The organism is Reinekea marinisedimentorum (genome assembly GCF_004341165.1).
GTDB lineage: Bacteria > Pseudomonadota > Gammaproteobacteria > Pseudomonadales > Natronospirillaceae > Reinekea > Reinekea marinisedimentorum.
In genome coordinates, this window is the sequence record NZ_SLZR01000014.1 from 1 (window position 1) to 57,250 (window position 57,250).

The window sequence follows — 57,250 nt, forward strand, 5'->3', positions numbered from 1 at the left end:
CACGGCCGTGGCAGCAACCACTGTATTGTTACGCTACTGGAGCGTAAAACCGGACTGGTCATGATAGGAAAGCTAGCTGACAAATCAACGAGATCACTTAACAAAAAAGTTATCCGGTTAATTGCCAGAGACCCACTTAACTTTAAGACGATAACCGCGGACAATGGTACAGAATTCCATCAATACAAAATGATCGAAGCCCGATGCCAAACCAAGTTCTATTTTGCCAACCCCTATCACTCATGGGAAAGAGGTAGTAACGAAAATGTGAATGGGCTGATCCGTCAATACCTTCCGAAAATCCAGAGCATGGAAAGCCTAACTCAACAACAATGCGACGTAATAGCAAATAAATTAAATAGCCGCCCCAGGAAAAGATACGACTACAAAACACCGGAGGAAATGTACTATGGAAAATAACTATCGGTGTCGCACTTCAAACTTGATACTAAGCTTCCTCCCAACCTTATCATTCAATTCAGCTGTATGGGTCATGAAGGCACTCCGGACTGCATATGCAATGTGTATACATAAGATAGCCAAGATTTACCGGGTAACAACCTTAATACCCTCGGCAACCGACCTATCCAGAACAAAGGCTATGCTGGCAAACGCCGGGGCGAAGCGCAGATTGATGCTAATTTCCTATATCTTCAGGCTTATCGACTGTATTTACTTATTTGAGTCAAATTGACTTGCACTGATCAATAATAGAGCTAAGGTAATACGTGCTCATTTTCAACAGCTACAATAATAAATCACTAAATGTGGGGTAAACGTGAGGGTTAAGAGGCTCAATCTGGGGCGCCTGCCGCTGATTTTTCTTATATCAGCCTTTGTCGTGCTCGACTTAACACTGCTGTTTTTGAATGTCCGCATGACCAAAAAGCTGGAGCACGACGCCCTGATTATTAATGTCACCGGTCGTCAGCGAATGCTCTCGCAGAACATCGCCAAAGATATTCTCATTATCTACAGCAACGACCTGCCGAAACTGGGTGAAAGCTATACCAGCCTGCAAAACAACACCCACACCTTTCACCAGACTCTGATAGCGCTGAAACAGGGCGGTAAGCTGTACACCCCGGAAGGCCAAACCATTGAGTTTCAGCCACTGCATGATCAGGAATCCCTGAGCATCATCGATGAAGTCTTCGCCTACTGGCAGGCCACCTATGATGCGGTCTTTCAGCTGAATGAAAACTCCCTGAATGATTCCAAACCGGTGCTGGAGCAATACATTGAAACCCACAACGAATTGATTCTTAAACTGATGAACGACCTGACCGTTCGTTCTGAACACCTTTCAAACCAAACAGCCTTCACCTTACGGCTGGCCCAGATATTTGTGTTCATCCTGGTATTTATCGACTTTCTGCTTATTGTTCATCAGCTGCAACGGGTTCGCGCAAACAACCGCCAGTTCACCCAGCAGCTGGAAATACTGCTGCAGGATATGCCGCATGCCAGCCTGCTGGTCAACGCACGGCAGGAGATCGTCTATGCCAACAAAAAATCCGAGTCCATTTTCGAGACCACTATCGAAGACTTACAGCACAAAAAACTGTCCGATTACTTCAGCGTTTCAAAGCCGTGCAGCACGATGATTTTCAACGGCCGACATTTGCAGGTGGCAGTGTCCAATGCCCTGACTATCCCAAAAGAACTGAAGCTAGTGAATCTGGTGGATGTATCCGAGGCAATGGAGTTGAAGGAAAAAATTCAGAAAGATGAACTGACCCAAACCTTCAACCGAACCGGCCTGGCTGCAGCCTATAAGCAGCTGTCTGAAAAGCACACCTCAATATGCTGCCTGTTTATCGACCTGGATCGCTTTAAAGAGGTGAACGATCGCTTTGGCCATAAAGCCGGCGACCGGGTTCTGAAGATTTTCACTAAAAGACTGACCTCCTGCCTGAAAGAGCAGGATGTTGTAGCAAGGTTGGGCGGCGACGAGTTTGTCATTCTAATGGCAACCCCACCGTCAACACAGGCCATTGAAAACCTGTGCCAGCGCTTAAAACACACCATCGCCGAAGATATCTGGATTGATGATTGCCGCTACAACCTCTCCTTCTCTATCGGCGTTCGCATTGCCGATACGCACACCGAAACGCTCGATACCATTGTGCATGACGCCGATAAAAGCATGTATCAACAGAAGTTTCAGTTCCGCCAGGCGTATTAACCCACGCCGCCCTTTCTGGTTTCAATTTTGCAACTAACCGCTGTTACAGAGTTTGGGGCTTACAATTGTCTGCTAGCTGACAACTGAGGCAATCCGAACTTAGCGGAGGGAAAAGTCATGCAGCCAAATCTGAACAGATCCAGAGGGTGTCTGGTCGGCCTTGCCATTGGTGATGCCGTGGGAACCACGCTGGAATTCCGTAAACGAGGCACCTTTGAACCCATCACCGATATGACCGGGGGCGGCCACTTCTGCCTGAAAAAAGGTTATTGGACAGACGATACCTCTATGGCGTTGTGCCTGGGCTACAGCCTGCTGGAATGCAACGGCTTTGAGCCACACGACCAAATGGAGCGCTACTGCAACTGGCTGGATAACGGCTACCTGAGCAGTATTGGCACCTGCTTTGATGTGGGTGTCACAGTGTCATCGGCACTGCGCCGCTTCCAAAAAACCGGCGAACCCTTTTCCGGCCCCAAATCGAGCTGGACCTCCGGCAATGGCTCTATTATGCGGCTGGCCCCCATTCCGGTTTATTACCAGTTCCAACCTCATGCGGCGCTGCACTATGGCGGCGAAAGCTCCCGCACCACCCATGGCTCGCCGCTGTGCATCGATGCCTGTAAATACCTTTCGGGCATTCTGCTCGAGCTGCTGAACGGAGCCTCCAAGCAGGCATTCGCTGAGGTTGACTACCAGCCCGCCACCGATGAGTTTCTGCAAATTAAGCTGGGGCACTTCCTCGAGAAGCCCTACGACAGCATTAACGGCACGGGTTACGTGGTGGAAAGCCTGGAAGCCGCGCTGTGGTGTTTCCTACAAACGGAAAGTTTTGACGAGTGTATTCTGGCCGCCGCCAACCTGGGTGACGATGCCGATACCACCGCAGCCATTGCCGGGCAGCTGGCTGGCGCTTACTATGGCTATCAGGCCATCCGCAAAGACTGGCTTGAAGCCCTGCACATGGAAGCAGACATTACAGCGTTGGCAGAAGCCCTGCTTAAGCAAGCGCCCTCGAATAAGAAAAAGGTGGCAAGTGCCTGACCATTTATGAGCATGAATAAAAAACGAATTATCGAAGTAGCTCACAACACCGAAGCCGAACTTTTAAATGAAATCGCACTCCCCATCAACCGCTGCAATGTGCCGGCACGGGTTCTGGCCAGCCTGGCTTTTCAGCGCCACCCCGTACCACTGGAAATAGACGCCATTCACAACCGCCACCCGGATTTGTTTGATGCGCTGAGTAAGGCCGACGACCACGAAAACCGCGCCGATTACTTTCGGGAATTTATGGCCTTCCGTTTTCGTCTGCCGGAAGGAAAGTACAAAGAACGCTTTAAAGACGACCCGCCCCCGCGCCCTAAAATCAATTACCGGCGTCTGTTACTTGGCTGGTTGTTCGACTCCGATAACAGCCAGGGAGCGGCATGGCGCGCCTGGGTAGAATCGAGGTTTGGATTACTCACCCGCTATCATGGCGGGCCGATTCACGGGCCGGAAACCATCGAATACATGCGCTTCCGTCAGGAGTGCGCAAAGGCCATGTACAACACCAACGAACTGGAAACACAGCTCGACTTACTTTACAGCTACTGCCAGATAGAGCTTCGCCATCATCATCCGGGAGAGACCCACCTAACGCTCTACCGTGGCTGTGACCAGCTACCGGAACACACCATCGATGGCAGAACCGTCAAGCTGTTCAATAACTTAAATTCATTTACATCCAACCCGGATGCTGCATTGAGTTTCGGTACAAAGATTGTGTCCGTACAGGTTCCATTGCAGAAGATCGCCTGTTTCGATTCGTTACTGCCGCGTGCCCTAACCGGCGAGCAGGAATATATGGTGCTGGGCGGTTTGTATGAGGTGGAAGATGAGAGAATTTAACTGCATGGTTAAGTGGTTTTGGCCGATACGCTTAACTCGCAATACCGGCCAGTGACTGTTTAGCTGTTCTCCAGCACCGTCAGAATATCCCGCATCGACTGGTCATACTCCTGCTGGCTGGAATTCTTAAACACCAGCAAATCATCCACCACATCCGGGTCATCAATGCTGGCCGGTATTTCAAAGTTCACACCGGCAATGTATTCATCCCAGTTCGCCAGCTTCCAGGTATCCCGCGGGGAGTTACGCGCAATCATCCTTTCTTTGACCACCGCAACATCGGTTTCAACCCACACCACCGTTAAACGGGCGTTCTTTTCTTGCAGCTGCGCCTTCAGATTATTAATAAACGCTTCATCACGAATTTCCCGGGTAAAGGGCGCATTAATGAGCACGATATCGTCGTATTCCAGCGCTTCCATGGCCAGCGCTAGCGTGGCATCGTACTCATAATTGCGGATGTGCTCTTCGAAAAAGTCTGAGCTGCGGTTTACCTCAACGCCGGCCACCTTGAATATCTGATGCGAAAGAACGATCAGCGTATCCTTATCCAGATAGACCACATGCTTCAGTTCTTTGGCCAGCTGTTTGGAAATGTAGGTTTTGCCACTGGCCGGCGGCGAAGTTACAAGAATCAATCGTTTCATCAGACCTTCCCTATGAATTAAATTGAGCCGCAGTTTAAAGCCTAAAGCTCTTGTTCGCACCTGCCTCAACTACACTTAATGAAACAGCGGTAGCAGCAGGGGGCAGAAAGTGAGCACGACTGCCATTGTCATTCAGGTTATGGGCGGGCTGGGTCTGTTTTTGATCGGCATGATCATTATGACCGATGGCCTGCATTCGCTGGCCGGCAATACCATTCGCCAATGGCTCATGCGGTTCACCCATTCACCGGCGTCCGGTGCCGCAACCGGCGCTATCAGTACCGCCATTCTGCAGTCTTCAAGCGCAACCACCGTTGCCGCAGTCGGCTTTGTCGGTACCGGAATTCTGAGCTTTCCTGCCGCCCTGGGCATTATCTTCGGAGCCAATATTGGCACCACCATCACCGGCTGGTTGGTTGCTCTCGTGGGCTTTAAATTACAGATTGCCACCCTGCTGCTGCCGGTTATTTTCATTGGCGCGGTACTGAAACTGTTCACCCGCGGAACGGCTGCCGCTATTGGCTATGCACTTGCAGGCCTGGGCGTAATATTCATCGGCATCAACACCCTGCAAGCCGGTATGAGCAGTCTGGAAACATTGTTCAGCTTTAACAATCTACCGGCCGATTCGTGGTTGACCCGTATTCAGTTAGTCTTCCTGGGCATTATATTTACCCTGGTTACGCAATCATCCAGCGCGGGTGTGGCATCGGCCCTAACGGCCCTATTCACTGGCCTGATCAATTTTGAGCAGGCCGCCGCGCTGGTCATCGGCATGGATATCGGCACCACCGTAACAGCCTACTTTGCCACCATCGGCGGCAGCATCGGCGCCAAACGCACCGGTTACTCCCATGTTATCTATAACCTGTTTACCGGCTTTGGCGCACTGCTCCTTATCACCCCTTACAGCAAGCTCTGGGAAGCGGTGGCTCCCGGGCAGCTGATAGAAAACGCCGAAATAGCCCTGGTTGGTTTTCACACCAGCTTTAACTTTCTGGGCGTCGTGATAGCGGTGCCGCTCACGCACCATTTCGAGCGGTTGATTGTGCGCCTGGTACCGGAAAAACAAGGCAGCTACGGGCAAATGTTAGACCCCTCTCTGCTCAGCCAGCCAGAGCTGGCATTGAATGCCTCGTTACTGGCCACGCAAGCGGACTTCTCCGCGCTGCTTCAACATACCGAACACCTGCTGTCCAACGGCCTTACCGGCGTGCGAATGGATGTTAAGCAAATGCAGAAGACCCTCGATAAAACTCAGGACTACATCGATAACATCCATTTAACACCACAGGATGAAGCACAGTGGCCCAGACTGATCGCTATCATCCACGTGCTGGATCACCTGCAACGCCTGCATGAGCGTTGCGAAGAAGATGAAGACCGCGCTGTTACCGCGCGGGATATCGAAACTCTTTTACCTTATTCGCGTCTAACGGTGGAATCCCTTCAGGCGGTTGATCAATATTTAAAGAACCATGAATGGCTACTGGTTGCGGCACAGGCCAACAAATTGCACCACGATATCCATTCGGTTCATGAAGGTTTTCGGGAAGATGTGATGAAGTCGCTGGCCCAGGGTGATATCGATATGACCCAGGCGACAGATCACTTAGAGGCCATCCGCTGGTTACGGCGGGTCAGCCGGCATTTAGACCGCATCAGCTACCATCTTGTTGAGGCCTATACGGTGACAGGAAACTTATAATGCGCAGACTAAACCCACTTACCACGACACTGTTCATATCATTGTTCAGCTTTGCCGGTGCAGGCGCTGAAACGGAGCGCTCAACGGCAATCGGTGATGTTACTGAAGCAACCGTTAATTATCGCTTGGAAGAAATAACCGATGGCCTGAACCACCCGTCATCCATCGCATTCTTAGCGGGTGGCAACTTCCTGCTGGCCGAGCGCGACCAGGGCTTAACGGTTCTGCTCAACGGGCAAAAGATCAGTGTTTCCGGATTGCCGGAGATCTATACCAGCCGCCAGGCCGGCTTGCACGATGTTGCATTACACCCCAATTTTAGCCGTAACCGTTTGATCTACTTTTCTTATTCCAGCGGCTCCCGCAGTGGCAACACCACTGCACTGGCACGAGCAAAGCTGGTTATAGACACCACACAGAAAACCGCACGTCTGGAACAGCTGGAACAGCTTTTTTACGGGCGGCCACTCAGTAAAAGCTCTGCTCATTATGGCGGGCGCATCCTGTTTTTACCCGATGGCACCCTGCTGCTAACGCTGGGCGAGGGTTACAGCTATAAAGAGCAGGCGCAGAAGCTGGATAACACCTTGGGGAAGGTGGTACGCCTGCATGATGACGGCAGCATTCCGGACGACAATCCGTTCGTGAACACCCGTGGGGCACTGCCGGAAATTTACAGCTATGGCCATCGCAACCCGCAGGGTCTAATCCTTACCGAACGCGGAGATGTGCTGCTGCATGAACACGGCCCCAGAGGCGGCGATGAAATCAACCGGCTGCAAAAGGGCAAAAACTATGGCTGGCCAGAGATTACCTACGGCATCGACTATTCCGGCGCGCCCATTTCACTGTTCACCGAAAAGCCTGGCATGCAGCAATCGATTGTGCACTATGTACCTTCCATTGCGCCCTCCGGGTTTACCCAGTACAACGGCAGCCTGTTCCCGAATTGGCAGGGCGATTTATTTCTTGGCGGGCTGGTCAGCCGGCAGGTTCGGCATATTGATATAAACGAGGATGGCAGCTTTGGCACTCAGCAAAAGCTGTTCACCGAATTAAAGCAGCGCATCCGTGATGTTGAAACGGGCCCGGATGGTGCGCTCTATTTTGTTACCGATGATAACAACGGCCGCCTTTACAGGGTGATACCGAAATAGCGAAAATTGTTCGAATAGCGGTAGCCAAACTGTCACCGATACCGCTAAGGTGGCATCCATTCAATATAAGGACTAAGCACATGATTCTGTTAATTGCAGGGCTGGTACTGTTTCTCGGTATTCATTCTGTATCTATCTTCGCTGAAGACTTCCGCAACCGCATGGCGGCTAAAAGCGAGCTGGGCTGGAAGGCGGTTTACGCGCTTATCTCGCTCGCCGGTATAGCCCTGATAGCCATCGGTTACGGCCAGGTGCGCCTGACCCCCACCTTTATCTATCAGCTGCCCTATGGCTTTCGTCATGTAACCTACCTGCTGATGCTGCCGGCCTTTATCCTGTTTGTTGCGCCCTACTTTCCCGGCAAAATCAAACAGATCACCAAACACCCGCAATTGCTCGGCGTAAAGCTGTGGGCACTGGCGCACCTTCTGGTGAATGGCATGCTGGCTGATATCGTCCTGTTTGGTGCTATTTTATTGTGGGCCGGCATTGACCGTGCCTCGCTGAAACGGCGTACGCCACGCCCTGTACCGGGTGCGCCGGTCAGCAAACTGAATGACCTGATCGCGGTCATTCTGGGCTTTGCGCTCACCGCGGCCTTTATTTTCTACCTGCATGGCAAGCTGATTGGGATTCCGTTAATCAGCTGAGGCACCAAATCAGGACATTTATTGACCTCAGGCTTCTGCTTGGTGGTGGTCTTATTGTATTATTTAATGCTTTCAATCCACACACCCATCAATCGAGGCCATAAATGTCCAGTGACAAGTCTTTTGACGCCATAAAAAAGATAAAGCTCGAAAACGATAAGTCGGCAGGTAACCTTGTAGACTGCATGCCGGTTAAAGTGCAGCAGACCGAAGTCGACCTGACCTTCCTTGATAACCTGCCAACAGCGCACCCCCGCCTGTTGGTTCAGGCAAAAGATGTTGAAGCGTTCCGCGCCAACCTGAAAAACGATCCGACGTTCTGTAAGTTCGATGCCTTCATGAACAACTCCACCAACAAGTTCATGGATACCGAACCATACGATGAGCCGAAGGCTTACCCGGAAGAGACCGTTGGCAAAGCTTCTTTGTGGCGCCCATACTGGCGTGAAATGTACGTTCAGTGCCAAATGGCGTTCAACGCCACCCGTAACCTGTCTATTGCCGGTATTATGCTGAACGATGAAGACATCATCGCCAAAGCCAAAGCCTGGACACTCAAGCTCTCTACTTACGACCCGGAAGGCGTTACCTCGCGTGGCTATAACGATGAAGCCGCGTTCCGCGTCATCGCAGCGATGGCCTGGGGTTACGACTGGCTGTACAGCTACTTCAGCGAAGAAGAGCGCGCTCAAATTCGTAATGTGCTGATCGAACGCCTTGAAGAAATTATGCACCACCTGAAAGTCACCGTAGACCTGTTAGCCAACCCGCTGAACAGCCACGGTGTGCGCTCTATTTCTTCTGCAGTTGTGCCGACCTGTATCGCACTGTACAACGAATTCCCGAAAGCCCGTGAATACATGGAATACTCCATTGAATACTACGCGGTGCATTACCCGCCTTGGGGTGGTAACGACGGTGCCTGGGCAGAAGGCCCGGATTACTGGAACACCCAAATGGCGTTCCTGGGTGAAGCATTTGACCTGATCAAGAGCTACACCAGCATCAACATGTTCAACAAAGAATTCTACAAAAACACCGGTGACTTCCCGCTGTACTGCATGCCGGTTCACTCCAAGCGTGCGAGCTTCTGTGACCAGTCATCCATCGGCGACTTCCCGGGCTTAAAACTGGCTTACAACATCAAGCACTACGCGGGTGTGAACAACAAGCCGGAATACATCTGGTACTACAACCAGCTGAAAGGCCGCGATACCGAAGCACACACCAAGTTCTACAACTACGGCTGGTGGGATTTCGGTTACGACGATCTGCGCTTCGACTACCTGTGGAACGACATGCCGGAAGTGGCACCTTCTAATGATCCTCTGCTGAAGGTATTCCCGATCACCGGTTGGGCCGCTTTCCACAGCAACATGACCAAGCGTGACGAGCACGTGCACATGGTTTACAAGTGCAGCCCGTTCGGCTCTATCAGTCACTCTCATGGTGACCAGAACGCCTTCACCCTGCACGCCTATGGCGACACTCTGGCGGCAATCACGGGCTACTACGGCGGCTTTGGTGTGGATATGCACCTGAAATGGCGTCGTCAAACCTTCGCGAAAAACCTGCCATTGTTCGATGGTAAAGGTCAGTATGCGGAGAACACCTCGTCTAAGTTTGAAGGTCACCAGGATCGCTACTGCATTGAAGCCGGCGGCAACATCGTTGACTACAACACCGAAGCCGACGTTAAGTTTGTTGAAGGTGATGCGACTTCTTCTTACCAGTTCTTCAACCCAGAGCTTGAAAGCTACAAGCGTAAAATCTGGTTCGCCAAAGGTAAGGTATTTGTGATTCGCGATACCGCGACCATGAAGGTTGAACAAGACCTGACCTGGAACATGCATACCACGTTCGCAACTGAAACCGCTGAAAACAGCTTCAAGATCATTGGTGAAAACGCCACTCTGGATGTTCTGTTCATCAACGATTGCACCAGCAACCTGGCGTCTATCGAAAACGTAGAAGGCTTCGGTGAAGTTGATCCGGCTGAATACAAAGACATGGAAATCCACCGCCACGTTGAAGCCAAGTTTAAACCGGCTAAAGAACACAACATTTTGACCCTGCTGGTACCAAGCAAAGCAGGCGAAAAAGCAGATGTGACTTACAAACTGGACGGTAACAAGCTGGAACTGACAATCGACGGTGACGTTGTTGCTATTGACCTGTAGTTATTGATCTGTAGTTTTAGATCTGCAGTGATAAAACTTTAATTAACCTCAGCTGTTAATTTAAAAATAGAGGCCGCACATTTGCGGCCTTTTTTGCGTCCAGTTTATTCCCCGGCTCTGAGTACATGCCTTTTATATCGTGCCCCTTTTACAGGAAACGGAAAGCGGCAGAAGCGTAATGCACCGCGGGCAAGAACAAGTTAAATGCCATCACCACGCCAAAATATTGACCAAACGACAGTTCTGACAGACCACCGGTCAACAAGTCTTAACTTAAGCGATGAGGTTTCTGCTCGCCATAGCTCACTTTGTTTCTATACTGAAACCAATACCGGTTGAGACTGTGGTTCAAACACATCGACAAATAAATTAGGGACTACAAAAGACTCTGGTGATTCGAATAATCACTTTCTGACCATTTTTACTGAGACTGCATGCTGCGCAACATTCCGTTTACTTGTTTTATTTTATTTTTTTCATCACTGACAACAGCAGAAGTTAACCTCTCCGGCTTTGGCACCCTGGCGCTTGGCATTGCCGATGGCGATTCTGCCGGCAGCTTCGGTTCTGCGGACGGATATTCAGACAGCTTTTCTCTGGCACCCAACACCTTTATTGGCGGTCAGCTGTTTGCCGACATTTACGGCAACCTCGATGCCGTTGTGCAAGCCACGGTAGATGCCGAGCGAGGCTGGGATGACGCGGATAATATCGATGCCGACCTCACCTGGGCGTTTTTAAGCTATCGGTTTAACGACCACTGGCAGCTGCAGGCTGGCCGCCAGCGCATGCCGCACTATGCCTATTCAGATCAACTATTGATTTCCTATGCCTACCATTGGATCAATGCTCCCGGGCAACTTTACAACGCACCCTTTAACAGTTTTAACGGTGTGAGCCTGCTCAACAGCTTTGATGCCGGTGCGGTCTACCTTTCATCCCAGTTGGTTTATGGCGAAGAGCCGGATTCCGAAAACGATATCGGTAAGCAGTACAGCCAAATCTGGGGAGGCCGTCTCTCCGCCAGCTACCAGTGGCTAACGGCGACTGTGGCTTATTTTGCGTTTGATGAGCAATTTGAAGTGAACCGACCTGCGGGGCCGGGGCCGGGGCCGGGGCCGGGGCCAGCAAACCAAACTCAGGTTATCGAAGGCACCCTGAAAAGCTGGGATTTTGCACTGAAAGCCGAGGCCGGCGACTGGCTGATTTTAGCCGAAATCACCAGTGTTGACCTTAGAGATCTGGGCGATCGCTATGGAATTAGGCAGCCGGTGATGCTGTCGGTTGCGAAGAACATCGGTGCGTTCACCCCCCATGTCAGCTTGGGTTATAACCGCGAACTCGACTTTGGTAATGACGATTCCGTGTCACCCTTTGCCATCATTGGCAGCCGCTGGGATTTTTCAAATAAGGCGGCACTGAAGGCTGAGATATCAACAGAAGAAGATGAAGAAGGGCGCACCAGACACGCCTTTGAAGCCGCGCTGGTATTTGCCATTTTTTAACCCAGCCGCAACGCCAGCAACAGTACCAGCGGCAACGTAACAACGGTCAACAAATTACTGACCAGCACGACGGATGCCACACTTGCCGGCTCAATATTGAAGCGCTCGGCGAACATATAATTCATCACCGCTGGCGGCAGCATGGTAAACAGCACCATCATCTGAATCTGCATGCTTGGCAAGGGTATAAACAACCAGATCACCAATAACGATACCGCGCCGGTGAGCAACGAAAGCCCGGTACCCATTAACCCCGCTTTAATGCCACTGACCCTGATGTTACACATCTGCGCACCCAGAGAAATCAACATAATCGGCACAGCGGCCTGGCCCAGCAAGGCGGTTCCGTCGATGAGCGGTTGCCAAACATCGACATGAGCAATATCTAACGCCAATGCCAGCACCGATGCTAAAAATACCGGCATTTTAACCAGCTGACGGAACGGATTACCTTTACTCAAAATGGATAAACCCAGGCTGGCATGCAGAACAGTGGAGACAACAAACAGCAGAATGGCTGCGGCTAAAGCAACGTCACCAAAGGTATAGGTAAACAGCGGAATGGCCAGGTTACCGCTGTTACGAAACATATTTGGCGGTGCCCAGGTTCGGTAATTTAATTTCAGAACTTTGCTGATCGGAATCATCAGTAAGCCGGGCAGCAGCACCGCGACCAATGCAGCACTGAACAACGGTACCTGCGATATATCCAGCGGAATGGCCACCAGCGATGAAAACACCAGTGCCGGGCAGAATACATCCATATTCAATCGGTTCATGGCGCTGAGATCGGGTTTCAGCCAACGGCCAATGGCAAAACCGATAAACGCAATAAAGAAAATCGGAAACAGTATGCCTACAACTTGATTTAACATAAGTGCCTTAGAATGGGTTCGAAAAACAAGGTTTAAATCGCTAACGGGCTAACAGGAAGTTACGCAGTCGATGCAAGGCGTTTTGCAAAGCGTCATGATTGGCACCATAGCAAACCCGCAAGTGTCCGCGCCCTGCTTTACCAAAGGCTTCACCGGGTGCAACGCCAACTTTGGCCGTTTCAATCATGTCCAGAATAAAGGGTTGGCTATTATCTGCCAAACCCTCGACCTTTAGAAATGCATAAAAGGTCGCGGGTGTTTCATACAGAGTCACACCGCGAATGCCGGTTAAAGCACGTTGCGTCATCTCGCGGGAAACACGAAAGCGCTCAACCGTTTGCTGCAGAAACACCTCGCCTTTTTCGATTGCGGCAATCCCTGCGGCCTGCACAAACGCTGGCGCGCAGGAGACATTAAACTCAATCAGCTTGGTGATGGTGGGTCGTACCGCTTTTGGCACCGTCAGCCAGCCCAAACGCCAGCCGGTCATGCACCAGGCTTTGGAAAAACTGTTGCAGACAATAATGGTGTCAGACTCACTCATGTGTGAACAGAACGATGGCGCGCACCTCTGCTGATAGACATGGCGGTTATACACCTCATCGGAAATAATCCAGAAACCCAACTCACGCGACAGCGCGGTTAGCTGCTGAATCTGCTCATCACTGGCCATCCAGCCGGTCGGGTTACAGGGCGAGTTAATAATTAACGCTCTGGCCCCTTTCAGCACTGTACGCAGTGCATCGATATCCAACTGATAACTGCCACCGGCGGCGCTCAACGGAAACTCGACAACCTCGGCACCAAGCAACCTGGGAATTGCCGTCAAAACAGGGTAAGCCGGCGACAATACCACAACGCGATCTTCCGGCTTAACAATGGTTTGCGCTGCCAGCATGACCGCATTGGTACCGGACAGCGTTACAACAATATTTTCCGCACTGAAGCTTCGGCTAAACAGTCGGTTCTGGTAATCCGCCAGCGTTTCACGCAATGCCGGCAGACCATTATTCGGGGTATAGAGTGTCTCGCCTTTATTCAGGCTTTCAATGGCCGCCCGGCTGATGAAATCCGGAGTACTGATATCTGACTCACCAAACCATAAAGGCGTTACACCAGGCTGACTCATGCCAAAGTTCGCAATCGCCCTAATGGCAGATTCTTCCAGGCTGCCGGCAACCGGGCTGATATTACAGACAAGATTTGAATCCATGGAGATTCCTTAATTGATCAAAACTAAGCAGAGTTCAGGCTAGGGATAAAATCAATGCAGACCCGCCGGCGCTCAGTAAGCGGAATTGAGGAGAATAAGCACTGTGGAGATTTTGGCAGAAAAATCAATCCTGAACAAAAATAGTCATACTACTTATTGAGTATTGTTCTCCTTTCGGTATGGTTACCGTTCAATTAAATCTCTAAAAGAAGTACCGAGTATGCAGCTACCCAGCCTTTACTATCTTGAGCGTTACCGAAACAAAGGCACACGCACTTACAGCAAGCACTCTGAGTTTACAGAGGCCGCCGCCAGCTATCAGCCGGAATCCCAGAATGATCAGTTCAATATGAAGGTTTATGAACTGCCAACAAGTGCCGTTAATGTCTATATGGCCAACCCGGATGAAGATTTACTGCAGCGCTTTTTAAATGGAAACACCGTCAACTTTCATGTACACCCGCAGGTGCTTGAACAGTACCCTGAAGATCCTTACTTAAAGTCGATCCGGGCATCCGCGCTGAACGAAACCTCTCAGGCGGTCATCCCAAGCTCTTCTACGCGCACGCTCTTTGTAGTTGACGATGTTCCGCATGCGGTGAAGGTGCACTTTCCTTTTAAAGTCAGCCGCTACACCCGCAAAATGCGCGATGAGGTCGTTGAGCAGGCTGTGGTGGTTTCTGAAGAGATGGAACAGAACATCCGTAAGCTGCCGGCAGACTTCGCCTTTTTACGCGAAGTCATCGGCATTACCGTGAAGGAAACCGATGCCGCCAACCAGCGCCCGGAAAACTGGGGCTTTGTTGTCCGCGATATGGCGCCCTTCCCTAAAGTCAGAGAGCAACGCAGCCTTGTACCGGGCTTTGCTCTGTATGGTGAAGACTGCAATACAGAAGGTGAAGCGCCCCTGTTGGTCTCATTAATAGCAGACTCCGAGCCGGTCGGTTATGTGCTGGAAAACATCATGCTGCCAATTATTCGCCACTGGCTGGAATGCTTTAAAGCCTTTGGCTACATGCTCGAGCCGCACGGTCAAAATGTTTTGCTCGAGTTGGATACCAACAACACCATCACCCGTATCGTGCACCGTGATTTGAGCGTCGGTATCGATTTGCGCCGCCGGGCAGAGCTGAACTTAAGTAATGAAAAACTGAACGACTACAACCGCATGGAAGACAGCGCCTTCCAGAGTATTACCTTTGATAAGTTCATCGGTGGCCACTTTTTTGACCGGTTGGTACAGTGCTGCCTGGAAAACTACAACGGCATTACCGAATCTGACTTTACCGAACCCTGCCGGGCCGAATTTGCCAAGGTATTTCCGGAATACCGGAGCTACTTCCCGGAAACAGTCTGGTACTACAGCGAACAACGCGACCAGTACAACAAGCCATTAAATGAAGATACCGGAGAAACACCCAAGTGGCGGCCTTAAAGGCTGCCCTTGCGTTGCTATTTGACTCCGGCAGATAGAACCTCCACCCGTTCCAGGCTCTGAGAAAGCGACAACAGAATCGAATCGGCCAGATTGAGCGTTAAACGTTCCTCTTCCAGATCGTTGATGGTGTCGCTGACGGTCGATAATACCAACGGGCTTTCGGCAAACTTTAAGTGCCTTGTCTTGTCCCGGGTTTTCAACTCCGTTGAATCAATGACCAACAGGTCTTCTACATTGGTCTGCATGATTTGACGGTATTTTTCCTCATTAACATCAATCGCACCCAGGCGATCAGCGTCACCCGCCAGAATTCTCGACAAGCTCAGTGCTTTATCGTCGGATGAAATAACAATGGTGAAGAATGGCCGGGTGCCGGTTAGGGCACTCATCTGAGATCTAAAAACGTCCACGCCGATATCCGGTGATGCCAGAATGACGTTGGTAATCTTGGGGTTCACATTGCCATCGTTGCGTATTGCCATCTGCCGTAACGCCTCGACCGTCAACCAGCTGCCCATTGAGTGCGCAAGAATGGCGATCTCGTCAATATCGTCGCTGTCGGCAGCCATCTGCAACAGCATCTCCAGCGTATCACGCGAAATGGTGGCGCTTTCTTTATCGTACAGATAGGAGTTCAACTTACCGCGAGAAGGCCAGCTGAACAGCACCGGCATGGCCTCTACTTTTAAGTCGTAGCTCAATTGCGCCAGGCTGTACAGCGCCGTGCCGTAATGCACATTAAAGCCATGAACAAAGATAAACAGCTTATTGGTATGCTGTTCTTCAGAAAACCAATCCGGAACTTCACCGGGCTGCAGAGACTGTATTTGCGTCACCGCAAAGTCTTTGCTCAAGTCTGGCGTGCCTTTGCGTGAATAGCTGAACTCACCGAGCTGATGCTCCAATGGGATAGCCACGGTCGCCGCCTTGATCGTAAATCCTTCTGCCCGCTCACCGTTGTAAAGCACGCCGCCCTCGTCGGTCTCCATTCGGGTCGAAACAGTCAGCAGGTTAATGTGCTCCTGTTCTGCATTGAAAGGTTCTACCGGTGTTAATACCACCTGCTTGTTGGCACAGCTGCTGATGAACACGATCACGGCCAGCAAGCCGACCCTGCACAGAACCTTCATTCCCATAAACTCAATACCTGCTTTTAGGTTAAAACTATTTAAAGCCGCCTATTGATCCATAAAGAGCGATGGAATAACAGTCGTATACCTTGAGTAATGACTTTTGGCCGGCTCTTGTTATTGCTCAAGGCGCCTCTATTATAGACCCTTCAAACAATAAGCAGCCTACCTGATAATGGGAGCCACCAATGAACTTAAGTGAAATCGTCAAAACACGTTATTCCACTAAAGAATTCGATGCCGATAAGAAGATCTCAGCGGAAGATTTTGCCCAGATTAAAGACGCCCTGCGCTATGCGCCATCCAGCGTGAACAGCCAGCCCTGGCATTTTATTATTGCCTCCAGCGAAGAAGGCAAAAGCCGCATGGCCAAGGGTACAGAAGGCACATTCGCCTTCAACGCTCCTAAAATTCTCAACGCCTCTCATGTGGTATTGCTCGCTGCCCGAACCAGCATTGACGATGACTACATTGAACACATTCTGGAAATTGAAGATGAAGACGGCCGCTTTGCCGACCCATCGTTCAAAGAAACCGTGAATGCCGGCCGCGTTAAGTTTGTCGGCATTCACCGTGATCAACTCAAAGACATGGATCACTGGATGCAAAAGCAGGTTTACCTGAATATGGGTTCACTGCTGCTGGCCGCTGCAACCATCGGCGTTGATGCCGTTCCAATGGAAGGCGTCAGCCTGCCGGCCTTGAATGAAGAGTTCGGACTGCTGGAGAAAGGCTTCACCGCTGTGGGTGTGGTCTCCTTCGGTTACCGCGCGGAATCAGACTTTAACGCCAACCTGCCTAAGTCACGCCTGCCGGAAGAAGAAGTCTTCACTATTCTCGACTGACCGACCTTAGCTTAAAGCCCTGCGTAAACCCGGGGCTTTCTCGCAATCCATTGAGTTTCAGGTTCGATCCGACCATTTCCGGCGCCATTCCGGCGGCTCGTATTCCTCCGGCCAAAACTCTTTCTGCTGAACAATCTTCCCGTTGCGGACTGTATGGAAGCTGATCACCCGCGCTTTTACTTTGCCATCGGTGATGATTACATCTGAAACAACACGCTCACCTTCGGCGATAATATCCTGAACATCGAAACGCCAGATGCCGTCAGACGGATAGAACTCGTTAACCGCGATAAAGTTTTCCTTTCCGCGTATCACCTCATTCGACATTGGCCAGTAACACACATACTCTTCGGCCAGCAGCTCGGCCGCCAACCGGAAGTTATTGGTCTTCATTCGTAACCAAAAATCAAAGATCAGTGAATGCGCGTCCATCTCATTTCCTTCAGGTGAGTTACAGCAGGCTGCCGACATAGACTGTAAATTTAACATACAGTGTTAAAAAACACTGCACAGAAACTAACACCGAATGAATTTGCCGGCTCCGCGCACAACAATCCCAAATACTGGCCTGCAAACGCCTAAGTTTTGCGCGTACGAGCGCTGAAAACGGACTCTCGGCCCATCAAAAAACAACACCTCACCAAAATTTTCATCGCTACCCCCCTAATATCGGCCTCTTTTAGATTAAAAAACACCCACTAGTAAAATTACCATATTGGATAGCCTTACCAGCACTGATATGATGCCGGCAAAATTTCTACTTTCTATTTTTCGGAGGCATTCTTGTGGCTTATCTCATTGGTGTTACCTGCCTGTGGGCATTCTCTTTCAGTCTTATCGGGGTTTATCTGGCCGGCCAGGTGGATGGCTGGTTTTCCGTTCTGACACGCACGGCACTGGCAGCGCTGGTCTTTGCCCCCATGCTTAAGCCGAAGAGCGTCCCCATGAAGACCGCGCTGAAGCTGATGTCTATCGGTGCCATTCAACTGGGGCTGATGTACTGCTTTTACTATCAGTCGTTCCTGTATCTCTCAGTGCCTGAAGTACTGTTGTTTACGGTGATGACGCCTGTTTATGTCACTCTGTTCAGCGATGCTGCCGAAAGAAAGTTCAACCCGAGCTTCTTTCTCTATGCTGCCATTGCCGTGCTCGGTGCAGTTGCCATTCGCTACAACGGTATCGATTCCGGCTTTTTATTCGGGTTCTTCCTGGTGCAAATGGCAAACCTGTGTTTTGCCATTGGCCAGGTAAGCTATAAGCGATTGATCTCCACTCAGGTGCAGTCGCTAAGCCAATCCACCGTATTTGGCTGGTTTTTCCTCGGCGCACTTTTGGTTGCAATCGTTGCCTTTGCTCTGTTCGGCAACCCGGAAAAACTGCCTACCACCGGTTTACAATGGGGCATTCTGATCTACCTGGGCACGGTGGCTTCCGGCCTTGGCTACTTCTTCTGGAACAAGGGTGCAACGATAGTCAACGTTGGCGCGCTGGCGGTTGCAAACAACCTGCTGATTCCGGCCGGCATTCTGGTTAATGTCGTGATCTGGAACCGCGACGCAGACCTCTTCCGCCTGGCCATCGGCGCGGCGATCATTGTCTCCTCACTGCTGCTGAACCAATGGCAGGTTAAGAAGCGCAGCCCACTGGCTAAAACTGCCTGATATCCCTTCAAAACCGGCCAGAACCTCTGCGCGAAACTGGCCGGTTTCGAATTTGATTCAAATCAAGGTGGGTTTATTTATTGAAAAAACCCTGCCTTGCCGCTTTACAGACAACCCGTTCGGGACTTGTTCAAAATTCCTTCCAGGCTGGCACTATTGGCACTAAAAATCACACAAATACCGGCAGTGATTTTTATCGTGAATCTTCAGGATGACAGATAGAAAACCCTGATTATTGCTCTTTGGCAGTGCACTCTTTGAATTATCCAGGCCATATTAGTGCATTCCTTTCCCATCACCGGCGATATATCGACCGGTACCAAGACAGCTAACATCCGTATTCGTAGTTTTTATGCCACATTTATCCGGTTTTCGCGGCCGGTTTAACGCAGTTCGGCCTTCAGGAAAAATTGCTGATCATTTGGTATGTTTGCTGCTTTGCGCACGACCATCATTAAAAGGCGCGCCGAACCGCTGTGACATGGCGATTCTGTGCCGCCTGACAGGTCTATTCACACAAAATATAACAACAAAAAAGCAATGCTTACGGAGAATCAAAATTGGCAGCAACGATTAATTATTTGAATGGAATCATTTGGAGTCCGGCACTGATCTATCTTTGCCTGGGCGCGGGTTTGTATTTTTCTATCCGCACCCGCTTTATGCAGGTTCGTGGGTTCAAGGAAATGCTGAACCTGATGTTCAAAGGTGAGAAATCACCCGAGGGGGTTACTTCTTTTCAGGCGCTGGCGATGTCGCTTTCCGGCCGCGTAGGTACCGGTAACATTGCCGGTGTTGCGACAGCCATTGCCATCGGTGGGCCGGGTGCGGTGTTCTGGATGTGGGTCGTTGCCTTCCTGGGCGCATCAACCGCCTATATTGAATCAACTCTGGGCCAGATCTACAAAGAAGTGGACGACAACGGCCTGTATCGCGGTGGCCCGGCCTACTTTATTGAAAAGGCCATGGGTCAAAAATGGTATGCGTGGATATTCGCCGTGGCGACCATTGTTGCCACCGGTCTTTTCCTGCCAGGTGTTCAGGCGAACTCCATTGCGGCCGGTGTTGAAACCGCCTGGGGCGTTACGCCAATGATCACGGCCACCATCATTATTGTTGGCCTGGCGTTCATTATCTTCGGTGGCGTAAAACGCATTGCGGCTTTTGCTCAGGTTGTCGTCCCGTTTATGGCCATGGCCTACATCATTATCGCGGTGGCCATTGTTGCCATGAATGCCAGCGAAATCCCGGCTATGATCGCTCTCATCGTCAAGAGTGCGCTGGGCTTCAATGCAGGCTTTGGTGCAATGGTGGGCATGGCGATCCAATGGGGTGTTAAGCGCGGCATTTACTCCAATGAAGCCGGTCAGGGTACCGGCCCTCACGCTGCGGCAGCGGCAGAGGTATCGCACCCGGCCAAGCAGGGTTATGTGCAGGCCTTTTCAGTTTATATCGATACCCTTTTCGTTTGCTCCGCCACTGCGTTCATGCTGCTGGCAACCGGCAGCTACAACGTACAGGGTGCCGACGGTACTATGCTGGTCAATAACCTGCCCGGTATTGCAGAAGGCCCCGCGTTTACACAGCATGCGGTCGAATCTGTACTGCCCGGTTTTGGCTCCAGCTTCGTTGCGCTGGCACTGATCTTCTTCTCGTTCACCACCATGATGGCTTACTACTACATGGCGGATTCAAATATTGCTTACATCAACCGCAAAGTGCATCGCCCGTGGTTGAGCCTTGCATTGAAAATCGCATTCCTGGGTGCGGTCGGCTTTGGTACCGTGAAAAGCGCCGGCTTTGCATGGGCGATGGGTGATGTTGGCGTTGGCCTGATGGCCTGGCTGAATATTGTCGCTATCATTATTCTGCAGAAACCGGCACTGAAGTGTTTAAAAGACTATGAAGCACAAAAGAAATCCGGCAAGAAAAGCCCTATTTTCGATCCGGATGCACTCGGAATTAAAAACGCCGAACTCTGGAAAGACATTAAAAAGCGTCAGGAAAGCACCAGCCAGGAAGAAGAGCCCTTACCAAGCTCTCTGGCAGCGAGAGGCAGCGCTTAATTAAAGCAGGAAACCTGTGAACCACTAAAGCCCAGACTGATGACAAAGTTGCCGCAGCTTTCGAGCCGGTGAAAAGGTATCGCTTAAATGGACGTCGAAAACATGGATGTTTTCGTCGAGCGTATCAGGACGATACTTGCAGCGGTCCATTTAAGCGATACCTTTTCGGCGGCGTGGTTTATCGACAACCTAAGCCGGCTTTTGCCGGCTTTTTCCTTCACGACTTTAGCTAGTCCCAGTTTACCTCCAACGGTTTGCTGATCTTTGCGTCTTCCTTGCCGGCACAGCGCTCAAGATCACCCAACATCAGGTAACGGTTGCCACCAAATTTCTCGAAAAGTTCGTCGCCTTCCTCCGCAAACTGCGCAGGCGGAAATGCAAGCAACACATCATTCTTTGAAATGCCGGCACGCTTCATCAATTCCTTACCATCTTCTTCGCTGATGACCTGAGGATTTGCCGGTGTGCCGTGTGACCAACCGAAATGTCGGTTATAAACAAAATATTTCATAAGTACCTTTTCTTAAAACTATGCCAGCCTATTTGTACTGGCGGTTATAACTGGCTTGCAGTGCCTTCTGGACTTTATAAAACCCCATTTGCTCCAGAGTTTCCATATAGATTTTCCAGTCTTTATCGACGTCACTCAAACCCATAATCCAATCCTGCTGCATGTCCAGCATATAAGAAAGAATATCCGGCCAGTATCGGTCATAAGTTTGCTGTTCCGATTCGTTCAGGACAAAGCCCGGGAACTGATCGAGAATATAGCCACCGTCGATGTACATCTGCACGCCTTTCATCGCGATATCATTGGTCCACTGACGCTCGTAGCTGTAGTCCTGATAAAAGCCTATCGGTATTTGCGCGCCAACATCCCACATTTGTGAGTTCACCGCGCTCTTAGAATTTAATACCTTTTCGGTAAAGACAGCCTGCCCGGCAACCTTGTTCCAGGTTTGGCCTTCTACACCGAAATTGGAAATATTGCGGCCCTTCTCAGAGAAAATAAAATCCATGTACTTAATCGTTTCAATGGGGTGCTTGTTGTCGACAGTAATGGCCCAGCCATCCGGCTTAACCGGTGAGCGACCATGCTCTTCAATGCGTTTCCCGGAGATGCTTTCCGGTGGTGCGATGGGTACCAAGTTAAAGCCCGGAATGTTATCGGCCAGCGAGACATTAAATGCCGAGGTAGACGAAAACCAGTCGTGAATAACGCCACCACGATCGTTGCCGAGTAAAATCTCACGGGATTTATTACCACGGGTAAACAGCTCGCGATCGATCAGCCTTTCTTTATACCACTGGGCAATCTGGCGAATACCGTTGCGATACTCTGGCTCTGCATAGCCGTAGTGAACGACGTCATCTTCAATATAAAACTGGTGGGCGGTATCGCTGCCGGTTGAACGGCCGTCCCACAGCACCAGCAGACGCAGCACCTCTTCCCAGTGCCGGAAAAACATCGGCACCTCATCTTTAATACCGTTGCCATTCGGGTCTCTATCCCGAAAGGCGATCAGCACCTCATGCAGTTGCTCTACAGTTTGAGGCTGTGCCAGGCCCAGCTTATCGAGCCAATCCTGGCGGATAAAATAGCCTTTGCCGGCCTGACCATCAGGCACATAGGGAATGTAATAGAGGTTTCCGTCTGATGCGGTAATGGCATTTTTTATGACCGGATGAGCGTCGAAAAAGGCCTGCAGGTTGGGTGCGTGATCTTCAATTAATTTGTTCAGCGCAACCAAACGCCCCTGCCGGCCCAATTCCATGAACCGACTGGCTACGCCGGCGCCACCGATAATGTCGGGCAAGGTTTCATGGGTCAGCAGCTCTTCCAGCAAATCAGCGCTGTTGGTGCCGACCTTTTCCGCAACCCCTTTCAGCTTAATGCCGGTGAGGCGCTGGTACTCTCTGGCCACGGGCCAGTTTTCATCCCAGGCGTATTTGTTACTGAAGTGCATATGGATATCCAGCTCCAGCGGTGTACTGACAATGCGGTAATCGGCATCGGTCGCGGCCTGTACAGGTAATAGGACGGATGCGGCAGTAAAGAAAAACAGCAATAGGTGATCAATAAATCTCATAATGAATCTCTTTTATTCTTTTTATTTTATTCCTGATCAAAACCAGTCCACTAAATAATGGTGTACTGAGCCTTTTTCAGGGATTTCAACAGGTGCTTCTGGAATTCGTCGCCGGATAATTTACGTTCTTCTGAAAAAATATCGGCGATGACCTGCAGGTAAGCCTCAGTAACAAACGGCGAAGCTGACATGCCGTTGGCCAGGCTGGGTAACACCAGGTTGTTGCGCTCTGCTGACTTGAACACATTTGCAGCCTGCACAGAGCACTGGCTGTAGTGTTCCAGGCTGACGTCCATTCTCGGCGGAATAGAACCCTTCACCTGGTTCATTTCACGCTGAACCTGCTCACTCACCAGCAAACCGATGAACTGCTCCTGCAGGTTCTGGGTAGTGGCCTCCGGCTGGTTGAACACCGCAACGCTGTCGACACTGTAAACAAACGCGTTCTCGGTCCCCGGCATAGCAAAGCACTGATAGTTTTTACCCGGCTTGTAGCCAACAATGGATAGCTCACCGCTGATCCAGTCACCCCCCATCAGGAAGCCCACCTGATCGTTGTAGAACTGCTCGGCAGGCTTATACCAGCGACTGTTGCTGACATTAATGCTGGCCAACGAAAGCAATTGCTGAAGGCGGTCATAGGCAACAACAAAAGCCGGGTCTTTAAAGGCTCTGATGTTGTTGTCTACAAAGGCCTGGCGGTAAAGATCGGCACCACCAACCGACAGCAAAATAGACTCATAGATAGTCGCCAGCTGCCAGGGCTCGTCGCCAACCGCTAAAGGGCGAATGCCTCTTTGCTTTAACGTTCTCATGGCACTGATTAACTCATCCCAGTTTTGTGGCTGAGTAATGCCGTGCCGTTGCAGCAGTTTTTCGTTGGAAAAAACCAGGTTTGTGCGGTGCAGGCTGACAGGAATGGCGTAGGGCTTACCGTTCACCTCCATCTGTTGACGGACAATGGGGTAAAACTGATTCAGCTCATTCCGGTAGTTCTGGTAAGCGGATAAATCCTTCAAAAAGCCCAGCCGGGCCCATCGGGCAATGCCCGCCCCTTTCACAAAAGCAGCATCCGGTGCCTCTCCGTGCAGTGCCGCATCGGTGAGCTTTTCACGGGTGGATTCACCGCCGGCACCGGTCAGAAAGGTGCCGGAAATATCGTGACCGGACTCCAGCACATTCACTCGCATCACCGAATAAGCACTGGTCTCTGAGATAGACGACCAATAATGCATCAGGTTTAGAGTGGTGGCGTTTCCAGGAACATGTAACAACAAAAATAACGAGCAGCAGGCAACACGCCTGTGCATGGCGGATGGTAATTTCATGAGCAACTCCAAACTAATTGTTTTTATTTTTATGCCTGGTACCGCTTACAAACCCGGGTACCGGTTTTGCCGGTGCACCTAAGGTGTCATTCCGGCAAGGACGCGGTATTTTACATTGCTCATACAATATTACGATAATCCAAATATATCTTTACAATCGTCAGAACTGATCAGGATAGATCGAACTCAAGCAAGCATCATCGGGTACAGACTGACCACTAACAGTGACGCCATGCCCAGGTTAAACAGTCGTAATCTGCCCGGCTTTGCCAGCCAGCCGGTAAGGGATTGCCCCATCAGCACCCATACACCGCAAGAGGGTACGTTCACCATACAAAATATCAACGCCACCAAAACTATTGTGTGCAGGTTTTGGCCCGGTGCATACAGACTGATCGCCGTCAGAGCCATGCTCCAGCTTTTCGGATTAACCCATTGGAACAGCGCCGCCTGCACAAAGCTCATCGGTTGCTTTGCCTTTTGCGCTTCCAGGGCATTGCTGCTGCGGGCAATCTTAAAGGCCAGATAAAGCAGGTAAAGCACACAGCCCGCCTGCAAAACCTGCAGACCGGCCGGGATGCTCTGCAGCAGGCTCATCACACCGACGCCCACCAGCAGCATCATGAACGCAAAGCCCAGGCCTACCCCGAGCAGATGCGGCAATGAACTGCGCACGCCAAAATTGGCGCCCGAGGTCATCAGCATGATGTTATTCGGGCCGGGTGTAATCGAGGAAACAAACGCATAGAGCGCCAATGCAATGAGAATTTCGGTGGTCATGTTGTGCTCCTTTGCCATAGATTTTATGGTCAAAAGAATAAAAGACTTCACTGGCATCAGGATTGCGTTTATTGTTCTTAAAACATTTATTTTGCAATAAACAATGAAAATAGACCGAATCAACGAACATATATTGCAGGTTCTGAAAAAGGACGGAAAAATCACCAATACGGTACTGGCGGAAAAGGTTGGGCTTTCCCCCTCTGCCTGCCTGAGAAGGGTGCAGGAACTGGAAAACCAGGGCGTTATCAGCGGCTATCGGGCGGTGATTAATTCACAGAAGCTGGGTAAGGGCTTTATCGCCTATGCGGAGATAGGTATCAGCCCTCACACGAAGGTGGCTCAGACTCAGTTTGAAGAGGCGATAACGCTGGCGGCAGAGGTTGTTGAATGCCACAACGTCACCGGAACTTTTGAATACCTGCTGAGAATTGAAACGAACGACATGGCCGGCTACAAACAATTTCACAGCGAAGTGCTCGGCAATATACCGTCAGTGTCGGCAATCTCCACACTGGTTGTCATGGATTCACCGAAGGACGACCGGCGCTAACCGTTTATATCGAATATGCTGTTGAGCTGATCTGCAGTTTCAGGGTTCTCAAGAATCTCCAGAACGGCCTTCATGTACTTAAGCTCTACCCGAATATGCTCCAGCGACATATTGCTGAGTATCGGCGAAAGGCTGTTCAGCAAAGGGTTTTCCGCCTTCTTTTTGCGGATAATACTCTTCTGGTTTTTAACTTCCTGCTGCAGATCTTCAATATGTTGCCGCACAAACGCCTGCGCCATGTCATTCGGCAATACATGCAAAAACGCCAAGCCCAGTGTGCGCGGGTCGTCATTGAAACCGCTGATAAAGTCTCTGACTTCCTGTTGCAGTAATTCCCGCCCCGCATCCGTCATTTCGAATTCGTTGCGAACCGGCCGATTGCCAACCTGCTGTTCGGTGCCATAAATGTAGCCGTGCTTTTCCAGCCAGCCTAAACGGTTATACAACGAACTCACGCTGATGTTGGCCCAGCGGTTCATCTCCGTTGCCTCAACAAAAGTTTTTATGTCGTAGCCATGCTGTGGTTTATTTTCGAGCAACCCCAGAATTATTAAATCGTATCTATTCATGTTTCTCTCACTTTGCGTACTTCAGGCAAAATTAACCAACGCGACATTCTAATATTAGCAGTTACGCAACAGAACGTCTTAATTAGTAAATAGCCAAACATCGATTGGTTTAAGTAACAAGCCCTGCCACTGAAATTACAAAGCATTGTTACAAAACCTACATATTGGCTAAGAAATCATTGTCGTATTTACCCCACCGCGGCCGACAAACTCTGCGCAAGCCCTGAAAACATCGGCACTTACTGTTTCTTCCATGCAGCGGCACCGGAATTGCAATATTTGATTCAGCGAAACCAGTTGTGAGCAGCGTATCTCACAAATCCCGGTTCCCTCCGAGGGTGTTGTTCAACCTTTAACTATGGCAACTGGTTTTCGCACCTAATTTTTGCAAGTTAATAGCAAACGGTCTGGAGAACCTCTATGTGGAACTACTCAGAAAAAGTCAAAGATCATTTTTTTGCACCACGCAATGCAAAGGCCGTTGAAGATGCCAACGCAACCGGAGATGTCGGTTCGCTTTCCTGTGGCGACGCATTGCGCCTGACTCTGAAAGTAAATGAAGAAACTGAAATCATTGAAGAAGCCGGTTTCCAGACCTTTGGCTGCGGCAGCGCAATCGCCTCCTCATCTGCATTAACTGAAATGATTATCGGCAAAACGATTTCCGAAGCTCAAAACTTAACCAACCAGCAGATCGCTGATTACCTTGATGGTTTACCACCGGAAAAGATGCACTGCTCGGTGATGGGCATGGAAGCACTGCACGCGGCCATCGCCAACTATCGCGGCGAAGAAGTCGCCGAAGATCATGACGAAGGCGAACTGATTTGCCGCTGCTACGCGATCGACAGCGAGCTGATCAAACGCGTTGTACTGCAGAACAACTTAACATCGCTGGGTGATGTTATCCGCTACACCAAAGCCGGTGGCGCCTGCGGTGCCTGCCACGAAAAAATTGAATGGGCGCTGGAAGACATCCTGAAAGCCGAAGGCAAAACCCTCGGCGGCATTCCGGCAAAATTACCGGTGCCTGAAACCAAGCCGGAAACGGCAACACCAGCACCGGCGGCGGCCAGCACCAAACTCACTACGGTTCAGCGCATTAAGAAGATTGAAGCCGTGCTTGATGAAGTTCGCCCGGGCATTCAGGCCGACGGTGGCGATATTCAACTCAACGATGTTGAAGACGATATGGTCTTCGTATCACTGACCGGAGCCTGCAACGGCTGTGGTCTGGCAGGTGCCACAATTGCCATGGTTGAAGAAAGAATTGCCGACGCCCTGGGTGAAAACATCACCGTTTACCCGGTGGCCGGCAGCAGCGCGATGGGAGGTGCAGCATGAGCGAATTAAAATGTTACCTGGATAACAACGCCACCACACAGATTGATCCGGCCGTTGTTGAAACCATGATGCCCTTTCTGACCGAGCACTATGGTAACCCGTCCTCTATTCACAGCTTTGGCCAACCCGTTGGAAAAGCCTTAGCTAAAGCGCGCGAACAGGTACAAACCTTCATCGGTGCTGAACACAGCAGCGAAATTATCTTTACCTCGTGCGCAACCGAAGCCACGGCAACGGCAATTTTATCGACGGTGGAAAGCTACCCGGAGAAAAAAGAGATCATCACCTCTGTGGTTGAACACCCTGCCACGCTGGAACTGTGCCGTACGCTGGAGCGCAAGGGCTACAAAATCCACTGGATTGGTGTCGACAAGCAAGGTCGGCTGGATATCGATGCCTATAAACAGGCGCTCAGTAAAAATGTCGCCATTATCAGCATCATGTGGGCGAACAACGAAACCGGCACCCTATTCCCGATTCAAAAACTGGCGATGCTGGCTAAACAGGCCGGTATTCCGTTCCATTGCGACGCCGTACAGGTGGCGGGCAAAATGCCGATCAATGTGGAATTTGTCGATGTCGACATGCTTTCCATTTCCGGCCACAAATTCCATGCGCCTAAGGGTGTCGGTGCTTTATATCTGCGCCGTGGCAGCAAGTTCCGCCCCATGATCCGTGGCGGTCACCAGGAGCGCGGCCGTCGTGCCGGCACCGAGAATGTCACCGGCATTATTGCCATGGGCAAAGCCTGCGAGCTGGCCGCTAAATCTATTTTTGAAGATACCGCCCGCATTGAGTTGATGCGCAGCCGCCTGGAACAGGGCCTGCGCGCCCGTATTCCAAACAGCTTTGTTACCGGCGATGTCAAAAACCGCGTGCCAAACACCACCAACGTTGCCTTTGAATTCGTTGAAGGTGAAGCCATTCTGCTGATGCTGAATCAGCACGGCATTGCGGCTTCCAGCGGCTCTGCCTGCACCTCCGGTGCACTGGAGCCCTCGCATGTCATGAAGGCGATGGAAATCCCTTACACCGCTGCGCATGGTGCCATCCGCTTCTCTCTGTCACGCTTTACTACAGAAGATATGATTGACCATGTTCTGGAAAAGCTGCCGCCCATCATCGAGCGACTGCGCCTGATGTCGCCGTACTGGGATGCAGAGAACAACGCAGCAAAAGACTTCATACCCATGTTTGGTTAACAGAGCCGGGCCTGCTATGAACATCACCATTAACGACACAACCCTGCGTGACGGCGAACAAACGCCGGGTGTTGCCTTTACGCGAGATGAAAAGATTGCGATCGCAACCGCCCTTGAGCAAGCCGGAGTTACCGAACTGGAGATCGGTATTCCGGCTATGGGCTCACGCGAACGGGAAACCATCCGCCAGATTTGCCAGTCCCTGAAATCTGCGCAGACCATGGCCTGGTGCCGTATGGCAGGTAACGACATCTTTTTATGCAAAGGCCTCGGTCTGGATTGGGTCGACCTTTCCATTCCGGTTTCCGATCAGCAACGGGTCAGTAAGTTACGCATCAGCGAAAAGCAGCTGTTCAATCGGGTCGAGCGCGGCGTGAAGCTGGCCAGAGAGCTTGGTTTAAAGGTGTGCCTGGGAATGGAAGATGCCTCGCGTGCGCACCCCGATTCACTCAAGCGTGCCGCAGAGATTGCTCAGAAAGCCGGTGCTGAGCGGGTTCGCTTTGCCGATACACTCGGGCTTCTGGATCCGTTTCAGACCTTCGATATCATCCGCGAACTGACCGCGAGCACCGACCTGGGTGTTGAAATGCACGCACACAATGATCTTGGGCTGGCAACGGCCAATACTTTGGCGGCCATTCGTGCCGGTGCAACCTCCTGCAATACCACGGTAAATGGCTTGGGTGAACGTGCCGGCAATGCCGCACTGGAAGAAATCGCCCTGGCCATGAAGGTGCATCAGCACCAGTACACCGTGGAGTGCAATCTGGATTTAAAAGCACTGCAGAACATCGCACTGCTGGTTTCCAAGGCTTCCGGGCGTGCACTGGCGCCACAGAAATGCGCCGTTGGCGACGCCATCTTCACACATGAGTCGGGCCTGCACATTGATGGCCTGCGCAAAGATGAAAAGAACTATCAGGCCTTTGAGCCGGCCCTGCTTGGCCGCACTCATACGCTGGTTCTGGGTAAGCACAGTGGCCTGAAGGCTATCCGGCACTATTACCGCGAGCTGGGCTTTAAACTTTCAGAAGCGCAGGAAAAACGCATTCAGAATTTAATCATCGGCTTTTCCGAAAAGTACAAACGCACGCCAACCGATCAGGAGCTCTACGGTTTTCTACCGGCTTCGGTCATTAACCAGCGGGAGCAGTTTTTAGCATGAATTTAACAGAACAGTTAGAAGAGCTGGATTGCGCAGAAGACTTCTTCGATTTACTGCAGGTCGATTATGAGCCTGCTGTCATCCTCAATAAGCGGGTACCGTTGCTAAGGCTGTTTCACCAGGCATTAGCCGACTTTGAAGCGCCCGAACTGAAAGACTATCAGGCTGCGCTGAGCAAAGCCTACTGCCTGTTGAAGCATGGTGTCCGAGCTGATTTTGCGGCCAGCAAGTGCGCCACCTGTTCTTCGGAGTGTGGCTAATGAATACAGTCGCGAATCAGGTTCCTAAATTTGCATACGGTGACGAGGTTCGGGTTGTTAAGAACATCCGCAATGACGGCACCTACCAGAGCAACATCAAGGGCCGGCTGCTGGCCCGCCGCGGCCGTACTGGCTTTATCCGCCATGCCGGTTATTACCAGCAGGATCAGATCGTCTATCAGGTTCACTTTCTCGACACCAACGAGATTATCGGCTGCCGGGAGGTTGAACTGATCAGTGCTAAAGAGCATTGGGTCAACAATGATTTTGAATACGGCGACAAAGCTGTGCTGACCGTTGCACTGAACCTGGAAGGTCAGCGCATTGCCAGCAAGAACGATACGGTCACTGTTCTGGCGGTCGATCGTGAGAATGACGAAATCTGCTACCGCATTCAGATTGGCGAGCATGATATTGACGTGCCGGCACGGGCATTGACCCTGCCAGCCGACGAAACAGCCGGGCTTGGCTAATGGCTGCCACCCTGCTCGCGGGCGCGACGCCGGTATCGGTTGGAAAGCTTGCGGCCGAACCTTTCCGGCACGGCTTTACGCTCATGCAACAGGTGACGTATCGCCAGAATTGGGTGGCTAAGCAGCATTCTCGGGCCGGCATACAGCATTACCCGGCGCATCTGCTCTTTTGGCTCCGGGCGGTAGCAATGAATCGGACATTTGCGACAAGTGGGTTTGGCTTCGCCATATGGGCAACCATCCAGTTTAGATTCGGCGTACTTAAGCAAATCAGCACACTGTTCGCACAGGGCATCTCCGCCATGATGCTTACGGCAATAAATCGCAACCATGGCAGCTACGGTTTGGAACTCTTTATTCAGTTCGCCTTCAAGGATGTTACTGCTTTTCATGCTCGTTTTATGGAACTCATTAAACCTGCGACAGAATACCAGCGAACATTCTGCAGCGCAGGTAAAACTTTAAGACTTACAGGATGGCAACCATGACAGTAGCCCAGACTTTATCCGAATACTCTGCACTCAAACCCTACCTTCAAATGAAGACCAGCCTGGAGCGTTTTGGCAAGATCGCCTCTGAGCTTGAGTCAGCACAGAAAGAACAGCTGAAAACCTGGGTGAACCAGCAGTTGAAGCTGCATCAAAAGGTATTAACCTCCAAGGAAGCGACTCAGGTCTCTATTACCAGTGCCCAGATCAGCCATGCGATTCAGGAACTGGAATCCCGCTTTGCCAGTAGTGAAGACTTCGAAGTCACCCTGGAAGCCAACGAACTGGACCGCAACAGCATTAGCACCGCTCTGAATTTAGAGCTGCACAGCGAAACAGTGCTGGATTACGTATCGCTCGATTTCCCGCAATTCAGCGAAGAACAGGCGAAGGAATACTACGACAACAACCTGGAAAAATTTGAACAGCCTGAGCGACGCAAAACCAGCCACATCCTCATTACCATCAACGATGAGTTTCCAGAAAACCGTCGAGAAGCCGCTTACCGGCGTATGCAGGAGATCGCGTTGAAAATATCACCGGATACGTTTGGTGAGTTTGCAGAACGCCACTCCGAATGCCCGACAGCAATGAACCGGGGTGAGCTTGGCTTGGTTGAGAAAGACCTGCTGCACAAGGAGCTTGATGAATTTCTGTTCACCATGGGGGAAGGCGGGCTTTCACCTATTCTGGAAACCGAAGCAGGCTACCACATCCTGTATTGTGAACAGATCTTTCCAGCCCATTGCATAGACTTTGAGCAGGCTAAGGATAAGATTATTGAAAAACACAATCAGGTCGCCAAGGCAAAGAAACAGAAGCAGTGGTTATCCACGCTGTTATTGAACGAACAGTAGCCTTGTGCGCCCGGTTGCAACAGCGGCCGGAGAAATCACCGAAGTACACCAATACAGCAGGCGCAATGCCTGCTTAATGAGCAACAACAGGCTCATGCAGGGTATCAAGCTGTTTAAAAATGCTGATCGGTGCATTGGTGGCCTTCATCGCCCGGGCGGCCTGCTCAGCAGAAATAAAATCGTGCTTGAGCAACGCATACAACTCACAGAGAAAATTAGAAGTGAACAGAATTCTGCCCAGGTCCGAGGCTGTAGCGTTCAATTCCTTCTGTTCTTCCATCGCCTGCTGCACATCATCCGGTAACTGCCAGAATTTGGCGATTTCGCAACTTAACCGATTGCCGTGTTCTTCAAACAATTTGATGATGCAATGCACGGGTGGCTGATCAATACCGGTACTTTTCTGATAGTGCTGGGTAAAGACAGTAAGCAGCGTAATTGAGCCGATATCGTGCACCAAGCCGGTTAAGTAGGCCTTGTAGGGTTCAACCGGGTAGGATTCCGACAGCAACTGACAGGACAATGCCGAATCCACACTGTGCGCCCAGATCATGTTACTGAAATGCACCAGGCTAGCGGTATTACGCCGGAGAATCGGTTGCATCAGTGCACGCGACAGCAAGGTTCGCAAGCCATCCTGGCCGAGCATAACGACCGCGTTCTGAAAGCTGCTCACCTTTCTGTTGGTCGGATTGTAATAGGTCGTATTCACCATGTTCAGAATACTGCTCGCCAGCGCGGGGTCTAATTTGATCAGATCAGCGTATTTCTTGGCCGATGAATTCGGGTCGCGCAAGCTTTTAATCAGTTGCGGAATCACGCTGGGTAAGCGCGGTACCGCGCGCGCCAGATCCTCGGGTTTCTGCAATTGGGCGACAGCCTCATCCATTAAGCTGCGGTCAAAATCGCTGATGGTGGCCAAAGAACTGCCGGCTTGTTCAAATGCCAGATCGTAAAACTGCAACCGAACTCGATGCGCCAGGCGCAAGTCGGGGGTTAATTCGTCGGTTGCAGTTACGGGAGTCGTCACCGGGGTTGTTTTCAGTGCCGCCGATTTTCCTTTCGCGGACGCACCGCCCTGCTTGCCTTTATTCCAGCCAAATAGCTTTTTTAGAAATTCCATTCTGTGCGTTCCTGTCAAACAAAATCACAACCGCTACCAGAGTAAGGCTAGCACAGGAAACCCAGCAGAACAGGCGTTTGGCGCGATTAATGCCACATAACCAGAATAGCGGCGATGGCCACTAAAATGAGCGCGGCTATGTCCTTTCGTTTCACCTTTTCTTTAATCCAGAAAAATGAAATCAGCATGGTGAAAAACACCTCAACCTGCCCCAGTGTTTTTACATAAGGCACCGCCTGCAACGACATAGCACTGAACCAGCCAAACGACCCGATGCAGCTGGCAATACTGGTCATCACCACCAGTTTCGGCTTTCTGAACATGGCGATCAGTGTCGCTCGGTCTTTCACCAGCAGGTAGCTCACCAGCATCAAAGTTTGCAGCGAGATAACCAGAAACAGCACCCAGGCCGCGCTGTGCGGAAACGGCAAATGCAGGCTCAGACTGGCTTCACGAATCCACAGGGAGGTCAGTGCAAAGGCGGTACTGCAGGCCAGACCCAGCAAGGCCGTTTTTGCGGAAAGGCTCTTGATGCCCTGCGGCGTGCTCAGAATCAACACCGCCACACCACCAATCAGCACACCCAGCCAACCCAACAGCGTCAGACTGGTACCAAAAAACAGCACACCCAAAAATGCCGAAACCGGCGCTTCGCTTTTCGCCAGGCCAGCACCAATGGCAAAGTTTTTTTGCTTGAACAAAACCACCATCAAGGCCGTTGCAACAATTTGCATGACCGCTGCGCCCACAATGAAAAATGCAGAATGGAAGGTAGCCTTCGGCAGTTCGATCGGTTCAACCAGATAAAGAGTAACAAGATAGAGTAACGCCAGTGGGCTTGCCCATAAGAAACGAGCCAGTGTGACTCCGGTGACGTTCAGGGTTTTGGATAGCCTGCTTTGGAAGGCGTTGCGCCAGCTTTGGCTGAAGGCCGCTAAAAAGGTGAAAAATATCCAGCTCACAGAATACAAATGCCGGTAAAAATGAACGGTGAATGGTAATGCATTCACCGTTCAGGATCATCAACTTCACCCGCTAAACAGCGGCATCTTCCACCAGCGGCACCAAAACGACCGCGATGTAGATAACCCAGACCACCAGCGCAACATGCAGCACATCATTCTCGGAAAACCAGCGGCCTTTCGCCCACAACTTTCCGGTGAGGCCTGCGTTGTAATACCACCAGTACAGACGATCGGTGATAATTAACCCGAACCAAACCCCCAATAGGGCGGCATCCAGCGGCAGGCCATATTGCACCAACCGCCAGCCATTCAGCAGGATAAAAAAGTAGATGAACGGGGTGCAGAATTTCACCATCAGCTCATAGGTGATCAGCTCTTTTACCGGCTTAAAGGCCCCGTACAACACCACAACCGCGTAAACCACTGAAACCAGAATGGCGACAGCGACAGCGATGTTGACGGCCGAAGGCAGGCAGGAATAAACCACCGCCACCAGCATGACATTAATGCTGTACTGCTGGAAGATCAGATAAATCACCTCCCACCAGCTGGTCCACGCGACCTTTTCGCGCCCGGCGCATTTCAACTGATAGCCAAAGGCCTGATAGCTGGTACCGGCGATGAGAGCACCAACACCCCAGAGGATCAGCGACCACCCCCAGTAAAGCCGGGAAAGCGCTTCACCCTGACGGGCCAGGAAATAGACCCCGACTGCCGTTGTCAAAATACCCAGCAGGTAAACCCAGAAGCTTGAGCTTGGCTGAGTAATGACCACCGGCTTGCCAAACAGTTTAACGATGCGGCAAGGCTGAACCGTAAACCAGGTTTCTGCATTCAGCGATTCATCTTCGTGACTAATAGTAGCCAGCCGCCCGAAGACAGAGCGGCTGTTTTGATCTGAGACAGTCATGATCAGTCTTTTAGCTGCTCAATGGCCTGTTGCTGTTCAGGGGTCATTTCCGGCGGCAACAGAACAAATTTTCCGACATGCTTCTTCTCGGTGAATTCCTTCTGAGCATCGACAATCTGCTCAAGCGGAAAGGTTTTTGCCAGCAGAGGCTTAATTTCGCCCCGCTCGATATAGCCCACCAGATTTGGAAACACCGATTCATCCCAGGCAGTACAGCCGATAAAGGTCAAATCTTTAAGGTAAAAGTTACGCATATCCAGCGTAACCATAGGCCCTGCAATAGCGCCGGACGAGGCGTAACGGCCACCACGCTTCATAATCTCAGACATCTGAGTAAAGGCATCACCGGCAACGTTATCGATCACCACGTCGACGCTCTTCTGGCCCAGCACCTCTACCAGATTGGCATTGCGCTCGATGACTTCATCGGCACCCAGCGCTTTAACCTCGGCCATTTTGTCTTTACCGACAATCGCTGTCACCTTAGCGCCCCGGCGTTTGACCAGCTGCACAACCGCCGAGCCAACACCACCGGAAGCACCGGCCACCAGAACATGATCAGAAGCACCCACCTTGCAACGGTGAACCATATTTTCCGCCGTACCATAAGCACAAGGGATAGTACCCAGTTCGGCATCGGTCCAGTCACTTTCAATGGCAAAAGCCTCGGTAGCGGTGATCCGAACAAACTGCGCGAAGGCACCGTCGAAATCAGACGCCATCCAGATGTTTTCCAGCGAGTCCCAGCTTTCACTGCGAATACAGGAGCGAATCAGAATACGCTCGCCAATACGTGCCGGGTCTACACCTTCCCCAACAGCAACAATACGGCCACAGCAATCGGTGCCCTGAATAAACGGGAACGGTGTTTGTTCATTCCAGCCGCCGTCCAGTTCTTCAGCTGCGTCGGTCAGTTCATCATCGCTATCGCTCAGCGCTTCAGTCCCTTTGGTCACCTTGGAAGAATACCAGCCCAGACGGGTATTGATTTCAGTGTTGTTCACACCAGCCGCCAACACCTGCACCAGCACTTCGCCGGCCGCCGGTGATGGAATAGGGACATCGGTATAATTCAGTTGTTCATAGCCACCATTGGCCATGGTGACCACCGCTTTCATGGACGCCTGATTGGCCGCCAATTTAAATCGTTCTTTGTCTCCTAAAAGATTGGTAATACTCATAAATGTTCTACGCTTATTGTATGGTGAAGAAATTTCCGCCTTACGGTACAGTAAGAGTGAGCACCAATCAAAACTAGCTGTTTTGTGGTACTCATCGAGCTGACAAGAACAAAACTAAGCCACAGAACAACCTCATGACTGATCGCATCAATTCAGAATTAACGAGGGTGGCAAGCGAGAGGAACTTATCATCAATGGAAAAGAAAATTACACTCCTGAAAAAACTGGGCGGACAAAATGCTAAAGCCCAAAACGGCTGGCTGATTGACCACCTGATTGCAACCTACGAACTGCTTCAACAATGGGGCGCTGAAGAAACCCTTTGTGACGCTGGCCTGTTCCACGCCGCTTACGGCACCTTCGGTTACAACGAGAAGCTGATCGATGTCAGTCGCCGAGAAGAACTGGCGGCGCTGATCGGCAAAGACGTCGAAGCCATCGTATACACCTATTGTGCCTGTGACCGGGACAAGACCTATCCAAACCTGAAAAACCGTGTCGTGTTGTTTACCGACCGTTTTAATAGCCAGACTCAATATCTGACCGACAAACAACTGCGTAACTTCTGTGAACTGACCGTTGCCAATGAGCTGGAGTTAGTGTCCTCTAACGACAACTTCCGCCGGCAATGGGGCCATGATTTATACGAACTGTTTGAGAAGATGAGCCCTTATATCAGTGATGGCGCTAAAGCCGCTTATCGCGAAGTACTGCAGGAAGTCGCTTAAACCCGACCGTTAGCCGTAAAAAAACCTCCCCGCCCAATTTGTTCTTAGCCCGCTGATAAGCGGGCTTTTACTTTCTGAGGCTGTTGGCCTTCATGGCCGCCGGCTTCAGAAAATACACAGCCACAGGTAACTTTTTGTCATTAAACAATAACAATTTTATGCCGTGCACCTATAATTAGCCGCCTGTTTACTCTGCCCGCTAACTTTTTTCATTGCCCCGGTTATTACAAAATGCACCATACTTTTCTGCAACTGCAGCCGCACAAACCCATCGCGGTTGGCAAAACACGATACATCTATGAGTTTCCCGGCAAACCGGAGCTGTTGGTTAAGGTACACCGCCCGGTGTCTGCACCGGCAGGCGCGTCCCGCTTCAAACAGTGGTTCGCCAGCGCGGAAGACCGCTTCATCTACAAGACCGGTTATCTGCGTGAGCTGAACATCTACCTCGATTCACGCTATGGAAAACAGGACCCGATGGTTCAGCACATTGCACCTATCGGTGGCTTTGTTGATACCGATATGGGTATTGGCCTGGTGGTTTCAGCAGTGCGCGATAAAGACGGCAACCTGGCACCGACACTCAACGAGCTGATCAAGCAGAAGCGCATGAACCCGGCCCGTATTGAAAAGGTGAAGACGGTACTTGAGAAGATTGACCAAAGTGATCTGGTATTGGGTGATCTGAACGCCGGTAACCTGGTACTGGAGCAAACAGAAGACGGCAACGAAGATTTCTATCTGATAGACGGCCTGGGAGAGCGCACCTTCATTCCCATCCAGTCATTCTCGAATTGGGTACGTAAAAAACGTAAGCATGATTTTGTCATCAAAATGCTTAACCGACTGAAAAAACTGGAACAGACCGTTCACTGACACGGGTCAGCAACACTCCTGCTCCAGCTGATAAAGCAAATCCTGAGCAGCTTCATCGTCACATTCATCAAAATACTCATACAGCGGGTTAATCTGATTTCCGATCAGGTTCAGGTTATCCCGGCCCATCTGCTTTTGTTCGGCGCGTTTTTTACTGAAATAGACACGCCACTGCTCGCTACCCGAGCCGGCTTCCAGATGGCCGTCGAGCATAGCAATCAACTTATCTGCATTCTTATCGCATTCGATATCGCAGAAGGAGATGTAGCGGTCTTTGGTAGAATTTTGTACTTCCATGGATTCGTCTAACTATAGTGGTTCAGTTTAAACCCGGATTAACAGCCAAAGCCTGCGCATCCCGGCAGGCTCAACACACGGATGAATCAGGCAAGACCCATTTCATCTTTGATTTTGGCAATCCACTCTGTGATACGGGCAGCGTGCATATCTGACTGGTTGTCGTTATCCAGCACCAGGCCGCAGAACTCGCCGTCTTCCTCTGCTGCTGAAGCATCGAAGGTGTAGCCGTCTGTAGACCACTGACCAACGGTTTCTGCACCGGCATCGGTCACTGCTTCACACAGCTCACCCAGACCGTCAACAAACTCACCGGCGTAGTTGACCTGATCACCCAGACCATACAAAGCAACTTTCTTACCGCTTAAATCCATATCTTCAAAGTTAGGCAGGAATTCTTCCCAGCTTTCTTCCTGGCAGTCTGCGCTCATGCCTGGTAGCTCACCACTGCCATAGGTTGGTGTACCCAGAATCAGGAAGTCGTAACCGGCCAGAGTATCTGCATCTGCACGGTTAATATTCAGTGGTTTATCGGCCAGCGCTTCACCTAACTCTTTGTACATCATCTTTGCGATTTTGCGCGTGGTGCCAGTATCTGTACCAAAAAAAATGCCTACTTTACTCATATTCGTTTTTCCTTTGTGAGCACATACAAATTGTCGTTTTTGTTCAACGATTAACTGACTTTTGCAAACTTTCAGCCAATCCATAGCGGGCCCTGAGCCCGCATTTTTATTGAATCCCGGCGCTCCTACCTTTTTATGACGCGCCAAATTGTCAGGTTTACGACAAAACAATCAGACAGAGTGTTTGTTCGCTACAAACAAAAAAGCAGCAACAGGTGACCCTGCTACTGCTTTCAAAATATTGAACACCTGAGACTATTCAGTCGTCATCTTCATCGTCGTCATCTTCATCATCCGGCGTCCAGGTGATTGGCCGGTAAATCTCCACGCGGTCACCCTCAGCGAGTAGCGTTTCCAGATTCACCATACGGCCAAAAATGCCGACCTTCTGTTTTTCCAGGTTGATATCGGCGTTTAAATCTAGCAGACCACTCTGGTGAATAGCAGCCATCACGGTTGTACCCTCCGCAATATCAACATCCAGCCACCACTGCTGCTCGGGTAATGCATAGGCCACACTTACGCGCATTGCTCACCTCCGGTTGTGGTTTGTTTTTCAGCCCTGCGTTTGGCCACCGCCTGAATCTTCTTCTGTGCTGCCAGAATAAAGCTCAAAACCATAAAACCACCGGGCGGCAGAATCAGTATCAGGAAGCCGCGGTAGTCGGGTATAACCGTGACCTCAAGGAATTCAAAGTGAGGCCCCAACAGCAGGCTGGCATTGGCAAACAGGGTACCGCTGCCGAGAATTTCCCGGATCGCCCCCATTCCGGTCAGAACCACGGTAAAACCCAGGCCCATCGCCAAACCATCGGCCATAGCCGGCACCAGGCTGTTGCGGCTGGCAAAGGATTCTACCCGGCCAAGAATGGCGCAGTTGGTCACGATCAGCGGAATAAACAGACCCAGCACTTTGTGCAGATCGTGCAGATAGGCATTGAGCAGTAAATCGGTAACCGTCACCAGTGTGGCGATCAGCAGGATGTTCACCGGTATGCGAATCGCGCGGGTAACGGTATTTTTCATCAGAGAGGCAATCAGGTTGGCAAACACCATAACAAACAGCGTTGCCAAGCCCAGACCCAGGCCATTGGTTGCGTTCGATGTCACCGCCAGCAGCGGGCACAGCGCCAGGCTCTGGCCAAGCACAACGTTGTTGCGCCACAAGCCATCTGCAAATATCGACTTGTACTCACTCATAAAGACTTACCTCTTTTGAAATCTCCGGAATCAGCTTCTGCTGCATGGCCTGAAGCGTTTTATGCACCTGGCCAACCACCGCACGCGGCGTAATGGTAGCGCCGGTAAACTGATCAAACTCACCGCCATCCTTCTTCACTGCCCATTGCGGCTGCGAAAGCGAGCTGAGCGATTGGCTTTCAAAGGCATCGACCCAGGTTGATTTGGAGCGCTCAATCTTATCGCCCAGACCCGGTGTTTCACTGTGAGACAGCACCCGCACCGCCAGAATATTCTGCTCGGCATCGATCCCCACCAGCATATTGATATCACCGGCATAACCCTGTGCCGTGCTCTGAATGGCATAGCCGGTAATCAGGTTCTCGGCATTCAGCCCGACAAACACGCGGAACGCCTGACCGTCAAACTCCCAGCTGCGCTCAGTAGCGAGCAGGTCGTTCTGGTACAACGCCGGCGGCAGTACCTGGTTCAGGCCGGCCATTTTGTCTTCATAGGTGCGCAGAGCAATGGCATCGCTGCTCAGGCTGCTGACCAGCAGCAGAATTCCGGCTGCGGCAGCAGCGACAACACCCAACAAACCACCCTGATAGGCAATGGTTTCTTTATCCATCGTCAACACGCTCATGCTTTGCCCTCCTTAAAGAATGTCGGCTTGGCGCCAAAGACGGCCGGTCTCAGGTAGTGATCAATAATCGGTGTCGTGGCGTTCATAATCAGCACGGCAAAGGCGGCACCTTCAGGGTAATTGCCAAAGGTTCGGATCAGGTAAATCAGCACCCCACAGCCAACGCCATAGACCCACTGGCCTTTGCTGCTGGCCGGTGAGGTCACCATATCGGTGGCAATAAAGAACGCAGCTAAAAAGGCCGCACCGCTGAACAGGTGGGTACCCGCCGAAAGGAAATGCTCCGGGCTGACCAGGTGTAAAACAAAGGCCGGAACCGCAAGACCCAGAAGTAAGGCTGTTGGAATGACAGCGTTAATAACCTTGCGCCAGAGTAGAAAAACACCGCCCAGCAGGATGAGCAGAGAGCTGGTCTCGCCCATACTACCGGCGTGCTGGCCGCTCATCAGTGCCAGTGGTGATAATGCCGATGCATCGTGTGACAGCGGGGTTGCGGCGGTCATGGCATCAACACCCAGCCAATAGCTGTTGAGCACAATGCCGTGCTCACCCAGAGCAATCGGGGTGACCGCGTGCCAGTCAGTCAGCTCGACCGGGAAACAGATCAGCAGCATCACCCGCGCCAGCATAGCCGGGTTGAACAGGTTGTTACCCAGGCCACCGTAGGCGTGCTTGCCAATCGCGATAGCAAAGGCTGAACCCAGCACCACCACCCACCAGGGGGTTGCCGGCGGTAAACTCATGGCCAGCAACCAGCCGGTCAGCAATGCCGAGCCATCCATTACGCTGGCGCGATTGGCACCACGCCAGTACAGCATCAACCACTCGGTGATCAGAGCAGAAGCACAGGCGGTCAGCAGCACCATCAGCGCCGACAGACCGAACAGATAAATACCAAACAGGGTTGCTGGTACCAGTGCCAGCACCACCTGATACATGATCAGCGAGCTGGAATCTCCGCCGTGGGTGTGTGGGCCGGATACAATTTCATACTTCATTGAGCTTACTCCCCTGCTGCCGCTTTAGCGGCGGCTTGTTTGGCTTTTTTCTCGGCAGCCTTCTTTTTGCGGGCCGCGGCCTTGGCTTCTTTTTCAGCCTGTTTGGCGGCGGCTTCGCGATCCAGCCGCTGCTTACGCGCATCGGTTAACTTGCGCGCCAGTGCAGACTTTTGCGCCATACTGCGCTGGGCATTAATTTGCCCGCGGGCATGAGAAAAATGCTGAACCAATGGGATACGGGACGGACAAACGTAAGAACAGGCGCCACACAACAGACAATTATTAAGGCCATAATCCTGTGCGCCTTCGTAGTCAGAAACCCGCGAGTGTGCGGCCATCTGGAACGGCATCAGCCCCATCGGGCAGGCAGATACACAGCGACCGCAGCGCAGGCAATCGTGGCTCTGGTCGTCGCGCACTTCCTGTTCATTCAGTGCTAACAAACCGCCAATGCTTTTATCAACCGGGGTATAGGGTGAAGGAATAACCTGCCCCATCATCGGGCCGCCCGCCACCAGGCGCTGCGCACTCATGGTTAAGCCGCCACAGGCTGTCAGCAGATCACTGACCGGTGTACCAATGGGCACTACCAGATTCTTCGGCTGCTCAATACCACCGCCAGAAACGGTAATAACACGTTCAATTAATGGGCGGTTGAAGCGCAGCGCATGATAGACCGCGCGCGCCGTTGCCACGTTGTGCACCAGAATACCGAGCGCAACACTGAGCTCACCGGGTGCAACCGTTTTACCAGTCACGGCTTTAATCAGGTGGCGCTCACTGCCCATCGGGTAAAGGCTGGGAACAACCTTCACAGAGATGTTTTCAATTTCTGAAGCCGCATGGCTAAGGGCTTCAATACTGCGGGGCTTGTTATCTTCCACCGCCACCAGCGCTTCTTTGGCGCCGATAGCACGCACCATCAGTTCAATGCCGGCGACGACCTCGGAGGCATGCTCCTGCATCAGGCGGTCATCACAGGTCAGGTACGGCTCACACTCACCACCGTTGATCAGCAGTGTGTGCACGCCCTTCTGCTTGGCCAGGCGCAGCTTCACACCAGACGGGAAGCCCGCACCACCGAGGCCTACAATGCCGGCATCGAGAATACGTTGAATCATTTCATCCTGACTCAGGGTATCCGGGTTGATCGGCGGGTAGTTTTCAGACCAGCTATTGTCTTCACTGCTCTTGATAATCAGCGTTTTAATCTTAATACCGGAGGGATGTGCACTGACATAGTCACGAATTTCCACCACGGTGCCGTTAACCGGCGAATGCAGCGGTACTGCCATATCGCTGGCACCTTTGGCAACCAGCTGACCTTTGCCGACATAATCGCCAACCTTCACCAGCGGCGTCAGCAGGGTGCCGTTGCGCTGCTGCAGGCCAAGAAAAATTCGTTTCGGCGTTGGCAGTTTTTCAATCTGGCTTTGTTCTGTGCGTTCTTTGTGCCCGGTGGGGTGAATACCGCCACGAAAGGGCTTAGCGAAAAGCGTTTGCATGAATATCTCCTACGCTACCTGAGGTTTTGGCCACTGCCAGGTATTTATCTGATCAAGTACCGGCACCATTTCCAGGCAACCCTGCGAGCAGGCTTTTTCACAAAGCCGGCAACCGGTGCAAACAGAACTCATAACGGTGTGCATCTGCCGGCTGGCACCGACGATGGCGTCAAACGGGCATGCCTTAAAGCAGCGGCCACAACCGGAACATTCATCTTCATTAATGAATGCGCGAACCGGAATGTCTTCACCCTCATCGGAAAGCTCCACACCCAGAAACGCCGCCATAGAACCGGCCAGTGCCTTACCACCCGGAGGACAGCAATTGGGAGCAAGCTCACCCTTCACCATTTTTTCAGCAGCCTGACGACAACCCGCTTCACCACACTGACCACACTGACCACCGGGCAACATGGCTTCAAGGTCATCCACGCGGGAATCGCCCTCTACCTTTAATGCCTTTTGTGCCCAGCCAAGAATGCAGCCGAGCGAGCCGCCCAATAAAAGAAAAACGAAAACTGAAATAATCATCTGCATGCTGTTCTCCTCAGGCGACGATGCCGGCAAAGCCCATAAACGCCATGGACATTAGACCCGCAGTTAGAAAGGCAATCGGTGCACCTTCAAACGATTCCGGCACCTTGGCCAACTTGAGACGCTGACGCAAACCGGCAAACAAAACGATAACCAGGGTGAAACCAAGCGCAGAGCCGAAGGCATAGAAAAGTGTTTGGCTGAAGCTCATCTGGTTCTGAATAACCAGCAGGGCCACACCCAATACCGCGCAGTTGGTGGTAATTAATGGCAGGAAGATACCCAACGACTGATACAGCACCGGCGACATTTTTTGAATAAGCATTTCCGTAAACTGCACCACAGCAGCAATGACTAAAATGAACGTCAGAATGCGCATCATGCCCAGGTTCAGCGGCACCAGAATGACCCGCTCAACAACCCAGGCAGATACCGCTGCCAGGCAAAGTACGAAGGTTGTGGCGATGCCCATCCCCAGCGCACTGTCTATTTTATTTGACACCCCCATGAAGGGGCACAAGCCTAAAAACTTTGCCAATACAACGTTATTCACAACAGCTGTACTAATAATAATGAGTAAATGCTCAATCATTTCTTGCAACTCCGCCTTGTAACTAAAGCGGTTATTGCATCCGTCATGCCAGTGCACCAGAAAAGACACAAAATAGTGCAACCTCCCTTTAACGGTGCGCATCTAAAGCGACCACGCGCCCCATAGAGCTAAACCTGCCGCACAAACTGAGCAAACAATCTCAAAAGCTTTGTTTTAAATTGTCACAAATCAAACAAACAATCGGCGCTAAAAATGATGCTTCGGTTTCGGGAATACATATTGCAAATACATGATTGTCAAAAAGCACCGCTTATGTTCCAGCCCGACTGATCAGGCATCGAAAAGACAAGCAGCGCTTTTCCTATTAAACAGGGGCAAAAATGATCGATCTTTTTCAAGAAGCAAAAACTCAACTGGAAACAATGGCGGCAGATAAAGCCCATGGTTTGTTTTCGCTGGAGCAAGTTAAGCAAATCGTTAACTCGGTTCCTATGGCAGTTTCGATTACCGACAACACCGGGACAATCCTCTATGTAAATGATTACTTCACTAAAATTACCGGCTACTCCACCAAAGAGCTGATCGGCCAGAACCACGCCATCATAAGTTATCGAATGACACCACAAATGGTGTATGAAGAGTTATGGAGTACCATCACCCGTGGCAAGCCCTGGTCTGGTCAGCTGCTTAATAAAAGAAAAAGCGGTGAAAGCTATTTAGCCGAAGTACAAATCTCCCCCTTACAAGGCAGCGACACCAGTGGCAAATACTATCTTGGTGTCCATCGCGACATCAGTAACCGGCATGCACTGGAAACAGCACAGAATAACAGTGAGCAACTGGTCAGCTCAGTGCTGAACAGCGTACCCACCGCCGTTGCGCTGCTGAATACTCGCGATGAAGTTATGCTTCATAACCGCGCTTATCAGATGCTGGAGGGTGATTTGCAGAAATCGCCGGCCATACTGGCCGTTCAGAAGATTAAAGAACAGTGCGAAATCAGCTCTATTCACACGGTACAAGCGGAAAGCCTGTTGAATAAAAGCATTCTGATCGATTTCGATCACTTCGGCCAAAAGCGATTCTTTGTGTGTCGAATTTCCGGCCTGGAGATGAAAGAAGAGAACATCGATAACTTCTTTGCGCCGGTCAAGAACCCGCACATTGTGTTGTCACTGACCGATATTACGCGTGAACAGAAACGCCTGGAGCAACAGCGGCTGGCAGAATTACAACGTTCAACCGTTGAATCTGAAATGATGCACGCCATGCAGGAAACCATGCATGCCGTGCTTCACCAGTTACAGGAGCCAGTCAACATGATCGAATCGGCCATTGGCCTGCTGAAGAACAACAGCTCCACCAACTCTGGCCTGCCGCCCATGAACATGGCGCTGGAAGCCGGTAAAAAAGCAGTACAGCAGCTGCGCGATGCCTTACCGGAGCGGCCCTACGAAGCGCGCCAGTCAGTCAATCTGAATCAATTGGTGCACGAAATAGCAGAGATGAGCAATGAAAGGCTGCTGAAGCGCTCCATCGATTTACGACTGTCACTCGTTACCACCCTGCCATCGATTACCGCCCAACCTTCGCGCCTGCGGGTGGCGATTAAACAGTTGCTCGATAACGCGATTGATGCCATCGATTACTCCAAAAGCAGCACCCGTGAAATTCTGATATCCACCGGTCAGGCAGAAAGCGAGATCGTTCTGAAAATTGAAGACTCCGGTCCGGGTATTAAAAAGTCGGAGGCAATAAAGGTGTTTCAGCCTTTTTATACAACCAAACCTATTTCGTCAGAGGGTTCTCGTGGCATAGGCCTGAGTATTGTGCAGCAGGTGATGAACGAGCACTGCGGAACCGTCCACTTCACTGAAAGCTCACTGGGGGGTAGCTGTGCCCACATGAGCTTGCCAAAAAGGCAGGAGGCATAATAAATGACAACGCAGGACTACCGTCATGAAACGATGGCTCAGCAACAGCTTTCTGCACTTTATGAAGTCAGCAGTATTTTGAGCAATAGCCTGGATTACTCTCAGGCAACGCGCTCAATACTCAAGGTGCTGCACGACCAGGCCATGCTCGAGTACCCGATGCTCACCATTCTTGATGAAAGCGGTGAGCAGCTGGAAGTCGACAGCGTGCATAACAACTCCGGCAACGATAAATCCCCCAAGGTTGCCTACAAAGCCGGCGAAGGTGTTGTCGGAATGGTGTTGAGCGAGGGGCAATCCATTGTGATCCCGATGATCTCGGAGGACTTCCGCTTTGCCGATAAGCTAGACCTGTACGACTGGGGCAAGCCCTTCATCGCCGTACCGGTCAAGAATGGCAGCGATGGCGTACTGGGTGTGCTGGCTGCGCAACCGGCGATAGCAAAGCCGGAGCTGTTGGCGCAATTCAATCGCTTTATGGAAATGTGCGCCAACCTGATTGGCCGCTCGGTAATGCTGGCGCGCAACATCAGCGAGCAGACAGAAAACCTGCAGCAGGAACGCGACCGCTTGCAGCGTAAGGTGCGCAGCAATTACGGGCTGGACAATATGGTCGGTCATTCACCGGCCATGCAACGCGTATTCGAGCAGATCCGCATGGTTTCCAAGTGGAGCAGTACCGTATTGATTCGTGGCGAATCAGGCACCGGTAAAGAGCTGATCGCCAACGCCATTCACTATAATTCACCCAGAGCTTCCAGCCCGTGCGTCAAGCTAAACTGCGCAGCGCTGCCGGATAACCTGCTGGAATCGGAGCTGTTCGGTCACGAAAAAGGCGCCTTTACCGGTGCCATCAAGCAGCGTAAAGGCCGCTTCGAACAGGCCGATGGTGGCACGCTGTTTCTGGATGAAATTGGTGAGATTTCGCCTGCGTTTCAGGCCAAGCTACTGCGGGTGCTGCAGGAAGGCGAGTTTGAACGTGTTGGCGGAACCCGCACTCAAACGGTCGATGTACGGATTATTGCCGCGACCAACCGCAACCTGGAAGATGAAGTGCAGCAAGGTCGTTTCCGTGAAGACCTTTACTACCGCTTAAACGTGATGCCTATCTTTCCGGCGCCGTTGCGCGAGCGCATTGAAGACCTGCCTGAGCTGACCGATTTTCTGCTGGGTAAAATTTCCAAGCAGCAAAGCCGCAAGCTGAGCATTACCGACAGCGCTATTCGTCACATGATGAATTTTGACTGGCCAGGAAATATTCGCCAGCTGGAAAACCTGCTGGAGCGCGCCTCGGTTATGAGTAGTGATGGCATTATCGATCAGGATTTAATTATTCTTGATGGCATTTCTATGCCGCAATCAGCACCAAGGCCGATTGCGACCCCATCGGCGGTCTCACCTGCGCCCGCGACGGTGGTGCCACCGGCCAACACAACGGCAATCAGTACGGATATGTCAGATCGCGAGCGGGTGATCGCCGCACTGGAACAGGCCGGTTGGGTGCAGGCCAAGGCCGCGCGTATTCTTAACATGACACCCCGGCAAATTGCTTACCGGATTCAAACGATGAACATTCGAATGAAGCAGATTTAAACCAATGAAACCTTGAAGAAGTTAAATTAAGCTCACGATTTACGACGTTAAAAAAATCGGCACTGAAAAATTAAAAGAATGTCATTTACTGGCATTCTTTTTTTTCGTTTCATGATCAGTTTTTTTAGCATTGATTTAAATTTAAAAGCCTTTCGGGTAATCAAAAACTTACTTCATTTGTTTGTCATAAAGCCAACAACAATCGTCGAAGGTTACAACAATAAACCGGCTTGCTGCGCTGCAGGCCCCGTATTTCGTAGCCTTAAAACTGGCTCGCGGTGTGCAATAGAACCCTGAGACTACAGAACATTCGGGACGACCAATGAATAATGACTTAGCACGTAAGCATTCCGAAATGCGTATGAAGGACCAACGGGTTCAGACACACCCCTGCTATTCAAAAGATGCACACAAGTATGCACGCATCCATTTACCGGTCGCGCCCGCCTGTAACATTCAATGTAATTACTGCAACCGCAAATTCGACTGCAGCAATGAAACGCGTCCGGGCGTTGTATCCAAATTACTTTCTCCGGCCGAAGCAGTTCATCGTTTTCAGGCTGTGAAAAAACGCATGCCGGAGTTAAAAGTTGTCGGCATTGCCGGCCCCGGTGATCCATTAGCCAACCCCAATGCCACGCTGGCAACCTTAAAGGGTGTTGCCGAGATCGATGACGATGTTCATCTGTGCGTTTCCACAAACGGTTTAAATTTACCGGAACAGGTAGACGCACTTGCCGGTGTTGGTGTGCACCACCTGACCATCACCATTAACTCGCTCAGTGCGAAAACAGCCAGCGAGCTTTATTCCTGGGCCTACTTTAATAACCAGCGTCTGCGCGGTATCGAAGCTGCCGAGGCACTGATTGAACAGCAGATGAAGGGGTTAAAACTGGCCAGCGAGGCGGGCATTCTGGTGAAGGTGAATACCGTACTGGTGCCGGGCATTAACGACGGCGAAAGTCTTTCTGCTCTGGCCAAAGAAATTCAATCACGCGGAGCATTGCTGCACAACGTGATGCCATTAATTTCTGACCCTGCACACGGCACCTTCTTCGGCCTGAACCATATTCCCGGCCCGGATAAAGAACAGCTTGAGGCCGCGCGCAAGGTTGCCGGTATGGATATGCAGCAAATGACGCACTGTCAGCAGTGTCGTGCCGATGCTGTAGGCAAGCTCGACAGCGATCAGAGCTGCGCCTCGAAAGAACTGGATTCCTCAGTCGCCACCGTGCGCATCGCAGTTGCCAGCTCCACCGGAGAACTGATTGATACCCACTTTGGTCACGCCAGCGAATTCAGAATTTTTGATGTATCCGAAAGCAGCCTGGCGCTGGTAGAGACACGCCAGGTCGAAAAATACTGCAGCGGCATGGAACATTGCGATGACCAGCCACTGGCCGGACACATCAAAGCATTGCACGATTGCCAGCAGGTATTGTGTGCACGCATTGGTATGGACCCGTGGCAATCTCTGGAAAATGCCGGCATTACACCCAGCGTTGAATTCGCCATGATGAACGTCACCGATACGCTGAAGGTTCTTGCACCCAAAGCCAGCAGCAGTTGCTCGGGTTCTGTCAACAAGGAGGCTTGCTGATGGCTCTTTCAATTACCAGCCTGTGCATTTCCTGTAGCGCCTGCAAGCTGGTCTGCCCGGAAAACGCCATTCGGGTCAGCGACAATCAATTCACCATCGTCGAGCACCGCTGTAATGAATGTTCAGAAGCGACCGGCACACCGCAGTGCGCAAGCATCTGCCCGGTCGAAAACGCCATTCTTGATGCTAACGGCATTTCACTTAACCCAACCGGCTCGCTCGCGCCTGTCACCTTTAATCAGGAGCGCATACTTGCTTTAAAAGGGGAAATTGCATGACTGCCTATTCAGTAACGCTTAGCCATTGCGAACAATTTCTGCACTCACTGGGTGCAGACAACCTGCCCAGGAAAAAGATCAGCGCGATGACATCGGAAAACCGCGCCTGCTTTGCCAAGGTGATACGCGCCCAGCTGCGCGGCCTGGCCAACCTGCCATACGGCTTGGGGCTCGATAGAGCGGTTTATCTGGAACTGCTGCAGGCGGTGGATATTGAACCACTGACGCTAATGGATGACCGCTGGCAAAACCGAATGTCAATGTCACAGAAGCAGCGCTCTGAAATCCTTAACAATCTGATAAACCTGCGAATGGCCGAACGAAACTCACTGGTCGAATTGCTGATCCAACACGCTAACGACCTGTCGCCCTATGCAACCCAGGCAGCCGTAGTCGTGGCTACAGCCTGCTTAAACCCGGCACACCTGTGGAAGACATTGGGTTTGGATTCGCGTGAAGAGCTAAAAATGTGGCTGACGCACAACTTCCCGACGCTCACAGCCATGAACACAGACAACATGCGCTGGAAGCGCTTCTTTTACCTGCAGTTGTGCAAGGGCGAAGGCGACTATGTTTGCATGGCCCCGACCTGTAATGAATGCACCAGCTACGAAGAGTGCTTTGTCACTGAGTAAGGTCAGCGATCCGCTTGCCGATCGTTGATAACACCTTTAAAAACGTTGTTAGAAAGACGGCCGGCGCTGACCCGGCCGGCCCACATAGAGAATACCTACCCCCACTGGCAGCAGCGCCATGATCAAGTTCACGACACGAAACACATGACGCCAGCTGAAACTGCCCACACCCCTGCTGCTAATTTTTTTAAGCCGCCTCTACTGAATGCACCCGTTTCAGGATGACTGCGCACAGCCTGGCTGTACCGGTGCTGGAAACCGGCTATCTGCCCCCCCTACTGCGCCAACACCGCCACTTGCAAGTAACAGCTCAAACTGAGCGACATTGATGCAAAGCATTCGGCAGTGAGTTACCCGACAACACGTTTGGACAAAGTTGTTCAAAATCATAGATATCAGAAAAATTGATACTATAATAAAAATCAAACTAACAAACTGATCTTAGCGGTACCCATCATGATGAAGTATTCACTTAAACAGCTTTCGGTATTCGATGCTGTGGCCAGCCTGGAAAGTGTCAGCGGCGCAGCGCGAAAACTATCGCTTACTCAGTCAGCGGTGAGCATGTCACTTTCGCAGCTGGAAAGCCTGCTTGGACGGCCACTGTTTATCCGCCAGGGTAACCGGCTGGTACTCAGTCACTGGGGTGAATGGCTCAGACCCCGTGCCAGACGGCTACTACAGGACGCCCAGCAGATTGAGCTCGGCCTGCATGATCATCATATCATCAGCGGTCGTTTTCAGATTGGCTCCAGCCAGACAGCCGGTCAACACCTGCTGCCCGACCTGATCACTAAAATTGATACTGACTTTCCACAGCTGCGAATAGATTTAAATGTCCGTAACACCAACAGCATTATTGAAGGTGTCATCAATTATGAATATCAGCTGGGTATTATTGAAGGTCGCTGCGATGACTCCCGCGTTCATCAGGAGCGCTGGATCGACGATTATCTGGTCATTGTTGCCGCACCAACCCATCCGTTTGCCCGCCATGCCGATGTCAGCCTGGCACAGCTGGAACAGGCCAAATGGGTGTTGCGGGAAAGCGGTGCCGGTACCCGCCGTATCTTCAACAGCGCGATTCATGGTCTGATCGACCACATCGACGTTTGGAAGGAGTTTGAGCAGGTTGCCATTCTTAAGGCAATGGCCATCAAAGGCCCCTACCTGACCTGCCTGCCCTATCTGGATGTAGAATGCGATGTTGAAAAGGGCAAGCTGGTGATTCTGCATACACCGCAGCTGAATATGGAGCGGTCATTGTCGTTTATCTGGCGCAACGATGAGGTGGAGAACCCACTGCGGGATTGCGTTCTTTCGGAGGCGCACCGCATGGCTAAACGGCGTGAGCGTGAAAAGAACCAGGTTGCCAATAAGATACCTGCGGTTAAGAAATAGCACGCCGCTAATGCCCGGTGTGATCCGGGTTACCTCCGGTAAAAACCCTGCCGTTCCATCGGCCAAAAAAAAGGGCCTGCACTGCAGACCCTTTTAGATTCAATTAACTTGATGCTATCAGGCTTTGCTCAGCTCCGAGCTGACCCGACGCACCGCCGCCGGCTCTGAGCCTTCTTCAGTAACCACGGAAGCTAGGTGCTTAATGATATCGATGCGGCGGATGACACCACACAGCGTATCCTGATGAACCACCGGATATACACTCGGACGCTGAGCGCGTGCAGTTTTCAGACGCTCTTCATAGCTTTGATAGACATTAGCGGTGATAAAGCCGGAATCATTTACCGGGAACAGCTTTTCACGGTCAACGGTCATGAATTCAATCAGGTCAACAATGGAATTTCCCGGTTCAACAGTTAACACATCTGTTTGCATGATATCGCGAATGCGCCAGTCTGATGCTGCAGAGAACTCTTCAGACCACAGGTAGCGCAGTACATCGTGCTCAGAAACCACACCCAGCAGGCGCTGTTGGGTATCGGCAACCGGTAACACTCGAACATCCTGCTCTGCCATGATGCGCAGTGTTTCCACCAGTGTCATATCTGGGCTCAGAACAATCGCGTTGGCAATCATCAGGTCTCGTACGGTAGCTTTCTTCATTGCAGTATTCATAATTTTTTTCTCTCCGGAAATTTCAGTATTGGTCGGTTGTGCGGTAATGGGTTGGTTAGAAACGAGTTTTAGTGCTGAGGTATGGGTTGTGACCGGGGCCACTGCGACCGGTGCGGCCGCCGCCGGTTTTTTATCGACCAGCCAGTAGCCGATGCCGACAAACAAGCCGCCACCCACAATGTTGCCCAGCGTCACGGGGATCAGGTTCTTGCTGATAAAGTTAGCGATGGTTAAGTCTGCAAATTCATGAGCCGATGAACCGAGGCTCGTAAAGAACTCAGGGCTTGCCAGCGCTTTGATGCTCAAACCAAGCGGCACCATAAACATGTTGGCGATGCTGTGTTCAAAGCCACTGGAAACAAACATCGCCACCGGCAGAATAAGCAGGAAGGTTTTCGCCATGACGTCTTTGGTGGCAAAGGTCATCCATACGCCCAGGCAGACCATTAGGTTACATAAAATGCCCAGTGAGAATGCCTGCAGCCAGGTGTGTTGCAGCTTGTGGTGAGCGATGTGTATGGCGTTCAGGCCCCAGGCACCGGCGTCCAGGTCAAACATTTTGCCCCCGGTAACCAGGGCCAGCATGAGCATGGCGCCAACAAAGTTACCTGCATAGACTCGAGCCCAGCAGCCCAGCATCTGCCCGGTGCTGATGCGCTGCTGCGCCCAGGCAATGGAGGTTAAAACGGTACTGGTAAACAGCTCGCCACCGGCAATGACCACCAGGATAAGCCCCAGGCTGAATGCAATACCGCCGGTCAGGCGTACCAGCCCCCAAGAGGCTTCGTGTCCGGCACCCGTGGTAACGGTGATATAAAAGACAAAGGCGATCGCGATAAAAGCACCGGCAAATACAGCCAGACCAAAAGACTGAGCAAACGATTTTTCAGCTTTGGCTTTACCGTAGTCGCCCGCCTCTTCAGTAAGAGACTTCTTAACAGGCTTAGGCACTTCAACGGGTGGCATGCCAGTAAAGCGTCTGACAACTGTAGGCTGTGCACTGTTCATAGCACGCTCCCGTTATTGGTAACAGTTGCCTCACCCTGAGACTGGGGTAACAGCATAGGTTTCTCCTTAAAATAATTCGGTGTAACGCCGTAGCGCCAACTAACCTTAGCGCCCCGACAAAAATAAAAAAAATTGATAATTTTTAGGGTAGGTATCAATAAGCATTATTTTAAGGAGTGCACGGAAGCGAAGCAGCAGACCAACAAGGCACACACAACCCAGGGCCAGCTACCGCCAACCACCAGCGGAATAGCCTTGTGGTAGCTACGCGGGCAGGCAAAGGCACCGAAAACACAGGGCTTCCGGCCGGTTCAAGGAAAACGGGAGAATGACTAAGGCGTCAACACAGCGGGCCATGGCCACTTAAATAAAATTGATACTGAGTTTCAAAGGCAGCGCAGCCCGGAACGACAAGACAGAGAGCTCAGAGTAGCGGTGCAGGATGAGCAGCTGCCAACCCGATAGTTATCAAATCTGCAATGAATTAACAGAATCTATACAAAAAGCCTTTTAGTTGACCTCTGAGTCAATGACTAACCCTATTAGAACCAGTAAAATTCGCGGCCTTTTTTTAACCACAAACCCATAACTCATAATAATTATTGCTTTACGGAGTCAAAATGACGCAACAAACCACCTCTCGCGATGGTTTTTCCAGTCGCTTAGGTATTATCGCTGCAGCCGCAGGTTCTGCTATCGGCTTAGGTAACATCTGGAAATTCCCTTACATCACCGGTGAATACGGTGGCGCTGCCTTCATTCTTATGTATTTAGGCTGTATTGCACTGATCGGTCTGCCGGTCATGCTGTCTGAATTTGTTATCGGCCGGCGCGCACAAACCAACGCTTTTGGCGCATTCAAAAAAGAAGCTCCGGGCACACCATGGTTTCTGACCGGCATTATGGGCATTATCACGGCCTTTATTATTCTCTCGTTCTACGGTGTTGTTGCCGGCTGGACACTGCATTACATCTTCCTGGCTATCACCAACAGCTTTGCCGGTGCATCTGCCGATGAGCTTGGTGGTACCTTCGTCAGCTTTATCTCCAGCCCGGGCATGCCGGTCTTCTGGCAAGGCGTATTCATGGCACTGACCGTGGGCGTTGTATTGGGTGGTGTTAAAAACGGTATTGAGCGCTATTCAAAAATATTGATGCCTCTGCTTCTGGTGATGCTGATCATCCTGGCATTCCGTGCCATGACGGTGAAAGGTGCTGCAGAGGGCATTGCCTTCCTGTTTAAGCCAGATTTCAGCAAGCTGACCATGGAAGCACTGATGGCAGCACTGGGCCATGCCTTCTTCAGCTTGTCGCTGGGTATGGGCGCCATGATGACCTACGGCTCTTATATTGGTAAGCAAGAAAACCTGGGCAAAACGGCCGTTCAGGTGTGTATTGCCGATACCGCCATTGCTCTGATTGCCGGCCTGGCGATCTTCCCTGCCGTTTTTGCATTCGGCATTGAGCCATCTGCCGGCCCTGGTCTGGTATTCATTACCCTGCCAAACGTATTTGCGCAAATGGCTTTCGGCCAGCTGTTCGCCGTTATCTTCTTCGTTCTGTTAGCCGTTGCGGCGTTGACCTCAGCCATCTCCCTGATGGAGGTTGTGGTTGCCTACTTCGATGAAGAGTTTGGCTGGAAACGTTCAACCTCGACCATCAGTGTTGCTGTTTCCATGACCTTTACCGGCGCGATTCTGTCTCAGGGCAACGGTGCCTGGAGTGGCTTTGAACTGCCGTTCCTGCTGGGCGGCGAAGTCATTACCATGAACATCTTCGATTGGTTCATTACCCTGACCGACCAGTTATTACCGCTGGGTGGCCTGTTGGTTGCGCTGTTTATCGGCTGGCAGCTGGACAGAAACGAAATCGAAGACGAGCTGACAAACCACGGCAAGCTCAAGCTGGCTTACCTGGGTGCGTATCGGATTGTGATCAAGTTTATTGCGCCGTTGCTGATCGCGATTGTGTTCCTATCTGCCATCTTCGGAATTGTCTAAGACACTCCGATAGCGACAGAGAGACCTTCCAAGCCCTGGCATTGCCGGGGCTTTTTATTGCCTGCCCACTGCATAAAAGCGCCTCTTCAGCCACGGCAAGTCCGAGCCAGTAACAGCCCTGCAGCCTCAGGGCAATCGCGTCGGTCAATGGAATTGGGGGCAGCACCGTGCCTTTGAATGAGCATACAATTTTACCTACCGCGGTATATTTTTTGATAAACTCCGCCCGCTTTGCAATCTTACCGCCCAACCCACTAAGGAAAAGAGCCATGCGTAAACTATTCACGGCCTGTTTTTGCGCCCTCGCTTCAACATTCGCACTCGCTGCCGACTTGCCCGACCTGCAAGGGCGAGAGGTTTATGCCGTTACCGAAAACGCCTACACACCGCTGAACTTTGTAGACCCGAAAACCGGCGAAGGCATCGGCTGGGAATACGACGCAATGAACGAGATCGGCCGTCGCCTGAATATGCGCATTAAGTGGAACCTGAGCAGCTGGGACACCATGATTCAAGCTGTGCACACCAGCCAGTACGACATCGGTATGGATGGCATCACGATTAATGATGAACGAAAAAAGAAAGTTGATTTCTCCGATGCCTACATGATCTCCCAACAATTCATGCTGGTGCGTGCCGATGAAACACGCTTCAGCAATGCCGAGAGCTTTGCGGCCAACAGCGACCTTCTGGCCGGTGCTCAACCGGGTACGACTAACTTCTATGTTGCCGTTTACGATGTACTGGACGGAGACGAAGCAAACCCGCGTATCAAATTATTTGAAACCTTTGGGGCATCGGTGCAGGCACTGAAGACTGGCGATGTCGATACCGTGCTGATGGATAACACCTCTGCTCAGGGCTACATAGGTGCCAACCCAGGTGCTTTTAAAGTCATTGGTGATGCTTTGGGCACTGAAGAGTTTGGCTTCATTCTTACGCCCGGCTCAGACTTAACAGCGCCGATTAACGCCGCGTTACAGTCAATGCAGGAAGACGGCACCCTGGAACAACTGAACCAGAAGTGGTTCTTTGAATACAATCAATAAGTCGCCTTCAGGTGGCTCTGCCACCTGCACTCTATGATTAAAAAACCATTAAAAAAGCTTTCCGACACACCCTGGTGGCTGTTGGCCGCCAGCGTTCTTGCCATCGTTTTTGTCTGGCAACTGTTCACTGACGACAGCTATAAAGTCATCGTGAATGCGCTTTCCAGGGGTATTGGTACAACGATATTCGTTTCATTGCTGGCGTTTATTCTGGCCACCCTGCTCGGCCTGCTGGTCGCGCTGATGAAGGGCTCGGAAATTCGGCTGGTACGGGAAATCGCCACCTTTTATATCGAAATAGTTCGTGGCATTCCCATGCTGGTGCTGCTGTTTTACATCGCCTTTGTTGGAGCACCGCAACTGGTGGCGGTGTTCAACTGGCTGTGTACCTACCCGATTAAATGGCAGTGGTTTGATGCCATGACCATTCGCGATTTCAACTTCACGGCGCGCGCTATTTTCGCGCTGACGATAGGCTACAGCGCCTTCATTGCCGAGGTGTTTCGCGCCGGCATCGAAGCGGTTGCCAAGGGACAGACGGAAGCCGCTCAATCGCTGGGCCTGAGCCGAATGCAAACCTTCCGGTTAGTTGTGTGGCCACAGGCGTTGCGCACCATCCTTCCGCCGCTGGGTAACGATTTTGTGTCGATGATAAAAGATTCAGCATTGGTCAGCGCACTGGGTGTGCAGG

56 protein-coding genes (1 of these 56 cut by a window edge) are annotated in these 57,250 nt (G+C 51.3%); 31 read left to right on the forward strand and 25 right to left on the reverse strand.

Annotated features, from left to right (window positions below; translation table 11 throughout):
- The 4 genes from BCF53_RS14370 to BCF53_RS14385 all read left to right on the forward strand — a co-directional run.
- On the forward strand, positions 1-420 hold a 420-nt coding region (locus tag BCF53_RS14370; protein WP_132702575.1), incomplete at its 5' end, for an IS30 family transposase.
- A gap of 358 nt (positions 421-778) precedes the next feature.
- Positions 779-2,188: a diguanylate cyclase gene (locus BCF53_RS14375; RefSeq protein WP_132702577.1), complete on the forward strand. Its 1,410-nt coding sequence runs from the start codon at positions 779-781 to the stop codon at positions 2,186-2,188.
- A gap of 117 nt (positions 2,189-2,305) precedes the next feature.
- Positions 2,306-3,232: an ADP-ribosylglycohydrolase family protein gene (locus tag BCF53_RS14380; protein ID WP_132702579.1), complete on the forward strand. Its 927-nt coding sequence runs from the start codon at positions 2,306-2,308 to the stop codon at positions 3,230-3,232.
- 6 nt (positions 3,233-3,238) lie between these two features.
- On the forward strand, positions 3,239-4,081 hold the full coding sequence (locus BCF53_RS14385) for an NAD(+)--dinitrogen-reductase ADP-D-ribosyltransferase (protein ID WP_207902748.1): 843 nt from the start codon (positions 3,239-3,241) through the stop codon (positions 4,079-4,081).
- 59 nt (positions 4,082-4,140) lie between these two features.
- Here the strand turns inward: BCF53_RS14385 and BCF53_RS14390 are convergent, their stop codons facing one another.
- Positions 4,141-4,728, reverse strand: a complete 588-nt coding sequence (locus BCF53_RS14390; RefSeq protein WP_132702583.1) for a P-loop nucleotide/nucleoside kinase family protein — start codon at positions 4,726-4,728, stop codon at positions 4,141-4,143.
- Positions 4,729-4,837: 109 nt separating this feature from the next.
- Here BCF53_RS14390 and BCF53_RS14395 point away from each other — a divergent pair, with 109 nt between their 5' ends.
- From BCF53_RS14395 to BCF53_RS14415, 5 genes are all read left to right on the forward strand, one after another.
- Positions 4,838-6,436 carry a Na/Pi cotransporter family protein gene (locus BCF53_RS14395; RefSeq protein WP_207902749.1) on the forward strand — a complete coding sequence of 533 codons (1,599 nt, stop codon included), beginning with the start codon at positions 4,838-4,840 and terminating at the stop codon, positions 6,434-6,436.
- On the forward strand, positions 6,436-7,593 hold the full coding sequence (locus BCF53_RS14400; RefSeq protein WP_132702585.1) for a PQQ-dependent sugar dehydrogenase: 1,158 nt from the start codon (positions 6,436-6,438) through the stop codon (positions 7,591-7,593). Before BCF53_RS14395 ends, BCF53_RS14400 begins: the two co-directional genes overlap by 1 nt.
- Before the next feature lie 80 nt (positions 7,594-7,673).
- Positions 7,674-8,243: an NnrU family protein gene (locus BCF53_RS14405; RefSeq protein ID WP_132702587.1), complete on the forward strand. Its 570-nt coding sequence runs from the start codon at positions 7,674-7,676 to the stop codon at positions 8,241-8,243.
- 104 nt (positions 8,244-8,347) lie between these two features.
- Positions 8,348-10,423, forward strand: coding sequence for a DUF4962 domain-containing protein (locus tag BCF53_RS14410; protein ID WP_132702589.1), 2,076 nt, complete (start codon positions 8,348-8,350; stop codon positions 10,421-10,423).
- 434 nt (positions 10,424-10,857) lie between these two features.
- A complete protein-coding gene (locus BCF53_RS14415) occupies positions 10,858-11,928 on the forward strand; it encodes a hypothetical protein (RefSeq protein ID WP_132702591.1) in 1,071 nt (356 codons plus the stop codon).
- On the opposite strand, the gene BCF53_RS14420 is transcribed toward BCF53_RS14415, so the two are convergent.
- Together BCF53_RS14420 and BCF53_RS14425 are read right to left on the reverse strand one after the other, a co-directional pair.
- Positions 11,925-12,803, reverse strand: coding sequence for an AEC family transporter (locus tag BCF53_RS14420; protein WP_132702593.1), 879 nt, complete (start codon positions 12,801-12,803; stop codon positions 11,925-11,927). The genes BCF53_RS14415 and BCF53_RS14420 overlap by 4 nt on opposite strands.
- Positions 12,804-12,843: 40 nt before the next feature.
- Complete coding sequence (locus tag BCF53_RS14425; protein WP_132702595.1) at positions 12,844-14,016, reverse strand: pyridoxal phosphate-dependent aminotransferase; 1,173 nt, start codon at positions 14,014-14,016, stop codon at positions 12,844-12,846.
- Positions 14,017-14,236: 220 nt separating this feature from the next.
- On the opposite strand from BCF53_RS14425, the gene BCF53_RS14430 reads away from it, so the two are divergent.
- Complete coding sequence (locus BCF53_RS14430) at positions 14,237-15,451, forward strand: IucA/IucC family protein (protein WP_132702597.1); 1,215 nt, start codon at positions 14,237-14,239, stop codon at positions 15,449-15,451.
- A 17-nt stretch (positions 15,452-15,468) separates the two neighbouring features.
- Here the strand turns inward: BCF53_RS14430 and BCF53_RS14435 are convergent, their stop codons facing one another.
- Complete coding sequence (locus tag BCF53_RS14435) at positions 15,469-16,584, reverse strand: alpha/beta hydrolase (RefSeq protein ID WP_165901928.1); 1,116 nt, start codon at positions 16,582-16,584, stop codon at positions 15,469-15,471.
- Between the two features lie 188 nt (positions 16,585-16,772).
- Here BCF53_RS14435 and nfsB point away from each other — a divergent pair, with 188 nt between their 5' ends.
- Complete coding sequence (nfsB, locus tag BCF53_RS14440; RefSeq protein ID WP_132702601.1) at positions 16,773-17,429, forward strand: oxygen-insensitive NAD(P)H nitroreductase; 657 nt, start codon at positions 16,773-16,775, stop codon at positions 17,427-17,429.
- Positions 17,430-17,486: 57 nt separating this feature from the next.
- On the opposite strand, the gene BCF53_RS14445 is transcribed toward nfsB, so the two are convergent.
- Positions 17,487-17,861, reverse strand: a complete 375-nt coding sequence (locus BCF53_RS14445) for a nuclear transport factor 2 family protein (RefSeq protein WP_132702603.1) — start codon at positions 17,859-17,861, stop codon at positions 17,487-17,489.
- A 353-nt stretch (positions 17,862-18,214) separates the two neighbouring features.
- On the opposite strand from BCF53_RS14445, the gene BCF53_RS14450 reads away from it, so the two are divergent.
- Positions 18,215-19,090 (forward strand): DMT family transporter, encoded by an 876-nt coding sequence (locus BCF53_RS14450; protein ID WP_132702605.1) that lies wholly within the window; start codon positions 18,215-18,217, stop codon positions 19,088-19,090.
- 560 nt (positions 19,091-19,650) lie between these two features.
- Positions 19,651-21,156, forward strand: a complete 1,506-nt coding sequence (locus tag BCF53_RS14455) for an alanine/glycine:cation symporter family protein (RefSeq protein ID WP_132702607.1) — start codon at positions 19,651-19,653, stop codon at positions 21,154-21,156.
- Between the two features lie 229 nt (positions 21,157-21,385).
- Here BCF53_RS14455 and BCF53_RS14465 read toward each other — a convergent pair whose 3' ends face one another.
- The 4 genes from BCF53_RS14465 to BCF53_RS14480 form a co-directional block, all read right to left on the reverse strand.
- The gene (locus BCF53_RS14465) at positions 21,386-21,667 is read right to left on the reverse strand and encodes a hypothetical protein (RefSeq protein WP_132702609.1); all 282 of its coding nucleotides are present in this window, start codon (positions 21,665-21,667) and stop codon (positions 21,386-21,388) included.
- A 28-nt stretch (positions 21,668-21,695) separates the two neighbouring features.
- Positions 21,696-23,246, reverse strand: a complete 1,551-nt coding sequence (locus BCF53_RS14470; protein WP_132702611.1) for a type 2 periplasmic-binding domain-containing protein — start codon at positions 23,244-23,246, stop codon at positions 21,696-21,698.
- A gap of 50 nt (positions 23,247-23,296) precedes the next feature.
- On the reverse strand, positions 23,297-24,574 hold the full coding sequence (locus BCF53_RS14475) for an ABC transporter substrate-binding protein (RefSeq protein ID WP_132702613.1): 1,278 nt from the start codon (positions 24,572-24,574) through the stop codon (positions 23,297-23,299).
- A 186-nt stretch (positions 24,575-24,760) separates the two neighbouring features.
- Positions 24,761-25,354: a LysE family translocator gene (locus tag BCF53_RS14480; protein WP_132702615.1), complete on the reverse strand. Its 594-nt coding sequence runs from the start codon at positions 25,352-25,354 to the stop codon at positions 24,761-24,763.
- A gap of 103 nt (positions 25,355-25,457) precedes the next feature.
- Between BCF53_RS14480 and BCF53_RS14485 the strand changes: the two genes are divergently transcribed.
- Entirely contained in the window at positions 25,458-25,907 is a 450-nt protein-coding gene (locus BCF53_RS14485) for an Lrp/AsnC family transcriptional regulator (RefSeq protein WP_132702617.1), read from the forward strand.
- Here BCF53_RS14485 and BCF53_RS14490 read toward each other — a convergent pair.
- On the reverse strand, positions 25,904-26,476 hold the full coding sequence (locus tag BCF53_RS14490; protein WP_132702619.1) for a PadR family transcriptional regulator: 573 nt from the start codon (positions 26,474-26,476) through the stop codon (positions 25,904-25,906). The two genes, BCF53_RS14485 and BCF53_RS14490, sit on opposite strands and share 4 nt — an antisense overlap.
- Positions 26,477-26,896: 420 nt before the next feature.
- Here BCF53_RS14490 and nifU point away from each other — a divergent pair, with 420 nt between their 5' ends.
- From nifU to BCF53_RS14515, 5 genes are read left to right on the forward strand one after another with little or no spacing between them, the layout of a single operon-like run.
- On the forward strand, positions 26,897-27,820 hold the full coding sequence (nifU, locus tag BCF53_RS14495) for a Fe-S cluster assembly protein NifU (RefSeq protein WP_132702621.1): 924 nt from the start codon (positions 26,897-26,899) through the stop codon (positions 27,818-27,820).
- The gene (gene nifS, locus BCF53_RS14500) at positions 27,817-29,022 is read left to right on the forward strand and encodes a cysteine desulfurase NifS (RefSeq protein ID WP_132702623.1); all 1,206 of its coding nucleotides are present in this window, start codon (positions 27,817-27,819) and stop codon (positions 29,020-29,022) included. Before nifU ends, nifS begins: the two co-directional genes overlap by 4 nt.
- A gap of 16 nt (positions 29,023-29,038) precedes the next feature.
- On the forward strand, positions 29,039-30,187 hold the full coding sequence (gene nifV / locus BCF53_RS14505; RefSeq protein WP_132702624.1) for a homocitrate synthase: 1,149 nt from the start codon (positions 29,039-29,041) through the stop codon (positions 30,185-30,187).
- On the forward strand, positions 30,184-30,447 hold the full coding sequence (locus BCF53_RS14510) for a nitrogenase-stabilizing/protective protein NifW (RefSeq protein ID WP_132702626.1): 264 nt from the start codon (positions 30,184-30,186) through the stop codon (positions 30,445-30,447). The genes nifV and BCF53_RS14510 overlap by 4 nt, the downstream gene beginning before the upstream one ends.
- The gene (locus tag BCF53_RS14515; protein ID WP_132702628.1) at positions 30,447-30,920 is read left to right on the forward strand and encodes a nitrogen fixation protein NifZ; all 474 of its coding nucleotides are present in this window, start codon (positions 30,447-30,449) and stop codon (positions 30,918-30,920) included. Before BCF53_RS14510 ends, BCF53_RS14515 begins: the two co-directional genes overlap by 1 nt.
- On the opposite strand, the gene BCF53_RS14520 is transcribed toward BCF53_RS14515, so the two are convergent.
- Positions 30,917-31,312, reverse strand: a complete 396-nt coding sequence (locus BCF53_RS14520) for a nitrous oxide-stimulated promoter family protein (RefSeq protein WP_132702630.1) — start codon at positions 31,310-31,312, stop codon at positions 30,917-30,919. The two genes, BCF53_RS14515 and BCF53_RS14520, sit on opposite strands and share 4 nt — an antisense overlap.
- A gap of 92 nt (positions 31,313-31,404) precedes the next feature.
- Here BCF53_RS14520 and nifM point away from each other — a divergent pair, with 92 nt between their 5' ends.
- Complete coding sequence (gene nifM, locus BCF53_RS14525) at positions 31,405-32,265, forward strand: nitrogen fixation protein NifM (protein WP_165901929.1); 861 nt, start codon at positions 31,405-31,407, stop codon at positions 32,263-32,265.
- Positions 32,266-32,338: 73 nt separating this feature from the next.
- Here nifM and BCF53_RS14530 read toward each other — a convergent pair whose 3' ends face one another.
- The 4 genes from BCF53_RS14530 to BCF53_RS14545 form a co-directional block, all read right to left on the reverse strand.
- The gene (locus tag BCF53_RS14530; RefSeq protein ID WP_132702634.1) at positions 32,339-33,388 is read right to left on the reverse strand and encodes an HDOD domain-containing protein; all 1,050 of its coding nucleotides are present in this window, start codon (positions 33,386-33,388) and stop codon (positions 32,339-32,341) included.
- A gap of 86 nt (positions 33,389-33,474) precedes the next feature.
- A complete protein-coding gene (locus tag BCF53_RS14535; protein ID WP_132702636.1) occupies positions 33,475-34,350 on the reverse strand; it encodes a multidrug transporter in 876 nt (291 codons plus the stop codon).
- 73 nt (positions 34,351-34,423) lie between these two features.
- The gene (locus tag BCF53_RS14540) at positions 34,424-35,263 is read right to left on the reverse strand and encodes a hypothetical protein (protein ID WP_132702638.1); all 840 of its coding nucleotides are present in this window, start codon (positions 35,261-35,263) and stop codon (positions 34,424-34,426) included.
- Between the two features lie 2 nt (positions 35,264-35,265).
- Complete coding sequence (locus tag BCF53_RS14545; protein WP_132702640.1) at positions 35,266-36,444, reverse strand: alcohol dehydrogenase family protein; 1,179 nt, start codon at positions 36,442-36,444, stop codon at positions 35,266-35,268.
- A 194-nt stretch (positions 36,445-36,638) separates the two neighbouring features.
- Here BCF53_RS14545 and BCF53_RS14550 point away from each other — a divergent pair, with 194 nt between their 5' ends.
- Together BCF53_RS14550 and BCF53_RS14555 are read left to right on the forward strand one after the other, a co-directional pair.
- Positions 36,639-37,172, forward strand: a complete 534-nt coding sequence (locus tag BCF53_RS14550; protein WP_132702642.1) for a DUF6817 domain-containing protein — start codon at positions 36,639-36,641, stop codon at positions 37,170-37,172.
- Positions 37,173-37,403: 231 nt separating this feature from the next.
- Positions 37,404-38,048, forward strand: a complete 645-nt coding sequence (locus BCF53_RS14555) for a YrbL family protein (protein WP_132702644.1) — start codon at positions 37,404-37,406, stop codon at positions 38,046-38,048.
- A 6-nt stretch (positions 38,049-38,054) separates the two neighbouring features.
- Here the strand turns inward: BCF53_RS14555 and cowN are convergent, their stop codons facing one another.
- From cowN to rsxA, 9 genes are all read right to left on the reverse strand, one after another.
- On the reverse strand, positions 38,055-38,345 hold the full coding sequence (gene cowN / locus BCF53_RS14560) for a N(2)-fixation sustaining protein CowN (RefSeq protein WP_132702646.1): 291 nt from the start codon (positions 38,343-38,345) through the stop codon (positions 38,055-38,057).
- 86 nt (positions 38,346-38,431) lie between these two features.
- Positions 38,432-38,971 (reverse strand): flavodoxin, encoded by a 540-nt coding sequence (locus BCF53_RS14565; RefSeq protein ID WP_132702648.1) that lies wholly within the window; start codon positions 38,969-38,971, stop codon positions 38,432-38,434.
- Between the two features lie 259 nt (positions 38,972-39,230).
- Positions 39,231-39,500: an RnfH family protein gene (locus BCF53_RS14570; RefSeq protein ID WP_132702650.1), complete on the reverse strand. Its 270-nt coding sequence runs from the start codon at positions 39,498-39,500 to the stop codon at positions 39,231-39,233.
- On the reverse strand, positions 39,491-40,171 hold the full coding sequence (locus BCF53_RS14575) for an electron transport complex subunit E (protein ID WP_132702652.1): 681 nt from the start codon (positions 40,169-40,171) through the stop codon (positions 39,491-39,493). The genes BCF53_RS14570 and BCF53_RS14575 overlap by 10 nt, the downstream gene beginning before the upstream one ends.
- On the reverse strand, positions 40,164-40,796 hold the full coding sequence (gene rsxG / locus BCF53_RS14580; protein ID WP_132702654.1) for an electron transport complex subunit RsxG: 633 nt from the start codon (positions 40,794-40,796) through the stop codon (positions 40,164-40,166). The genes BCF53_RS14575 and rsxG overlap by 8 nt, the downstream gene beginning before the upstream one ends.
- Entirely contained in the window at positions 40,793-41,794 is a 1,002-nt protein-coding gene (locus tag BCF53_RS14585) for an RnfABCDGE type electron transport complex subunit D (protein WP_132702656.1), read from the reverse strand. The genes rsxG and BCF53_RS14585 overlap by 4 nt, the downstream gene beginning before the upstream one ends.
- A 5-nt stretch (positions 41,795-41,799) precedes the next feature.
- Positions 41,800-43,299: an electron transport complex subunit RsxC gene (gene rsxC / locus BCF53_RS14590; RefSeq protein ID WP_132702658.1), complete on the reverse strand. Its 1,500-nt coding sequence runs from the start codon at positions 43,297-43,299 to the stop codon at positions 41,800-41,802.
- 9 nt (positions 43,300-43,308) lie between these two features.
- Positions 43,309-43,830 carry an RnfABCDGE type electron transport complex subunit B gene (locus BCF53_RS14595; RefSeq protein ID WP_132702734.1) on the reverse strand — a complete coding sequence of 174 codons (522 nt, stop codon included), beginning with the start codon at positions 43,828-43,830 and terminating at the stop codon, positions 43,309-43,311.
- Between the two features lie 16 nt (positions 43,831-43,846).
- A complete protein-coding gene (rsxA, locus tag BCF53_RS14600; RefSeq protein ID WP_132702660.1) occupies positions 43,847-44,425 on the reverse strand; it encodes an electron transport complex subunit RsxA in 579 nt (192 codons plus the stop codon).
- A gap of 341 nt (positions 44,426-44,766) precedes the next feature.
- On the opposite strand from rsxA, the gene nifL reads away from it, so the two are divergent.
- The 6 genes from nifL (at position 44,767) to BCF53_RS14630 (ending at position 51,827) form a co-directional block, all read left to right on the forward strand.
- Positions 44,767-46,320: a nitrogen fixation negative regulator NifL gene (gene nifL / locus BCF53_RS14605; RefSeq protein ID WP_132702662.1), complete on the forward strand. Its 1,554-nt coding sequence runs from the start codon at positions 44,767-44,769 to the stop codon at positions 46,318-46,320.
- A 3-nt stretch (positions 46,321-46,323) separates the two neighbouring features.
- On the forward strand, positions 46,324-47,913 hold the full coding sequence (nifA, locus tag BCF53_RS14610) for a nif-specific transcriptional activator NifA (RefSeq protein ID WP_132702664.1): 1,590 nt from the start codon (positions 46,324-46,326) through the stop codon (positions 47,911-47,913).
- Between the two features lie 322 nt (positions 47,914-48,235).
- A complete protein-coding gene (gene nifB / locus BCF53_RS14615; RefSeq protein ID WP_132702666.1) occupies positions 48,236-49,513 on the forward strand; it encodes a nitrogenase cofactor biosynthesis protein NifB in 1,278 nt (425 codons plus the stop codon).
- A complete protein-coding gene (locus BCF53_RS14620; protein WP_132702668.1) occupies positions 49,513-49,791 on the forward strand; it encodes a 4Fe-4S binding protein in 279 nt (92 codons plus the stop codon). Before nifB ends, BCF53_RS14620 begins: the two co-directional genes overlap by 1 nt.
- Complete coding sequence (locus BCF53_RS14625) at positions 49,788-50,426, forward strand: nitrogen fixation protein NifQ (RefSeq protein ID WP_132702670.1); 639 nt, start codon at positions 49,788-49,790, stop codon at positions 50,424-50,426. Before BCF53_RS14620 ends, BCF53_RS14625 begins: the two co-directional genes overlap by 4 nt.
- Positions 50,427-50,882: 456 nt before the next feature.
- Entirely contained in the window at positions 50,883-51,827 is a 945-nt protein-coding gene (locus BCF53_RS14630; RefSeq protein ID WP_243645843.1) for a LysR substrate-binding domain-containing protein, read from the forward strand.
- A 117-nt stretch (positions 51,828-51,944) separates the two neighbouring features.
- Here the strand turns inward: BCF53_RS14630 and focA are convergent, their stop codons facing one another.
- Positions 51,945-53,510 carry a formate transporter FocA gene (gene focA / locus BCF53_RS14635; protein WP_132702672.1) on the reverse strand — a complete coding sequence of 522 codons (1,566 nt, stop codon included), beginning with the start codon at positions 53,508-53,510 and terminating at the stop codon, positions 51,945-51,947.
- Positions 53,511-54,130: 620 nt separating this feature from the next.
- Between focA and BCF53_RS14640 the strand changes: the two genes are divergently transcribed.
- From BCF53_RS14640 to BCF53_RS14650, 3 genes are all read left to right on the forward strand, one after another.
- Entirely contained in the window at positions 54,131-55,510 is a 1,380-nt protein-coding gene (locus tag BCF53_RS14640) for a sodium-dependent transporter (RefSeq protein WP_132702674.1), read from the forward strand.
- 269 nt (positions 55,511-55,779) lie between these two features.
- Positions 55,780-56,559, forward strand: a complete 780-nt coding sequence (locus tag BCF53_RS14645) for a transporter substrate-binding domain-containing protein (RefSeq protein ID WP_132702676.1) — start codon at positions 55,780-55,782, stop codon at positions 56,557-56,559.
- 33 nt (positions 56,560-56,592) lie between these two features.
- Positions 56,593-57,250 carry the 5' portion of an amino acid ABC transporter permease gene (locus BCF53_RS14650; RefSeq protein WP_132702678.1) on the forward strand. It continues 152 nt past the right edge of the window, so the window shows 658 of its 810 coding nt (coding positions 1-658); it begins with the start codon at positions 56,593-56,595; its stop codon lies beyond the right edge, outside the window.

What these genes read in the sequence shown, in the direction of transcription:
- cowN (WP_132702646.1), bottom strand. Translation starts at nt 38,345, where the DNA reads ATGGAAGTACAAAATTCTACCAAAGACCGCTACATCTCCTTCTGCGAT.
- BCF53_RS14385 (WP_207902748.1), top strand. Translation starts at nt 3,239, where the DNA reads ATGAGCATGAATAAAAAACGAATTATCGAAGTAGCTCACAACACCGAA.
- BCF53_RS14520 (WP_132702630.1), bottom strand. Translation starts at nt 31,312, where the DNA reads ATGAAAAGCAGTAACATCCTTGAAGGCGAACTGAATAAAGAGTTCCAA.
- BCF53_RS14570 (WP_132702650.1), bottom strand. Translation starts at nt 39,500, where the DNA reads ATGCGCGTAAGTGTGGCCTATGCATTACCCGAGCAGCAGTGGTGGCTG.
- BCF53_RS14480 (WP_132702615.1), bottom strand. Translation starts at nt 25,354, where the DNA reads ATGACCACCGAAATTCTCATTGCATTGGCGCTCTATGCGTTTGTTTCC.
- BCF53_RS14485 (WP_132702617.1), top strand. Translation starts at nt 25,458, where the DNA reads ATGAAAATAGACCGAATCAACGAACATATATTGCAGGTTCTGAAAAAG.
- BCF53_RS14390 (WP_132702583.1), bottom strand. Translation starts at nt 4,728, where the DNA reads ATGAAACGATTGATTCTTGTAACTTCGCCGCCGGCCAGTGGCAAAACC.
- BCF53_RS14400 (WP_132702585.1), top strand. Translation starts at nt 6,436, where the DNA reads ATGCGCAGACTAAACCCACTTACCACGACACTGTTCATATCATTGTTC.
- BCF53_RS14585 (WP_132702656.1), bottom strand. Translation starts at nt 41,794, where the DNA reads ATGAAGTATGAAATTGTATCCGGCCCACACACCCACGGCGGAGATTCC.
- nifS (WP_132702623.1), top strand. Translation starts at nt 27,817, where the DNA reads ATGAGCGAATTAAAATGTTACCTGGATAACAACGCCACCACACAGATT.
- BCF53_RS14625 (WP_132702670.1), top strand. Translation starts at nt 49,788, where the DNA reads ATGACTGCCTATTCAGTAACGCTTAGCCATTGCGAACAATTTCTGCAC.
- nifA (WP_132702664.1), top strand. Translation starts at nt 46,324, where the DNA reads ATGACAACGCAGGACTACCGTCATGAAACGATGGCTCAGCAACAGCTT.
- nifV (WP_132702624.1), top strand. Translation starts at nt 29,039, where the DNA reads ATGAACATCACCATTAACGACACAACCCTGCGTGACGGCGAACAAACG.
- BCF53_RS14405 (WP_132702587.1), top strand. Translation starts at nt 7,674, where the DNA reads ATGATTCTGTTAATTGCAGGGCTGGTACTGTTTCTCGGTATTCATTCT.
- rsxA (WP_132702660.1), bottom strand. Translation starts at nt 44,425, where the DNA reads ATGATTGAGCATTTACTCATTATTATTAGTACAGCTGTTGTGAATAAC.
- BCF53_RS14490 (WP_132702619.1), bottom strand. Translation starts at nt 26,476, where the DNA reads ATGAATAGATACGATTTAATAATTCTGGGGTTGCTCGAAAATAAACCA.
- BCF53_RS14410 (WP_132702589.1), top strand. Translation starts at nt 8,348, where the DNA reads ATGTCCAGTGACAAGTCTTTTGACGCCATAAAAAAGATAAAGCTCGAA.
- focA (WP_132702672.1), bottom strand. Translation starts at nt 53,510, where the DNA reads ATGAACAGTGCACAGCCTACAGTTGTCAGACGCTTTACTGGCATGCCA.
- BCF53_RS14620 (WP_132702668.1), top strand. Translation starts at nt 49,513, where the DNA reads ATGGCTCTTTCAATTACCAGCCTGTGCATTTCCTGTAGCGCCTGCAAG.
- BCF53_RS14435 (WP_165901928.1), bottom strand. Translation starts at nt 16,584, where the DNA reads ATGAAGGTTCTGTGCAGGGTCGGCTTGCTGGCCGTGATCGTGTTCATC.
- BCF53_RS14630 (WP_243645843.1), top strand. Translation starts at nt 50,883, where the DNA reads ATGATGAAGTATTCACTTAAACAGCTTTCGGTATTCGATGCTGTGGCC.
- BCF53_RS14550 (WP_132702642.1), top strand. Translation starts at nt 36,639, where the DNA reads ATGGAAAAGAAAATTACACTCCTGAAAAAACTGGGCGGACAAAATGCT.
- BCF53_RS14540 (WP_132702638.1), bottom strand. Translation starts at nt 35,263, where the DNA reads ATGACTGTCTCAGATCAAAACAGCCGCTCTGTCTTCGGGCGGCTGGCT.
- BCF53_RS14420 (WP_132702593.1), bottom strand. Translation starts at nt 12,803, where the DNA reads ATGTTAAATCAAGTTGTAGGCATACTGTTTCCGATTTTCTTTATTGCG.
- BCF53_RS14545 (WP_132702640.1), bottom strand. Translation starts at nt 36,444, where the DNA reads ATGAGTATTACCAATCTTTTAGGAGACAAAGAACGATTTAAATTGGCG.
- BCF53_RS14565 (WP_132702648.1), bottom strand. Translation starts at nt 38,971, where the DNA reads ATGAGTAAAGTAGGCATTTTTTTTGGTACAGATACTGGCACCACGCGC.
- BCF53_RS14445 (WP_132702603.1), bottom strand. Translation starts at nt 17,861, where the DNA reads ATGGACGCGCATTCACTGATCTTTGATTTTTGGTTACGAATGAAGACC.
- BCF53_RS14425 (WP_132702595.1), bottom strand. Translation starts at nt 14,016, where the DNA reads ATGGATTCAAATCTTGTCTGTAATATCAGCCCGGTTGCCGGCAGCCTG.
- nifB (WP_132702666.1), top strand. Translation starts at nt 48,236, where the DNA reads ATGAATAATGACTTAGCACGTAAGCATTCCGAAATGCGTATGAAGGAC.
- BCF53_RS14530 (WP_132702634.1), bottom strand. Translation starts at nt 33,388, where the DNA reads ATGGAATTTCTAAAAAAGCTATTTGGCTGGAATAAAGGCAAGCAGGGC.
- BCF53_RS14515 (WP_132702628.1), top strand. Translation starts at nt 30,447, where the DNA reads ATGAATACAGTCGCGAATCAGGTTCCTAAATTTGCATACGGTGACGAG.
- rsxG (WP_132702654.1), bottom strand. Translation starts at nt 40,796, where the DNA reads ATGAGCGTGTTGACGATGGATAAAGAAACCATTGCCTATCAGGGTGGT.
- nifM (WP_165901929.1), top strand. Translation starts at nt 31,405, where the DNA reads ATGACAGTAGCCCAGACTTTATCCGAATACTCTGCACTCAAACCCTAC.
- BCF53_RS14430 (WP_132702597.1), top strand. Translation starts at nt 14,237, where the DNA reads ATGCAGCTACCCAGCCTTTACTATCTTGAGCGTTACCGAAACAAAGGC.
- nfsB (WP_132702601.1), top strand. Translation starts at nt 16,773, where the DNA reads ATGAACTTAAGTGAAATCGTCAAAACACGTTATTCCACTAAAGAATTC.
- BCF53_RS14465 (WP_132702609.1), bottom strand. Translation starts at nt 21,667, where the DNA reads ATGAAATATTTTGTTTATAACCGACATTTCGGTTGGTCACACGGCACA.
- BCF53_RS14510 (WP_132702626.1), top strand. Translation starts at nt 30,184, where the DNA reads ATGAATTTAACAGAACAGTTAGAAGAGCTGGATTGCGCAGAAGACTTC.
- BCF53_RS14595 (WP_132702734.1), bottom strand. Translation starts at nt 43,830, where the DNA reads ATGATTATTTCAGTTTTCGTTTTTCTTTTATTGGGCGGCTCGCTCGGC.
- BCF53_RS14470 (WP_132702611.1), bottom strand. Translation starts at nt 23,246, where the DNA reads ATGAGATTTATTGATCACCTATTGCTGTTTTTCTTTACTGCCGCATCC.
- rsxC (WP_132702658.1), bottom strand. Translation starts at nt 43,299, where the DNA reads ATGCAAACGCTTTTCGCTAAGCCCTTTCGTGGCGGTATTCACCCCACC.
- BCF53_RS14475 (WP_132702613.1), bottom strand. Translation starts at nt 24,574, where the DNA reads ATGAAATTACCATCCGCCATGCACAGGCGTGTTGCCTGCTGCTCGTTA.
- BCF53_RS14380 (WP_132702579.1), top strand. Translation starts at nt 2,306, where the DNA reads ATGCAGCCAAATCTGAACAGATCCAGAGGGTGTCTGGTCGGCCTTGCC.
- BCF53_RS14575 (WP_132702652.1), bottom strand. Translation starts at nt 40,171, where the DNA reads ATGAGTGAGTACAAGTCGATATTTGCAGATGGCTTGTGGCGCAACAAC.
- nifL (WP_132702662.1), top strand. Translation starts at nt 44,767, where the DNA reads ATGATCGATCTTTTTCAAGAAGCAAAAACTCAACTGGAAACAATGGCG.
- BCF53_RS14645 (WP_132702676.1), top strand. Translation starts at nt 55,780, where the DNA reads ATGCGTAAACTATTCACGGCCTGTTTTTGCGCCCTCGCTTCAACATTC.
- BCF53_RS14555 (WP_132702644.1), top strand. Translation starts at nt 37,404, where the DNA reads ATGCACCATACTTTTCTGCAACTGCAGCCGCACAAACCCATCGCGGTT.
- BCF53_RS14640 (WP_132702674.1), top strand. Translation starts at nt 54,131, where the DNA reads ATGACGCAACAAACCACCTCTCGCGATGGTTTTTCCAGTCGCTTAGGT.
- BCF53_RS14415 (WP_132702591.1), top strand. Translation starts at nt 10,858, where the DNA reads ATGCTGCGCAACATTCCGTTTACTTGTTTTATTTTATTTTTTTCATCA.
- nifU (WP_132702621.1), top strand. Translation starts at nt 26,897, where the DNA reads ATGTGGAACTACTCAGAAAAAGTCAAAGATCATTTTTTTGCACCACGC.